This window comes from Amycolatopsis albispora (assembly GCF_003312875.1).
In the GTDB taxonomy this organism is placed as follows: Bacteria; Actinomycetota; Actinomycetes; order Mycobacteriales; family Pseudonocardiaceae; genus Amycolatopsis; species Amycolatopsis albispora.
In genome coordinates this window covers 4685750-4740368 of the sequence record NZ_CP015163.1, presented here as the reverse complement: position 1 = coordinate 4740368, position 54619 = coordinate 4685750, and the positions used below count along the sequence as shown (strand labels likewise).

The window sequence follows — 54619 nt, the reverse complement described above, 5'->3', positions numbered from 1 at the left end:
CGGCCGCCGCCTGCTCGGCCTGCTGATCGATCTCGCGCTCGCGTCGCTGCTCACCTCGTTGTTCATCCAGCCGCGGTTCGACCAGCCCGACGTGATGGAGTCGTACAACCTGTGGAGCGTGGTGGTCTGGGCGGTGATCACCATGGTCCCGGTCTCGTTCTTCGGGTTCACCCCGGGCATGGGCGTGGTCGGGATCCGGGTGGCGCGGCTGGACGGCGCGCCGATGGTCGGGCTGTGGCGCGCGGTGGTCCGCGGGGCGCTGACCTTCGTCATCGTGCCCGCCGCGGTGCGCAACGTGGACGGCCGCAGCCTGCTGGACCGCGCGACCGGCACCGCGGTGCTCCGCCTCCGCTGAAGTCTTCCGCACGCAAAAGGGGAGCCCCCGCCGTGGAGGCTCCCCTTTTGCCTGCGTGAAGGCCGGGGTCAGCGCCGCCGGATGGTGCGCTGGACGTTGCGCATCTTGGCGCCCTGCGGCATCGGGCCCTTGGGCAGGGCGGCACCGCGGTTGCCGAGCGCGGCCAGCTTGGCCTCGAGCGCGTCGACCTGGGCGGGCTTGAGGTTCCGCGGCAGCTTCATCAGGTAGTTCTGCAGCTTGCGCAGCGGGATCTGGTTCTCTTCGTGGCCAATGGTGATGTCGTAGATCGGCGTCTCGCCGACCAGCCGCGAGATGCGCTTCTTCTCCTGGGCGAGCAGGCCCTTCACCCGGTGCGGCGCACCTTCGGCGACGAGCACCACGCCGGGGCCGCCGAGCACCCGGTGCACGGCGTCGAGCTGGGTGGTCGCGGCCACCGTCTGGGTGACCCGCCACCGGCCGCGGAGGTTGTCCAGCGCCCAGGCGGCCGCACCCGGCTGGCCGTCGGCCTTCGAGTAGACGGTCTTCTGCACGCGCCTGCCGAAGATGATGACCGCGGCGAGCACGCCCAGCATGATGCCGATGGGCAGCAGGACCCACTGCAGGTCGAGCAGGAAGCCGATGCCGAAGACCACGCCGGTGACGACCAGGATCGCGCCGACCATCCACGGGATGAGCGCCTTGTCCTCGCGGCGCTGCATCTTGAACGCCTCGAAGATCTGCCCGCGCCGAGCCTTGCTCGCCGCGCGCTTTTCCTTCTTCGCCTGCTTGGCGGCTTCCTTGTCCAGCTTTCCGGCCATAACCACCAGGATACGGGCGGGCCGTCGGGGAGCGTCTGCGAGGATGCGGGAGTGGGTAGCGCATCCGTCTCCGAAGCAAAGCCCGGCCTGCTCGACGGGCTCGACCCCGAACAGCGTGCCGCCGCCGGAGCCCCACGCGGCCCCGTTTGCGTGCTCGCGGGTGCCGGTACGGGCAAGACCCGCACGATCACGCACCGTATCGCTCACCTGGTGCGATCCGGTCACGTAGCGGCCGGGCAGGTACTCGCTGTCACCTTCACCAACCGCGCCGCCGGTGAGCTGCGGGCGCGGCTTCGCGGGCTCGGGGTCGAGGGCGCGCAGGCCCGCACCTTCCACGCCGCCGCGCTGCGTCAGCTCCGGTACTTCTGGCCGAGGGTGGTCGGCGGGCCGCAGTGGGATCTGATCGAGAACAACAAGCTCCGGCTGATCGGCCAGGCCGCCAACCGGGCGGGATTGGGCACCGAGGTCGAGGTGCTGCGTGACCTGGCCAGCGAGATCGAGTGGGCGAAGGCCTCGCTCGTGATCGCCGACGACTACCCGGCCGTGGTCGCCCGCCTGCGCCGCGACACGCCCGAGCCCGCCGAGCGGATCGCGCAGGTCTACCGCGGTTACGAGGAGCTCAAGAACAACGCGCGCCTGCTCGACTTCGACGACCTGCTGCTGCACACCGTCGCCGCGCTCGAAGAGCACAGTGCGGTGTCGGAGGAGTTCCGCGACCGCTACCGCTGCTTCGTGGTCGACGAGTACCAGGACGTGACGCCGTTGCAGCAGCGCCTGCTCGACGCCTGGCTCGGCGGTCGTGACGATCTGACGGTCGTCGGTGACGCGAACCAGACCATCTACTCCTTCGGCGGCGCGTCCCCGCGGCCGCTGCTGGAGTTCACCCGGCGCTTCCCGGACGCCACCGTGGTGCGGCTCGAACGCGACTACCGGTCCACCCCGCAGGTGGTGGCGCTGGCGAACAAGGTGATCGGTGCCGCCCGCAACCGACCGGCCGGCTCGCGGCTGCGCCTGATCGGCCAGCGGCCGGACGGGCCCGAGCCGCGGTTCGCCGAGTACGAGGACGAGACAACCGAGGCTGCCTCCGTTGCCGCCCGCATCCACGACCTGCTCGAACTCGGCGTGCCCGCCAGCGAGATTGCCATCCTCTACCGGGTGAACGCCCAGTCGGAGGCCTACGAGCAGGCGTTGTCCGAGCTGGACATCCCGTACCTGGTCCGCGGTGGTGAACGGTTCTTCCAGCGTCAGGAGATCCGCCAGGCGGTGATCGCGCTGCGGAGCGCGGCCGCGGCCGGGCAGCGCGGCGAGTTCGTCGACGCGGTGCGCGCGGTGCTGGCCCCGATCGGCCTGACCGAACAGCCGCCCGCGGGTGGTGGCGCCGCCAAGGAACGCTGGGACGCGCTGCTCGCCCTGGTCGAGCTGGCCGAGGAACTGGCGGCGACGGTGGAGGACGCCGACCTCGCCCGGTTTGTCGCGGAGTTGGAGCAGCGCGCGGCTGCCCAGCACCCGCCGACCGTCGAAGGCGTCACCCTGGCGTCACTGCACGCGGCGAAGGGCCTCGAATGGGACGCGGTGTTCCTGGTCGGCCTCGCCGAGGGCACGCTGCCGATCCAGCACGCCGACGGTGACGAGAACGCGATCGAGGAAGAACGCCGCCTCTTCTACGTCGGGGTCACCCGCGCGCGTGAGCACCTCTCGCTGACCTGGTCGCTGTACCGCAGCGGAGGTGGCAGGCGGACCCGGCGCCGCAGCCGCTTTCTCTACGGCCTGCTGCCCGAGAACCACCCGGCCGCCCGCGTTGCGCGCGGCGCGCAGGTCCGCTCGAACGGCCAGCGGCAGGCCTGCCGGGTTTGCGAGGGCCCGCTGACCGGCACCATGGCGATCAAGCTGGGCCGATGCGACCGCTGTCCGTCCACGGTGGACGAACAGGTGCTGGAGCGGCTGAAGTACTGGCGCGGAAATCGGTCGCGCGAACTGAAGGTTCCTGCTTTTGTGGTGTTCACCGATGCCACGCTGATCGCGATCGCCGAGCAGTGCCCGGTCGACGAGAGTTCGCTCGTGTCGATCTCCGGCATCGGCCAGACCAAGCTCGAACGGTTCGGCGCGGAGATTCTCGCGGTGGTGCGCGAGGCTGTCGGCTCGTAGCCGCACCGGCGCGCTCGGTCACCCCTGACTTTCCGGACATATGCCCTGTTCAGCGGCCTTTTTCGCTGGTTCGGGGAAATTTCCGGAAAATAAGTTGCCCCGGCCACCCCGTGGCCCATAACCTGCAAGTACCCGGGTGAAGCGCCCGGAAGAAACCGGCTTGCCGAGCTCGGCTCGAGCGCCGCGATGGGGATGGGAGGTGTCTGGCGTGAAGATTTTCTTTCTGAACGGTAACCCGGGCACCACTGTGTCCTGCGCCGCCGCCGGCCGGGATGCGCGTGCGCGCCGGGGCACCGGTGTGTCCTTGGTCGCTCAGCACCGCTCGATCGCCGCCACCACGGAACGCGTTTTCCGTGGGCGCCGCAGCGCCGAGTTCACCACCGCTGAGACCGGTGTCGGGAACGTTCTCCCGATGCTGCTGCCGACCTATGTCCGGCCGGCCGTTGATGCCCAGGTTGCCAAGCCGATCCAGCTGCACGTTCCGCCTCCCCTCATAGAGCGAGGTCCCTGACAGTCCCGTCAGGAGCAGGCTCACGAAGGCCGCGGAACCGTACATCGGATCCGCGGCCTTCGTGTTTTTTACGTCAAAAACAACAAGAAACCCTTACTACACAAGGAGAACGGGAATGTCTTCGGCGATCGCCTTCCGGCCTGAGGAGGCGCTGACCGACGAGTACGGAGTCGGTGACCTGCTGGATGCCGTTGCCTCGCCCGAGCGGGACCTGCCATGCCGCTCCGGCGACGCGGACCTCTGGTTCGCGGAGGCCCCGGCCGAGCTCGAGCGCGCCAAGGTGCTCTGCGTGGACTGCCCGGTCCGCGCGGCCTGCCTGGCCGGTGCGCTGGCCCGGCGGGAGCCGTGGGGCGTCTGGGGTGGCGAAATCTTCGAGCGCGGCGCCGTCGTCGCGCGCAAGCGGCCCCGTGGCCGCCCGCGGAAGAACCCCGTCGAGGCTCCGGCCCCGGCTGCCAAGAAGCCGCTGCGCCAGGGGATCGAGGCGGCATGACCGACACCGGCCCGCTGACCGACCACACCGGTCGGCACGACCACAACCACAACGACACGGAGTTCGGCCGACCGAACCCCGCGCCGACCATGATCAAGGAGATCACTGAAATGTTGCTTTACGAAGAGCTGGCCAGAGCCCGAATACGGGACCTGCACGTCACCGCTCGCGGTGACCGGACGTGGCGCCACGCCCGTCCATCGCGCCGGAACGGGCGCATCGGCCGCTGGGCGGCCAAGCAGGCACGCCGGTCCACCCGGTGACCCGGCGGGTGTAACGCGTGACCACCGGTGGGTGGGGAAGCGGCTCGGGGGCCGTTTCCCCACCCGCCTTTGCGTGTTAGATGAGGAACATGGCTTCCGGACACCAGCACGGCCACGGGCACGGCCACACGCACGACGAGATGGACTGGGCGGCGCGGGCCGATCGGCTGAAGGTGGCCGACCACCTCGCCGCCGAGGCCTATGCCGAGGTCGCGAAGCGGCTCACCGCGAACCTGCCCGCCGAGCCGACCGTGATCGACATCGGTCCCGGCGCCGGTGGCATGAGCGCGGCCTTCGCCGCCGAGCTGCGTTCCCGCGGTGGCGGCACCGTGGTGCTGGTCGATGCCGTCCCGGAACTGCTGGCTTTGGCCGAAGCCGCAGCCAAGGAGCACGGTGGTGACGCCGTCACCGTCCAGACCATGCTCGGTGACGCCGCCGAGGTCGACTTCGCCGAGTTCCGCGCGGATCTCGTCTGGGCTTCATTCGTGGTGCACCACCTCCCGGACCAGCAGGCAGCATTGGCGCGGATCGCTTCGGCCGTCCGCCCCGGCGGGCTGCTCGCGGTCAGCGAAGGCGGGCTCGAACCGCAGAACCTGCCGTGGGACCTGGGAGTCGGTGAGCCAGGGCTCGAGCATCGGCTGCACGCCGTCCGCGCCAAGTGGTTCGCTGCGTTGCGTGCCGGAATGGACGGCGTCGTCCGCATGCCCTACGGCTGGGGAACCGCGCTGGCCAAGGCCGGGCTCACCGACGTTGGCAGGTTCAGCTACCTGGTGGACCAGCCGGTCGCCCCGAATTCCGACGTCGCCGCGTATGTGGTCGAGCGCATCAGGTTCATGGCCGAGATCGCCGGGGACGACCTCGACGAGTCGGACCGGGACGCCATCGCCCGTCTGCTCGACCTCAACGGCCCCGACTACGTGGGCGCGCGAGACGACCTCTTTGTGCTCGACACCCGAACCGTGCACCACGGGCGCGCGGGATGAGTGCCGAGGAGCCGGTGGTCTGCTCCCGCTGCGGGACGCGGCAGGGTGACGACCCGGCGCAGGCGCTGACCTGGTCCACGCAGGTTGAGCGGGGTGTCCGGCGGTGGCTGTGCCCCGAGTGCGCCCGGACCCATGTCCGCGACATCGAGGGCAAGCTGCCCGACGAGTACTGGTGATCACGAGGCCACCCGAGGGCGCAGCCTGGTCACCGCGCGGACCGGTGGCCGTCGGCGCGCTGCCGCCGCGGCGAACGCGCTGACCAGCTGACGGGCGACCGACGGTATGTCCGACAGTTTCTCGTGCGCGGTGCGAACGAGCACCACGCCCGCGGCGGTCATCGCGAGGTAGCCCAGGTGTCCGCGGCGCTCGTTCGGCGGCACGCCCACCTGCCAGCCCAGCGCGATGTCGTCCCACCAGGCGTCGACCTGGCCGATGCCGTGCCCAGCCGTGTCGCAGACCGTGACGTTCCACTGCGGAGGTGGCAGCGGAACGTAGCGGAGCAGTAGCTTGGCCTGGCCGTTGCCCTGCGTGCAGGCCGTGCCGTTGAGGTGGCGCAGCATCGTGCGCACCCCCGCCACCCCGCGCTGGCCGCCGCTGAACGTCTCGGCGGTCAGCTCGTCGAGCCCGCACAGTCCGAAGTAGACGGTCCTGGACAGCACGTCGCGATGCCGGTCTTCGTCCGGTTCGCGGCGGGCGGCGTCCACCGCCGCCCTGGCGGGCGGGGCGTAGGGCAGGCCGTTGAACCAGACCGGTTCGGGCAGTTTCGAGCTTCGTTCGATGATCAGGCCGGCGTGCACCGCTCTTCGATGAGCGGGGACGAGCAGGTGGATGGGCGACGGCGGTGGCAGCCCGACGCCGTGTGCGTTCAACGAGTCGATACCGGTGATGATCGTGCCGGGACCCAGGTGCGCGACCGCGGCGCGAAGCAGCTGTGAGCGCGTGGGCTCGGTGTTGCTGAGCAGGACGGTGCTGGTGAACAGCCGCCGCCAGGGACCGCCGGGACGGCAGCGATTGCTGATGGCGGACGACGACAGCCCGGCCGTGCGCAGCTCGTCGACGGTCAGGATGTTGTCCCTGGCGATGGTGCGGAGCTCGGCCAGTGCGAGGTTGTTGAGGCGGGTCATGGCTTTGAGCGTGGCCCGGGGTGGAGGGCGGGGCCATGGCCGCGGGGAAATGTGGACAACTTGGCGCGCGAGTGGTGACTTCTGCCAGTTCGGCCGGAAACTGTGGATAACTGAGCAGCCGCCGCGGCGACGGCTGGCGTGCGTTGGTCGCGGTGAGGTAGACCTTGAATTGCCGGCGCGCTCGAGCGCCGGAGGATGATCGGTCGCAGGGAAGACGCCGGTGGGCGCGGCTGACCTCGAACGAGTTGAACGCGCGCGGCGGGCTCGGGCCGCGAACGCACTCAGACGATGTGGTGAGAGCGCAGGCAGACGCAAAGGACCTGGACGAGGCCATGCCGAGTTGCGAATGGGCCCAGGCAATTGAAATGGGCGGCCGCGCCCGGGCCGCGGAATGAGCGGCGGATGGACCCGGTAGTTGGTTGTGGGAGCGGGTGCCGCCCTGCTTTGGGGTGCAGGGCGCTGGTTGTGGCTGGACGCGGGATGGGGTCAGTCGGCGAAGCCGGGCTGCCAGTGTTCGACGATGGAACGGAGGGCGATTTCGGCGTCCAGCTGGCAGAGGATGCCGACGGCGCCGGCGGTGACGCGGTGGATCAGCAGCCAGTTCGGCGGCAGGTTCAGCGAGCGGCCGGTGCGGAAGTCCTGGCCGCGCGTGTCGCCGAGGCGGCCGGCCTGCTTCTGGGCCCAGCGCCGGGTGAAGTGGAAGCGTTCGGTGGTCAGCGGTGCCACGAACGGGGCGAGGTAGGCGTGCACGTCGTCCGGGTCCAGTGTGGTGCCGGCTCGGACGAAGCCCTCTTGGCGCAGGGCTTCGAGCAGTTTGACCGATTCGCCGTCCAGGGCCAGGCGCATGATCACGCCCAGCATGGGCGGCGCCCCGTGCGGCAGGCGGGCGACGGCGCCGAAGTCGATCACGCCGAGCCTGCCGTCGGCCATCAGCATGAAGTTGCCCGGATGCGGATCGGAGTGCAGGAGATGGGCCCGGACCGGTGAGGAGTAGTGGAATTCGGCGAGCAGCCTGCCCGCTTCGTTGCGCTGCTCGGTGGTGCCTTCGGCGATGATCCGGGACAGCGGCGTGCCGGTGATCCACTCGGTGACCACCACCTTGGGAGCACTGGCCACCACCTTCGGCACGAGGACCTGGTCGTCGCCGTCGAAGGCCTTGGCGAAGCCGCGCTGGTTCTCGGCTTCGGAGCGGTAGTCGAGTTCCTCGTCCATCCGCTCGGCCAGCTCGGCGAGCAGCGGCTTCACGTCGGTGCCGGGAACGAACGCCTGGAACAACCGGCTCAGGCGCTGCAACTGACGCAGGTCGCTGCGCAGTGCCTCGTCGGCGCCCGGGTACTGGACCTTCACGGCGACCTCGCGGCCGTCGTGCCAGACCGCGCGGTGCACCTGGCCGATGCTCGCCGAGGCGGCGGGCTCGTCGCTGAACTCGGCGAACCGCTCGCGCCACGACCGCCCCAGCTGTTCGGCGAGCACCCGGTGGGTCTGCCGGGCCGGCATCGGGGGTGCAGCCGACTGCAGCTTGGTCAGCGCCTCGCGGTACGGCGCGGCCATCTCGTCGGGCACGGCCGCCTCGAACACGCTCAGCGCCTGGCCGAACTTCATCGCGCCGCCCTTGAGCGTGCCGAGCACTTCGAAGAGCTGCTCGGCGGCCTTCGCCGAGAGCGTCGCGTTGACCTCGTCCGCGCTCTGGCCGGTCAGCCGACGGCCCCAGCCGCCGACCGCGCGCCCGGCGATGCCGAGCGGCAGGGAGGCGAGCTTGGCCGTGCGAGCGGCAGCTCGCCTTGGCATTGCGGCGTCTTCGGCATGGTCGCGGGAGTCGGTCACCTAGCCGATTGTGCCTTGTCGATCTCGAGGCGCGCAGCCGTTGAGCGGAGTCAGTGTGTGCTACGCCGCACGTCGTACGCGACAGCGCTCAGCATCCGGGTTCGACCGCACCACAACCGCAGTCCGGGTGCGGCGACCAGTGGCGTCGGCGCAGCTTGCCGGTGTAGGTGTCCAGTTCGAGCACTCCGTTCCAGGTCGGCGGGGGTTCCTGGTTCGGGTGCAGCACGCGCAGCGCCTGCCGGGTGGCAAGCCCGGCGACGGCGTAGACGTTGGCCGCGTCGGCCTCCTGCTCGCGGCCCGCCAGCTGCCCGGCGACCGTCGGCCAGCTCGAATCGGCGCCGGATCGGTACAGGTCGGCGCAACGCAAGCAGCTGCTCCGGCCCGGATACACCAGCGGGCCGACCAGGCCGAGGCCCTCACGCACGCGCACGACCAGGTGGGGAAGGCCGTCCGCGTGCAGCTCGCTGACCATGTCCGGCGCGGGTACTACGGCATCGGTGATCAGCACCAGCTCCGGCAGGCGGCGGTCGGTCAGCCTGGTCGTCTTGACCGCGTGGCTCACCCGGCGGATCGCCGCGACGACCGCGTGGCGGCGCTCCGCACCGAGATCGGCCTCGGTGTAGCCCGTACCGAGGTCGCGGTCGGTGACATGACCGCGGGTGCGCACCTCGATGTGGCCGACACCCGCCTGGGCAAGCAGGGTCGCCGTCGCCACCGCGAGCCGTCCACCGCCGCGGATGGACACCGCGCACTGCGCTCGCTCCCGAGCCAGCTCGCTGGTGCTTCGCTTCGTGCGAAGGGACCAGAGCGCTGTCTCCGCCGAGGCGTTCAGCGGGCCCGCCGGGCCGGCGTCCTCGATCAGGCCGAGGCGGGTGAGCTTGGTCAGCAGCAGGCGTAGCTGCTCGACCTCGTCGCTGCCCGCGAGGTTGAACAGTTCGGTGGTGGTGTGGGTGCCGTCCATCGAGCGCAGCACCTCGATCAGCGCCGGGCTGAGATCGGTGGCGACGACCCCGTGCCTGGGGTCCAGGCCGATCTGAACCTCGCCTCGACCGCGGTCGAGCACGGACAGGCCGGGCAGCACGCGGGGCCGCGGGGGCAGGGTCAGCTCGTGGGTGGGTGGATTGATCATGTGACTGAGCGTGCGCCGGGTGCGCTAAGAGTCCACTAAGAACGAGCCGAGTTGTCCACAGGCTCAACTACTTGTGGACAACTCGGGCGATGTGACCCGCAAGCCATCGGAGTTGTCGGTCTCTGGCCGTACCTTTGTCATGTGGCCGACGCACGGGTGCCCTCGCCGAGGAGCCGGGAACACAGCAAACTCGCACAACCGAAGATCGAAGTACGCAGGAGCAAGCGGCGACGGCGGACCGTCACCGCCTACCGCGAGGGTGAGACGCTCGTCGTCCTGATCCCCGCGCTGATGACCAGGGCCGAAGAGGCGCACTGGGTGGCGGAGATGCAGCGCAAACTGCAGCGGACCGAGCTGCGGAGAGCATCGCCTGCCAGGGAGTCCGACGCCGCACTGCTGGCCAGATGCGCCGAACTGTCCGCCCGCTACCTGGACGGGGAGGCGAATCCGGCGGTGGTGCGCTGGGTGCCGCCGATGCGGACCAGGTGGGCGTCCTGCACGCCGGCGGACGCCAGCATCCGGGTCAGTGAACGCCTGCGGGACGTGCCGCCGTGGGTGCTCGACTACGTGCTGGTGCACGAGCTTGCACACCTCAAGGTCGCCGCGCACAACGCCGAGTTCTGGGCGCTGGTGCGGCGGTACCCCAAGACCGAGCGGGCGATCGGCTACCTGGAAGGCCTGTCCGCCGCCGCGGGGCTGGGCATCGCGGCGGAGGACTGAGCGGGCGCGCGGCCAGGCCCTTAGGCGGGCAAGTGAGCCGTGGTCGGGCAGACGGCAGGCGGGCGAGCCGTCGGCAGGCGAGCCGTGGACGGCAGGCCGCGGGCAGGCGAGCCGTGGACGGGCTCGGTCAGGCAGGCCGCGGTGGGCGCCGTCGGCGGGCGTGATCGGCGGGCAGGCCGCGGGCAGGCGGGCCGCAGACAAGCCGTGCGTGGCCGGGCCAGCCGTGGCTAGGCCAGTCTCGGGGCGGGCCTAGCCACGGGCGAGTTGTGCGCTGGCGGCTGGCCGTGCGCGGGCAGCCGTGGATGGGCGAGCCGTGGGCGAGCCGTGGGCAAGCCGTGCGCGGGCGGGCTGGCCGTGGCGGGCAGGCCGGTGGCTTGACCAGCCTCGGGGCGGGTGAGCTGCGGGCAAGCAGTGCGCTGTGGGCTGGCCGTGGGCGGGCAAGCCGTGCGCGCGGGTAGGCGAGCCGAAGGGCGGGCGAGTCGCGGGCAGGCCGTGCGTGGGCAGGCCGCGCCGCCCGGCTAGCCGTGGACGGGCGGGCCGTGGGTGGGCGAGACCCCGGGGTGGGCTAGCCGTGCGCGGGCACGTCGTGGGCGGGTGAGGGCTGGGCGGGAAGGCTCAGCTCTCGTCGCCGGGGGTGTCTGGCTTGTCCTGCTCGCGCTTTTCGTCCGCGGCGCGCTGGGCTCGTTCGACCTCGGCGATCGGGTCGGACTCGGTTTCGCCTAGGCGTTCGGAGAAAGCCATCGGGTCGTCCAGGTCGTCCGTGGTGGGCATCAGGTCCGGGTGCGACCAGAGGTTGTCCCGCTGTTCGATGCCGTGGGTGTCCCCGACCAGCTTCCACAACGCGGAGGCGGCCCGCATGCGGCGCGGGCGCAGCTCGAGCCCGACCAGCGTGGCGAAAGTCTGCTCGGCGGGACCACCGGTCGCGCGGCGGCGGCGCAGCGTCTCGCGCAGCGCGTCCGCGCCCGGCAGACGGTCGCCGACGGCCTCGGCGACCACCACGTCGACCCAGCCTTCGACCAGGGCGAGCAGGGTTTCGAGGCGGTTGAGCGCCGCCTTCTGCTCCGGCGTGGTCTGGGGCTCGAGCAGCCCGGAGGACATGGCCTCCTCGATGCTCGACGGGTTCGACGGGTCGATCCGGCCGGCCAGCTGCTCCAGTGCCGAGGTGTCCACGGTGATACCGCTGGCGAACTCCTCGACGGTGGCGAGCAGGCGCTGCCGCAGCCACGGCACGTGGGCGAAGAGCCGCTGGTGCGCGGCCTCACGGGCGGCGAGGAAAACCAGCACCTCGCTGCCGGGCCGCTCCAGGCCCTCGGTGAACTTCTCGATGTTCGCCGGGAGCAGGGCGGAGGTGTTGTCCGGGCCGAGGGGCAGCCCGACCTCCGTCGAGGTGAGCACCTCGGAGGCGAGCTGGCCGAGCGCGCTGCCGATCTGCGAGCCGAAGGCCATGCCGCCCATCTGGCCCATCATCGACAGGAGCGGGCCCGCCGCTTGCTTGGCCTCTTCCGGCATGGCCTCGACCCAGGCACCGGAGACGCGCTTGGCCACCGGGTCGCACAGGCGCTGCCAGGTGGGCAGGGTCTTCTCCACCCAGTCACGGCCGGTCCAGGCCACCGTGGTGGTGGCGCCGGCGGGCAGGATGGTCGCCGCGTCCAGCCAGAGCTCGGCCAGGTGGGCGGCGTCGCGAACGGCTGTCCCGGAGTCGCCCTGCGCGGCGAAGCCGATCGTCACCTCACCGCTGGAACCCAGCTGCTGGAGCGCGATCTGCTTGGCGAGGTCGTAGTTCACCGGGCCCGTCGAACTGCCGGCCTGGCTGAGCATCTGCCCCAGCTGGGAGAGCATCTGCCCCAGCTGGTTGAACGCGTCGGCGCCCTGGCCGAACTGACCGCCTGGATCGGACGGGTCGTTGTCTCGACGCTTTTCGGGATCGGGAGGTCCGAAGCCGAACGGGGGTTTGCTCATACGTCCACCGTACGCGGGTCACCCGCGCAGCACCTCGTCACCGTGCGTCGTTCTCGCACGGCTGAGGCGGTTCCGTGACCCGAAACGCGCGCCTGGGCCGGGTGACCGCCGATGGTCACCGTACGCTGTCTCCTCGTGAGTGAGTCGCGCGACGAAACCACGGCCCAGAAGACCCGTCCGGGTGTCCCCGACCCGTACGTGTGGCCCGCGGCGGAAGCAGACGAGGCCGGGCACGGCCTGACCCGGCGCGGCTGGACGCTGGTGCTGAGCAGTGTGCTGGTGCTGGTGTTCGTCGTGTGCGGGCTGTTCGTGCGGGTGCCGTACGTGGCGCTGGGCCCGGGGCCGACCTACGACACCCTCGGCCAGGTCGACGGCGTGCCGGTGATCGAGATCAAGGGCCGCCAGACCTTTCCCACCAGCGGCGAACTGCGGATGACCACGGTTTCGCTGACCGACGAGGTCTCGCTGTTCGAGTCGCTCGGCTACTGGGTGAGCGGCCGGTACGCGCTCGCGCCGCGTGAGGAGTACTTCAAGCCGGGGGAGTCGGACGAAGAGGTCAAGCAGCAGAACGTCCGCCAGTTCCAGGACTCGCAGAGCAACGCCGAGGTGGCCGCGCTGCGCAAGCTCGGCGAGCCGGTGAAGGTGCTGGCGAAGGAAGTGGTGGCGGGCAGCCCGGCCGACCACGTGCTCGCCGCGGGTGATCGGCTGCTGAAGGTCAACAACACCGACATCACCAGCGAGGAGAAGGTCCGGGAGGCGCTCGCGGGCACCCGGCCCGGCGAGACCATCCAGATCACCTTCCAGCACGAGGGCCAGCCCGCCCGCACCGAATCGCTGACGCTGGCGCAGAACCCGGACCCCGCGCGCACCGAGGGCTTCATCGGCCTGGCGCCGATCGAGCGCGCCGACGTGCCCTACGACGTGTCGATCACGCTGCAGGAGGTCGGCGGGCCGTCGGCCGGGCTGATGTTCGCGCTGGCCATTGTCGACCAGCTCACCGACGGTGAACTGGTGGCCGGCGAGCACGTGGCTGGCACCGGTGAGATCACCGAGCGTGGCGAGGTCAACCCGATCGGCGGGATCAGCTTCAAGGTGGTCGCGGCCCGTGAGGCCGGGGCGACCACCTTCCTGGTGCCCGCGCAGAACTGCGCCGAGGCGGCCGCGGCCGCGCCGGAGGGGCTGAAGCTGGTGAAGGTGTCCAACCTGGACGGCGCGCTGGCCGCGCTGGAGGACCTCAAGGCGAACCGCCCGGCACCGTCCTGCTGAGCGACCGCACCCGTGCCGTCCCGCTGCGAGGCCTCGTCCGGCGGCGGCTCGGCGGAGAGGCCCCGCCGGTGGCGCTCCGGCTGAGCGACTCCGCTCGGCGGCTCGGCGTTGTCCTGCTTAGGCCTACCCCGCTTCGGGGGCGAACGTGGCCTGGAGGGCGGCGACGAGGTTCGGCGCCAGCTCGGCGTTCTCGATGATCTCGTCGACCGGCTCGCCGTCGGCGCCCTTGAGCCCGCGCAGCCGCATCACGCAGGACGCCTCGCCACCCCGGAGCACGGCGGCGACCAGCCGGGCTTCCGTGCGGCGCGGGTGGTCCGCGGCGGCCTGGCGCAGCCGGTCGGCGTCGGATTCGCCGGCCAGTTCCTCCTCGGCGTCCGGCGGCAGCACGATGATCTCCTGGGCCAGCGCGCAGCCTGCCACCAGCTCCGGCCAGGCGATCTGGCCCAGCGCGTCGGCGAGGTCGCCCTCGGGCAGTGCTTCCTGCGCCACCGGGGTCAGCTCGGCGTCGGCGTCGAGCTGACCGGCCAGGTCGGGCTGCTGCGCGAGCAGTGCCTGGGTGGGCACCAGAGCGAACAGCTGCGGCGGCTGCTCCCAGCCGCCCGCCGCCACGAACTCCTCCACCTCGCGGGCCAGCGCGCCGACCCCGGTCGCGGGCTTCTCGCTCTCCGTCATGCGCACATCGTGGCAGGCTCGGTGACCGCGTTCTTATGCGCCCGGTTTGGGCGGTTCAGGGAACTCAGGAGGCCATCCGTAGAGTTAGGTATCCAGGGGCGGTCGGCGAGGATGCCGGTGCCGGTGCCCCGGAGTACCAGATCACGACAACAGGAGCGTGTGCAGTGGCCACTCGGCCCCCCGTGAGCCTGCCGAAACTGTCCAAGCGCAGCCGGATACTGCTGATCATCGCGGCCGTTGTCGTGCTGGCGCTGTTGCTGGGCGCGAGACTGCTCGACACCTACGTCGACTGGTTGTGGTTCGGCGAGGTCGGCGCCAGGAACGTGTTCACCACCGAGCTCTACACCCGGATCGGCCTGTTCTTCGCGGTGGGCCTGCTGGTCGGCGGCGCGCTCGCGCTGAGCCTGGCCATCGCCTACCGCACCCGGCCGGTGTTCGTCCCGGTGTCGGGCGCCGACGATCCGCTGGCCAGGTACCGCTCCACCGTGGTCGCGCGCATCCGGCTGTTCGGCATCGGCATCCCGGTGGCCGCCGGGGTGATCGCCGGCTTCTCCGGCCAGGACGCCTGGCAGCGCGTCCAGCTGTACTTCAACGGCACGAACTTCGGCCAGACCGATCCCGAGTTCGGCAACGACGTCGGCTTCTACGCCTTCGACCTGCCGTTCTACAACTGGCTGCTGGGCTGGCTGTTCGTCGCGATCGCGGTGGCCTTCATCGGCGCGCTGCTGGCGCACTACCTGTTCGGCGGCATCCGGCTGGCCGGCAAGGGCGGGCAGATGGCGGGCCCGGCGCGGGTGCAGCTGGCCATCACCATCGGCCTTTTTGTCTTGTTCAAGGCGGTCGAGTACTTCCTCGACCGGTACAACCTGCTGTTCTCCGACCGCAACGCGCCGCTGTTCTACGGTGCCACCTACACCGACCTGAACGCGGTGCTGCCCGCGAAGCTGATCCTGCTGTGCATCTCGGTGTTCTGCGCGATCGCCTTCTTCGTCGGCGCCTTCCTGCGCAACATCCAGCTCCCGGCGATCGCGCTGGTGCTGCTGATCCTGTCCGGCATCCTGGTCGGCGCCGCCTGGCCCGCCGTGCTGGAGCAGTTCTCGGTGCGCCCGAACGCGAACGAGAAGGAAGCGCAGTCGATCCAGCGGAACATGGACGCCACGAAGTTCGCCTTCGACCTCGGGGACGTCCAGTACGACAACTACACGGGCAAAACCACGGCCACCCCGGCCGAGGTGCGGGCGGACAAGGGCACCATCCCGAACATTCGCCTGCTCGACCCGGACGTGCTGACCCCGACCTTCACCCAGCGCGTCGGCCGCGAGAACTTCTACGGCTTCCCGGAGAAGCTCGACGTCGACCGCTACGAGGTCAACGGCAAGCGGCAGGACTACATCGTCGCCGCGAAGGAGATCAAGACCGAGGGCCTCGCCGAGAACCAGCGGACCTGGATCAACCGGCACCTGGTCTACACGCACGGCAACGGCTTCGTCGCGGCCCCGGCGAACACCATCGACCGCGCGGTCGGTGACGCCACCGGCGCCGGGCAGGGCAACTCCGACGGTGGTTACCCGGTCGCCACCACCAGCGACACGGTGAACCCGACCGGCTCGGGCATCCGGGTGGACGAGGCCCGCGTCTACTACGGCGAGCTGGCCACGGACTACGCGATCGTCGGCGGGCAGCCGGGCAAGGCGCCGGGTGAGTTCGACACCGCCTCCGACCGCAGCTACCTCTACAAGGGCACCGGCGGTGTGCCGATCGACGGCTGGTTCAACCGGCTGGTCTTCGCGGCGAACGAGGGGGAGCGCAACATCCTCTTCTCCGACGCCATCAGCGAAGGCTCGAAGATCATGTACAACCGCGACCCGCGGGACCGGGTCAGCAAGGTGGCGCCGTGGCTGACCGTGGACGGTGACCCGTACCCGGCGGTGATCGACGGCAAGATCCAGTGGATCGTCGACGGCTACACCACGATGAACAACTTCCCGTACGCCCAGCAGACCCAGCTGGGCGCGGCCACGCAGGACTCGCTGTCCGGCGTGGCGAGACAGCAGAACAGCTCGCTGAACTACATCCGGAACTCGGTCAAGGCCACCGTCGACGCGTTCAACGGCACGGTGAACCTGTACGCGATGGACGACAACGAGCCGGTGCTGAACGCGTGGAAGAACGTCTTCCCCGGGATCGTGAAGCCGAGCTCGGAGATCACGCCGAGCCTGCGCGAGCACTTCCGGTACCCGGAGGACATGTTCAAGGTGCAGCGCGAGCTGCTGACCAAGTACCACGTGGGCAGCCCGCAGGAGTTCTTCTCGACCCAGACGTTCTGGAGCGTGCCGCCGGACCCGACCAAGGACGGCGGGCTGGACCCGAGCGCGAACGGGCCGAAGCAACCGGCGTACTACGTGATGGCGCAGGCGCCGGGGGACACGAAACCGAAGTTCCAGCTGACCAGCTCGCTGACCGCGTTGCAACGGCAGTACCTCGCGGCGTGGGTGTCGGTGTCGTCGGAACCGGAGGACTACGGCCAGATCAGAGTCCTGAGGCTGCCCAGTGACGGCAGCAACCAGAACGACGGTCCGGTCCAGGTGCAGAACCGGTTCCAAAGCGACCCGGACTTCGCCGAGCAGAGAACGCTACTGGGGAACCAGAGCGTCAACGTGATCCCCGGCAACCTGCTGACGCTGCCGGTGGCCGACGGGTTCATCTACGTGGAACCGATCTACATCCAGCAGCGGAACGCGAACAGCTTCCCGCAGCTGGCCCGGGTGCTCGTCTCGTACGGGTCGAAGGTCGGGTTCGCGCCGACGCTGAACCAGGCGCTCGACGAGGTGTTCGGGCCGGGTACCGGTGAAGCGGCGACCGGGCCGGACCAGGAGGCACCGCCGACCACACCGGCACCGCCGCCGTCGACGGATCCGAACGCACCGCCCTCGACCCCGCCGTCGACGCCTGGGCAGGGCGTGCCGTTGCCGCCGAACACCGGCAACCCGCAGATCGACCAGGCGATCGCCGACATCGACGCGGCGCTGACCAGGCTCAAGGCGGCACAGCAGTCCGGTGACTTCGTCGCGCAGGGCCAGGCGCTGTCCGACCTGGAGGCGGCGGCCAACCGCTACGAGCAGGCCAAGGCGGGCGCGCAGCCGCCCGCCGGGGGGTGATGTCGGCAACCTTTGGGGCACCCGCTTTGCACCGCCGGGAAACCGCGGCGTAAGGTTGGTGTCACAACGCGGGGTGGAGCAGCTCGGTAGCTCGCTGGGCTCATAACCCAGAGGTCGCAGGTTCAAATCCTGTCCCCGCTACAGAGGGAAGAGGGTCGTGTCCGCGGACACGGCCCTCTTTCGTGTTCGCGGGGAGGTCGGGTGCGGGCCAGTCGCCTGGTGTCGATGTTGCTGCTGTTGCAGGCGCGCGGGCGCATGACCGCGCGCGAGCTGGCCGCGGAGCTCGAGGTGTCGGTGCGCACCATCTACCGGGACGCCGAGTCGCTGCACGCCGCCGGGATCCCGCTGTACGGCGACGCGGGCCCCGCGGGTGGGTACCAGCTGCTCGACGGGTACCGCACGCGGCTGACCGGGCTCACCGCCGCGGAGGCCGAGACGCTGTTCCTCACCGGGCTGCCGGGGCCGGCGGCGGAGCTGGGGCTGGCGGAGCTGGCGGGCACGGCTCAGCTCAAGGTGCTCGCCGCGATGCCGGAGGAGCTGCGGGAGCGCGCCGGCCGCATCGCGTCGCGGTTCCACTTCGACGCGCCGAGCTGGTATTCCGAGGCCGAGGAGACCCCGCACCTGGCGGCCGTCGCCGAGGCGGTGTGGACGCAGCGCGCGCTGCACGTCCGGTACCGCCGGTGGCGCGAGCCGCGGGACGTCGAGCGCACGCTCCACCCGTACGGTCTCGTGCTCAAGGGCGGTCGCTGGTACCTGGTGGCGGGCAGTGGTGAGCGGGCCGCCACGTACCGCGTGAACCAGATCCTCGAACTCACCGAAGGCGACCACTTCGAGCGGCCGCCGGAATTCGATCTCGCCGGGTACTGGGCGGCCTATCGCGCGGACTTCCAGACCCGGCGGCAGCGGGGTGCCGCGGTGATCCGGCTTTCGCCGTCGGGTGCCGAAAGGTTCCCGGACAACTACGCGGCCGATGTGGTCAGGGCGTTCGCCGAATCGGCCGGCGAGCCGGGGGAGGACGGCTGGGTGACCGGCACCATCCCGATCGAATCGACCGAACACGCGGCGGCCGAGCTGCTCCGGCTGGGGCCGGAGGTCGAGGTGCTCGAACCGCCGTCGCTGCGGGACCGGATCACCCAGCTCGTCGACGGCCTGTCACGGCTCTACGCCGACTAGGCCGTCACTGGTCCGTTGTGGACGTTCGGCGCAGCGGGCGCAGACCGGCCGGGTGCGCGCGTGGTAGGCCACCGCGGCGACGCCGATCCCGGCGCCCCAGCCGAGATAACCGAGCACCGCGAGCCAGAGGAACAGCGTGTGCTCGTCCGATTCGCCGGACACCGCGCGCACGACCAGTTCGACGAGGCCGAACGCGCCGAAGTAGGAGACCAGGCCGAGGGCGAACAACGCGGCGGGGATCAGCAGCACCAGGCGCGGCACCCGCCTGCCCGCCAGCGGGAGCACCCACCGCGGCCAGATCTCGCCCCAGCGGTGCACCAGCGCCAGCGGCAGCAGCGTGCCGCCCGCGAGCATGCCCACCACGAACAGCCACCACGAGGCGCTGAGGCCGATCGGGAGTTCGTCCTCCCAAAGGGATTGCGCGCCGAAGCGGAGGGCGCACCCGGCGACGGCGACGTATCCGGCCACCAGCGCCCAGCGCGGGCGGGTGGCGAGCCGGGTCACGCCGCCGATGCGGCCGCAGTCCGGGCAGGCGCCGCGAAACCGCCGTTGCCGGGTGAGCGTGAGCCTGGCGAACGCGAGGCCGGTCAGCGCGCAGCCGAGCCGGAGGAGGAACGGCTGGAGGGCGAACGGCAGCTCGAGCCCGGGCAGCGCGAGGGCGACCAGGTCGAGCACGAGCACGAAGCCCAGTGCCGTCAGTGCCGCCGCCACCGCCCAGCCCGCGGCGAGCACGGCCCGGTTCACCCTGGGTGTGAACGCCACCACCGCGCCGAGCACGCAGACGGCGGCGACGGCCCAGGCGGGGATCGCGGACAGGTCGGCGTTGCGGTTGCCGCCGGGCAGCGGCACGGAGAACCGGACGGCTCCATAGGCCAGTGCCCAGCAACCGAGCCCGACCGGCCAGCGTCGTGTGCTTGTCATGGGCTCAGCATCGGCCGCGTGCCGTTCCCGGCACTTCCACCGCGGGGGCGAGCGGCCTCCCTCTCAGGTCGGAGATCGGGCTTCTACCTGCGTAAACTGCGTTAAGTGCACCCGGTGTCGGCCAGTCGGGGCGCCCGGGGTAATCTTTTCTTACACAACAACGCGGGGTGGAGCAGCTCGGTAGCTCGCTGGGCTCATAACCCAGAGGTCGCAGGTTCAAATCCTGTCCCCGCTACCACGGGAAGAGGCCCGGTTCGTTTCGGCGAACCGGGCCTCTTCCTTTTTGCGACGCTCCGTGTCCGGCCGTGTGCCCGCGGTGGCGCTCGAGTCCATATTGGGCTGTAGGGGTGGCGTGTGGACAGTGCTTCTCGCACGTGGTGCGGCTCTTCGCACCTGGTGCAATTTTTGTGGACGTACGAACTCGGCTCACTCGACCGGTGCGCCGGTCGAACCACTGGCCGACCGTGCGGTGTGCGACTGTTTTGCCTGGTCAGCGTACTGCGTACAGCTGTCACCCCGGGTTGACGTTGGGTGTTCGTCCATTATGGACTCGGAGCTGCGCTAGGCCGAAAGGGGGTTTTCCGGCGGAAATGAACTAGCCATTGTGGACTCAACGGCTGGCCACTGTGGACAGAACTGCGGAGAAGTGGGAACGTAGAAGGCGTGTCCGATTTGAATGCAACAGCCGCAGCCCTGCTCGGTCTGCTCCACGACGGCCCGGCCACCGGCGGGCAGCTCGTCGCGGGAGCGGAGGAACGATTCGGCGCCTTCTTCAGCGTCACGCGCAGCCAGGTGTACCGGGAGCTCCCGGCGCTGGCGAAGGAAGGCCTGGTCCGTCTCGGCAAGCAGGGACCGCGCTCCAGCCAGCAGTACGTGATCACCGCCGCGGGCAAGAAGGCCTTCAAGGCCTGGCTGTCCTCCGACGCCGGACCCGACCACCTTCGCAGCCCGCTGATCCTCCGCCTGGTGCACGCCGGCAACCTGACGGCGAAGCAGCGCTCGAACCTGGTCGAGCAGGCCCGCGGCACCTACGCCGAGGAACTCGACGCGGCCAAGGCGGCGATCAAGGCGGCCGAGGACCCCTACGCGAAGGCGGTGGCCGAGTTCGGCCAGGCGCACGCGAAGGCGGCCCTCAAGCTGGTCGACGCGATCCCGCAGGCCTGAACCGCGGATTCGCGGCCGGTTGTCTGCGACCGGCCGCGACTCCCGGCGCACTCTGCCGTAACGTGGAGCGGCGTGAGCGCCGAGTTTGAAGCAGAGCTGAAGGACGTCGCCGGCACGCTGGCCCAGATCGAGACCGTGCTGGATCTGGACGCGTTGCGCGCCGATGTCGCCTCGCTGGAGCAGGAGGCGTCGAAACCCGATCTCTGGGACAACCCGGAGGCCGCGCAGAAGATCACCAGCCAGCTCTCGCACAAGCAGAACGAGCTGCGCCGGGTGTCCGAGCTGCGTCAGCGGGTCGACGACCTCGGAGTGCTCTACGAACTCGCCGAGGCCGAGGACGACACCGCCAGCAAGGCCGAGGCCGAGGCCGACCTGGCCAAGCTCCGGCAGGAGATCGCCGCACTCGAGGTGCGCACCCTGCTCTCCGGCGAGTACGACGAGCGCAACGCCGTGGTGACCATCCGGTCCGAGGCGGGCGGCGTCGACGCGGCCGACTGGGCCGAGATGCTGCTGCGCATGTACCTGCGCTGGTCGGAGCGGCACGACTACCCGACCGACGTCTACGACATCTCCTACGCCGAAGAGGCCGGGATCAAGTCCGCCACCTTCAAGGTGAGCGCGCCCTACGTCTACGGCACGCTCTCGGTCGAGCAGGGCACGCACCGGCTGGTGCGCATCTCGCCGTTCGACAACCAGGGCCGCCGCCAGACCTCCTTCGCCCACGTCGAGGTGCTGCCCGAGGTCGAGGAGGTCGACCACGTCGACATCCCGGAGAAGGACATCCGGGTCGACGTGTTCCGGTCGTCCGGCCCCGGCGGGCAGAGCGTGAACACCACCGACTCGGCCGTGCGCATCACGCACGTGCCGACCGGCATCGTGGTCTCCTGCCAGAACGAGAAGTCGCAGCTGCAGAACAAGGCGGCCGCGATGAAGGTGCTCCAGGCCAAGCTGCTGCAGCGCAAGAAGGAGGAGGAGCGCGCCGAGCTGAACGCGCTCAAGGACGGCGGCTCCAGCTGGGGCAACCAGATGCGCTCCTACGTGCTGCACCCGTACCAGATGGTCAAGGACCTGCGCACCGAGTTCGAGGTGGGCAACCCCAGCTCGGTGCTCGACGGCGACATCGACGGCTTCCTCGAGGCCGGGATCCGCTGGCGGAAGCAGACCGAGAACGCCTGAGCGGCCGCCGCACCCCGTTCGGGTGGTGGGCAACTTAGGCTTAACGGGTGACCTGAGTAGGATGGCGCACCGTGATCCGGCTCGAAGAGGTATCCAAGGTCTACAAGACCTCGACCCGACCTGCGCTCGAACGGGTGTCCGTCGAGGTGGACAAGGGCGAGTTCGTCTTCCTGATCGGCCCGTCGGGGTCCGGTAAGTCGACGTTCCTCCGGCTGCTCCTCCGCGAGGAGGTGCCGTCGCAAGGCCGGGTGATGGTGTCCAACTTCGACGTCGCCAAGATGGCCCGCCGCAGGGTCCCCCGCCTGCGCCAGACCATCGGCTGCGTCTTCCAGGACTTCCGCCTGCTGACCAACAAGACCGTCGCGGAGAACGTGGCGTTCGCGCTCGAGGTGATCGGCAAGCCGAAGCAGACCATCCGCAAGGTGGTGCCCGAGGTGCTCGAGCTGGTCGGCCTCGAGGGCAAGGCGGACCGCCTGCCCAACGAGCTCTCCGGCGGTGAGCAGCAGCGCGTGGCGATCGCGCGTGCCTTCGTCAACCGGCCGCTGGTGCTGCTGGCCGACGAGCCGACCGGGAACCTGGACCCGGACACCAGCCAGGACATCATGCTGCTGCTGGAGCGGATCAACCGCACCGGCACCACCGTGCTGATGGCCACCCACGACCACTCGATCGTCGACTCGATGCGCCGCCGCGTGGTCGAGCTGCAGCTCGGCCGGGTCATCCGCGACGACGCCCGCGGGGTGTACGGCGTCGGCCGCTGACCGCCGTACCGCCGCACCCTTCCCACCCCCGACCCCCAAGGGACAGCCACCCCGATGCGTGCCAGTTTTGTGTTCAGCGAGGTCGTCACCGGCTTGCGCCGGAACATCACGATGACCATCGCGATGGTCATCACCACGGCGGTTTCGCTCGCCATGCTGGGCGGCGGTCTGCTGATCGTCGGAACCATCGACAAGATGAAGACGAACTACCAGGACGACGTCGAGGTCACCGTCTACTTCACCGACGACGTCAGCGCCAGCGACGTGAACTGCTCGCAGCAGCTGTGCTCCGGGCTGCGCACCGAGCTGGACAGCAGGCCCGGCGTGGACTCCGTGGTGTTCGAGAACCGGCAGGACGCCTTCGAGCGGTTCAAGCGGATCTTCGAGGGCCAGCCGGAACTGGTCGAGCTGGCGCGTCCCGAATCGCTGCCCGCCTCGCTGCACATCAAGCTCGAGGACCCGAGCCGCAGTGACGTGATCGTCAAGGAGTACACCGGTCGTCCCGGGGTGGACAAGGTCGACGACCAGAACGTGTTCCTGGAGCGGTTCTTCAACGGGCTCAACGTGTTCCGGAACATCACCTTCGTGGTCGCGCTGCTGCAGGCCTTCGCCGCGCTCCTGCTGATCTCGAACACCATCCAGGTCTCGGCGTTCACCAGGCGCACGGAAGTCGGCATCATGCGGCTGGTCGGCGCCACCCGCTGGTACACCCAGCTGCCGTTCCTGCTGGAGGCGGTGGTCGCCGGCGTGGTCGGGGCGATCCTCGCGATCGTTTTCCTGCTGGTGGGCAAGATGTTGTTCTTCGACACGCTGCTGACGTCGGCGGGCGGGATCATTCCACCGGTGACCACACTGGACGTGTTGTTCCCGGTGGCGCCGATCCTGGTCGGGGTGTCGATCCTGATCTCGGCCATCACCGGTTACGTCACGCTGCGTCTGTACGTGCGCCATTAATGCCGGTGTCGTGCGCCTGAGAATCACGTAGAGTTGTCATCATGCCCAAAGAACGTGGTCACAAGGTGATCGTGTCGAACCGCAAGGCGCGGCACGACTACTCCATCCTGGACACCTACGAAGCCGGTCTGGTGCTCGTCGGTACCGAGGTGAAGAGCCTGCGTGACGGCAAGGCCTCACTGGCCGACGCGTTCGCCACGGTGGATGACGGCGAGGTGTGGCTGCGCAACGTGCACATCCCCGAGTACGTGCAGGGCACGTGGACCAACCACATGCCCCGCCGGACCCGGAAGCTGTTGCTGCACAAGGGCGAGATCGAGAAGCTGATCGGCAAGACCAAGGAGAGCGGGCTCAGCCTGGTCCCGCTGTCGATGTACTTCAAGGACGGCAAGGTCAAGGTCGAGCTGGCGCTGGCCAAGGGCAAGAAGTCCTGGGACAAGCGCCAGGACCTGGCCAAGCGCGACGCCGACCGCGAGGTGCGCAAGGCGATGGGCCGCGCGCTGAAGGGCCGGTACTGAGCGGCGTCGGCCCGGCCTCGGACGAGGAGGTACCGGGCTGGGTGCGTTCCCTGGGCCTGCCCGGGCTGGTCGACCTGCACGTGCACTTCCTGCCGGAGCGGGTGATGGCGAAGGTCTGGTCGTACTTCGACCAGGCCGAGCGCCACTACGGCACACCGTGGCCGATCCACTACCGGCTGCCGGAGGACGACCGGCTGGCGGTGCTGCGCCGGCTCGGCGTGCTGCGGTTCGCGCCGCTGGTCTACCCGCACAAGCCGGGCATGGCCGAGTGGCTCTCGGAGTGGGCGCTGGAGTTCGGCACCAGGGTGCCGGAGGCGGTGCCCACCGCGACGCTGTACCCGGAACCCACCGCCGCGTCCTATGTGGACTCCGCGGTGCGGGCCGGTGCGCGGTGCTTCAAGGCCCACGTCCAGGTCGGCGCCTACGACCCGCGCGACGACCTGCTGGACAAGGCCTGGGGCACGCTCGCCGACGCGGCCGTGCCGGTTGTCGTCCACTGTGGACACGGTCCGCTGCGCGGGGCGCACACCGGGCTGGACGTGTTCGGCGCGGTGCTGCGGCGGCACCCGCGGCTGACCGCGGTGCTGGCGCACGCCGGCATGCCGGAGTACGAGGAAGCGCTGGAGCTGGTGCGCCGGTATCCGAACGTGTACCTCGACACCACCATGGTCGGCGTGCCGTTCACCGAAGCGATGATGCCGAAACCGGCGGGCTGGGTGGCCAGCCTCGCCGGTCTCGGCGATCGAGTGGTGCTGGGCGCCGACTTCCCGAACATCCCGTACTCCTACGCGACCCAGTTGCGGGCCGTCGCCTCATGGGCGGCTGCCGACGACCGGCTGGGGGAGCAGTTCCTGCGCCGGGTGCTGCACGACACCCCGGCGCGCCTGCTGGGACTTGAGCCGTAGCGGCTTGCCAGCCAGCAGGAAGGCCGTGGTGACCAGGAAAACCCACGGCAGCGGGCCGTCGAGCTGACTGCCTCCGGCCGGGGTGGTGAACCCGATGGCGGCCAGGCCGAGCAGGCCGCCCGAGGCGAGCAGGCCGGCGACGGCCAGCTGCGCGGTCGGCGCGATCGGCCCGCGGTCGAGCTTGCGGATCTCGAACCGGGCGAACACGCGGAGCAGGCCGAGCAGCACCAGCCCGGTGGCGGCCAGCCAGAGCGGTGCCGCGGCGAACCAGGCCAGGCTGCCGGGTTCCGGGGTGTGGTAACCAAAACCGAGCACGGCGATCCCGGAGACGACCACCAGCGCGGGCATGTGCCACAGGTACACGCTCATGAAGCGCGGGCCGAGCCAGCGCAGGGCGGCCGCCACCGGCGGGCGCACGGCCCAGGTGTCGATCGCCGGGCGCAGCGCCAGCAGCAAGCCGATCTGCCCGACGGCCAGCGCGGCGAGCAGCACGCTCGGCGGGCTCATGTTCGACACCGGCGCGCCGGGCATGCCGATCATGCTCGCCGGGTACGGGCCGAAGGCGACCATCAGCGCGGTGATCCCGAAACCGGCCGCGGACATGGTCAGCGCCCCGCGCCTGCCGAGGTCGCGGAGGCGGCCGTCGGCGTAGTGGAAGCCGATCTGGTGCACGGCGAGCCAGACGAACACCGCGTTGGCGTAGCCGATCAGGCCGAAGTCGTTGAACCGCGCGACGTCCACCAGCACGCCCGCCACGGCCATCACCACCGGCACGCGCAGGCCCCAGCGCCGGTGCGCGGCCGCCATCAGCGGGGTGGCGAGCACGGTGACCAGGTAGACGGCGAGGAACCAGAGCAGCTGGGCGGCGATCGCGCCGGCCACCTCCAGCGGCTGTTCGGGAATGCCGAAGGCACGCAGCAGTTCCGGTACCACGAGCCAGACCATGAACAACGGCAGCGCGGGCAGCAGCAGCCGCTGCACGCGGGCGGCGAGCCACTCACGGCTGCTGGTGGCGGCGTTCAGCGAGAGCAGGTTCGCCGCACCACCGGCGAAGAAGACCAGCGGCATCACCTGGGACAGCCAGGTGATGATCCACCAGCCGGGCGTGGCCAGCGCGTTGCCGGTGGCCAGCTGCCCGTCCGCGTACCCGAGCACCGGCATCAGCCAGTGCTGGCCGACCACACCGGCGATCGCGGCGGCACGCACGACATCGAGGAAGAGGTCCCGTTTCGGCCGGGCTGTACTCGTCTGCATACCTGAAGAGCCTGGTCAAAACGGCCTTCCGGCACAGCGGGGCGAGCAGGCGTCTTCGGGTTCGGTTTTTCCTAGTTCTGCGGTGGGGTTGGCCCTACCCCGCCGGCCGGGCGCAGGCGGTACTCCCAGCCGTGCTCGGCGTTCCAGTCGAGTTCGTAGTGGGTTTCGATCTTCGGGCCGTCGTGCAGGTGCACGTGGCGCATCACGGTGCCGCGCACCGGCTCGGTGTCGCCGAATTCCTGGATCCGGCCGTCGAGCGGGCCGCCGAAGAAGCGGACGCACTCCTGGGGTCCTGCGGACAAGCCGATCTCCTCTCCGGCGACAGCGTCCGCTAATGGTAGGGGAGCTGATCCCCCGGTGCCGCCCTCAGACGGGTGAGCTTCGGTTACCAGACCGGACGCAAGGTCACCGGCCGCCGGGACGCGGCGTCACGCACGAAGGTGTGCAGATCCGCGCTGAGCTGGGCAAGCCGGTCCTCGCCGACGAGTTCCGCCCAGTGCGCCTCGGCGGCGCGGGAAAGGGTCACCACCCGTTCGATGCACGCCCATCCGCGTGGTGCCAGTGAGATCAGGCGACTGCGGCGGTCCACCGGGTGCGGGCGCCGCTGGACGTACCCGCGCTTCTCGAGTTCGTCGGTGAGCTGGACGGCCGCCTGCTTGGTGACGCCGAGGTGTTCCCCGAGTTCCACCGCGGTGACGCCGTCGGGGCGGTGGGAGAGGAACTGGAAGGTGAAGCCGTGTGCGGGCCGGACGTCGGCGAAGCCCTCGGCGGCGAGCTGCTCGTGGATGCCGTCCATGACCGCGCGGAAGGTGAGCGCGAGCAGGGCCGGGAGTTCTCCGTCGGCCATCGGGCACCTCCGCGATGTAGACAAGCTGCTTGACTAGTTGGTCAACCGGCTTTACCTTAAAACCCGTCAAGCAGGTTGACTACATGGAGGTGGGTTCATGACCGTGGCGACACTGGCCGGGGCGCCGTCGTTCGAGCGTGGCGGGGTGCGGTTCCGGCCGCTGGCCGTGCCGAGCCGGGGTTCCGCCGAACTGGCCGTCTGGGCGCTGGAGGTCGCACCCGGTGAGGCCGGCGAAGCGCACCGGGTCAGCCGGGAGGAGGTTTTTGTGCTGCACCAGGGACAGGTGACGGCCACGCTCGACGGTCAGCCGTACCACCTCGCGCCCGGCGACGCGTTCATCCTGCCGCCGGACCGCGAGTTCAGCCTGAGCAACCCGGGCGGCGAACCCGCGCACCTGACCGTGTGCACGTCGAAGGGCTTGGAAGGCGTGCTGGCCAACGGCGAGCGGATCGCGCCGCCCTGGGCGCAGTAGGGCTCAGCCGCGTTCGAGGTAGGTGAGCACCGCACGGACGCGGCGGTGCTCCTCGGCGGAGACCTCCAGGCCGAGCTTGGCGAAGATGTTGCCGATGTGCTTTTCCACCGCGCCGTGCGAGACCACCAGCGTGTTCGCGATGGCGGTGTTCGACAGGCCCTGCGCCATCAGCCCGAGCACCTCGGACTCGCGCGCGGTGAGCGCGTCCAGCGGGTTCTTCCGGCCGCGGGCCATCAGCTGGGAGATCACGTCGGGATCGATCGCCGTGCCGCCACCGGCGACGCGCCGCACCGCGTCGAGGAAGTCGGCCACGTCGGCGACGCGTTCCTTGAGCAGGTAACCGACCCCACCGGCGCCGCCGGACAGCAGTTCGACCGCATAGCTCTCCTCCACGTACTGCGACAGCACCAGCACCGGCAGCCCGGGAACGACCTCACGGGCGCCGAGCGCGGCACGCAGGCCTTCGTCGGTGAAGGTCGGCGGCATGCGCACGTCGACGATCGCCAGCTCGGGCCGGTGCTCCTTGACCGCGACGAGCAGGTCCTCGCCGTTGTCCACGGCGGCCACCGTCTCGATGCCCTCGTCCGCCAGCAAGCGCTGGATCCCGGCTCGCAACAGCACCGCGTCCTCTGCGATGACCACGCGCATAGTTCTTCAGGCTCCCCAGGTTCGGCCTGCTCACCAGGTGCACGGCAGGTCCGAGCGGACCACCGTTGGCCCACCCGGCGGGCTGACGACGGTGATGACACCGTCAATCGTGGCAGCCCGGTCGGCCAGGCCGGCGAGCCCACCCCCGCTGCGCACCTCGGCACCGCCGTGCCCGTTGTCGGTGATCTCCACGATCACCTTGTCCTCGGTGCGCCACACCTTCACCGCCGCCCGCGTGGCACCGGAGTGCTTGGCGATGTTGGTCAGCGTCTCGCCGACGATGAAGTACGCCGTGGTCTCCACCGCGGCGGGCGGCCGCGGCTCGACGTCGACCGAAACGTCCACCGGCACCGGGGATTTCGCCGCCTGCGCGGACAGCGCCGCGTCGAGCCCGCGGTCGCCGAGCACGGCGGGGTAGATGCCGCGGGCCAGGTCGCGGAGTTCGGAGACGGCCAGCTTGGCGTCCGAATGCGCTTCGTCGATCAGTTCGCGGACCGCTTCCGGATCGTTCGCCAGCTTCGACTTCGCGCGGCCGAGGCTCATCGCCACGGCCACCAGCCGCTGCTGCGCGCCGTCGTGCAGGTCGCGCTCGATCCGGCGCCGCTCGGCTTCGGCGGCGTCGACCCCGCGGGCCCGCGACGCCTGCAGGTGCTGGGCCTTGGCGGCCAGCTGCTGGTTGCGCGGCGGGCCGAGCAGGGCGAGCGCGAGGGTGCCGTGCAGCCAGCCGACCCACGGCAGCACCCAGATCGCGATCGGGAAGAGCACGATGCCGGCGAGTCCGAGCGCGAACTCGACCACGCCCAGGGGCAGCACCGCCATCAGGTAGGCGAAGTCGCGCCAGGTGGTCTGGTCGGTCAGGCGGGTGCGCCAGCGCTGGAGCCAGCTGCCCTCCTGCGGCAGGCGCTGGGCGTCGGGGAGCGGGGTGCCCAGCGACACCCGCACCCAGCGCCGCTCCACGTCGCCGAACCAGCGGGTCAGGCCGGTGGCCAGCACCAGCAGCGGGATGCCGACCCAGATGGCCACCGTGCCGATGCCGACCACGGTCAGCACCACCAGCAGGACGAACTGGACGATGCGCAAGGGAAAGCTCGCGACCATGAAGCCGAGCGCCTTGGGCCAGAACGGCTTCGGCTGCTCGAACGCGGGCCCCTCCTGGGACATCCCGGTTCCTCCCTGTGCGGTGGTGACGATCGTCATCCTGCCACCGTCGACATCGCCGGGGCCTCCGGGAAAGGGGAACCGTCCTCCTCCATCCGCCGCGTGGGGCCGAGCAGCACCGCGGCGAAGCGGGCGTGGCCCGCGGCCATCGCCCTGGTCAGCGCCACCGAGATGGCGATGAACAGCACACCGAGCGCGGCCCAGGGCAGCGCCTCGACGGTGGAGTCCACGGTGATCCACCGCAGGTCGGCGTCGTAGGCGGGGAAGTGGAAGGCGCCGGTGGGCAGGTAGCGGAAGTAGATGGGCAGCGCGGCGAAGGCCAGGCTGACCGCCCAGAACGTGGTGACCAGGACGAACTGGATGATGCCGAGCGGGAAGAGCAGGAAGAAGTAGGCCGCGTCGCGCCAGGTGGCGCCGTCCTTGAGTCGGACCTTCCAGCGGTCCTTCTGGCTGCCTTCCGGCAGGGCCCGGTAGGGCACCGGGATGTAGGTGTCGAGCATGGCGTAGACCCGTGCGCGCTCCACCCTGGCGCCGCCGCGGGCCAGCAGCACGGCCAGCGCGGCGATCGGCAGGCCGACCCAGACGATGGCGGTGGAGATGCCGGTGGTGGCCAGGGTGAACAGCAGGGTGAAGCCGAAGATGCCGATCGGCAGGTTCATCAGCAGGAAGCCGAGCGACCCCGCGAACGGCGGACGCGACCGGCTGCCGTCCTGCTCGATCTGTGCCGTGTGCATGGCGGGTGTCCCTTCTGGGTGTCCGTGGCGTTTTCGCTGGACCAAGCTTCGCCGGAAGGGGGTGCGCCGGGCCATGGTGCCCGCGGGCATGCCGGGGGTGGGGTCAGCCCCACCATGCCGGGCAGCGCGGAATACCCGCTTGCGGGGGCGCGTTATGATGGACAGGTTGCCAGAACGACCCACCAGGGGGTGAACGGTTTCGACTTTGGACGTCGATTCAAGGGAAGCGTGCCGGTGCAGGCGAGAGACCACCGTAAGCGTCATCGCAAACCAATAAGCGCCAAGGCCAATAGCCAGCGCGACTACGCCCTCGCCGCCTGAGCGAGCGCGTGGTCTGTCGGCCCGGGAGTGCCTCCGTCCCGGTCGCCGGCATCAGCTAGGAGGCTTACCGCCGGACTCGGCCACGGAGTCCGGTAGGGAAACCAACAGTGGCTGGGCCCGTCACATCGGCTTGTTCGCGTGACCGATGGGGCCGAGTAGAGACAGAGCGGACTGCGCACGGAGAAGCCTTGATGAGGCGCCAGAGGACCCGGGTTCAATTCCCGGCACCTCCACCCGATGACCGGCGAGTGCTCGCGTAGAGCACTCGCCGGTTTCTTTGTGCCGGTCCCTGCCGGTGAACGAGGGCCAGCGCAATGCTCGGCGAGCGAGGAAAATCTTGCGCCGGAGACTTGGAATGGATCGTTCCGTTCTGTTAGGATGGAGTGGAACAGAGCGTTCCGGTCTCGAAGGAAGCGGGTGCAGTGAGATGGACTTCAAGTTGGAGCTGGTGCAGGTTCCGGTGTCGGACGTGGACCGCGCGAAGGCGTTCTACGTGGACCAGGTGGGCTTCGTCGCGGATCATGATCATCGGGTGAGTGCGGAGCTGCGGTTCGTGCAGCTGACCCCGCCGGGGTCGGCGTGCTCGATCGCCATCGGCACCGGGCTCACCCAGGCGCCCGCCGGTTCGCAGCCCGGGTTGCAGCTGGTGGTCTCCGACATCGAGGCCGCCCGCGCCGAGCTGGCCGGGCGCGGGGTCGAGGTGAGCGACGTCCAGGAGTTGCCCGGTGGCCGGTTCGTCTTCTTCAGCGACCCCGACGGCAACAAGTGGTCCGTGCAGGAAGTTTCACGGCCGAGCTAGGCCGTCCGGCCAGACGACGGTGACTGGGCGGTTCAGGCGGTGCGCGTGCGCCACGGCGTCCGCCGTGCCGCCGGTGCCGCGCGCCGGGCTGCCGTCCCACACCGCGACGAGCAGGTCGCTGTGCTCCACCACGAACCGCCCGGCTTCCTCGAAGGCGGCATCGCAGGCGTGGTGGTGCTCCAGCGTCACCGCGCTCTTCGCCGCGGCACGCAGCCGGAGATAGGTGTCCCTGGCGGCACCGCTGAACGTGGTGGCGTAGTCGTGCGACGGGATGACCGCAAAAAGCGTGCCGCCCGAGCGCAGCAGCAGTTCCGCGAACAGCTGGTCGGCGCCCTTGGCGAGGCTGCTCAGCCCGATCACCGGCGCGGCGGCTTCGGCCAGCACTGTGGTGATCTTTTCGAGCGCGTGCACGCGAGCCGCCGCGGGCAGCTCCTGGTGGCCGGTGATTCCGATGACCGTCATAACGCGCTGAAAGCCGCTCGCGGCGGCCGGATCGTTACGGGCGGGCCGCGACCGTTATCGGCCGGAAACCCCGCAGGCGCAGGCTGTTCGTCACGACAAAAACCGAGCTGAGCGCCATCGCGGCCCCGGCGATCATCGGGTTCAGCAGGCCGGCCGCGGCCAGCGGCAACGCGGCCACGTTGTAGGCGAACGCCCAGAACAGGTTGCCCTTGATCGTGCCGAGCGTGCGCCGCGACAGGCGGATCGCGTCCACGGCGGCCAGCAGGTCACCGCGCACCAGGGTCAGGTCGCTGGCTTCGATCGCCACGTCGGTGCCGGTGCCCATGGCCAGCCCCAGGTCCGCCTTCGCCAGCGCGGCCGCGTCGTTGACCCCGTCGCCGACCATGGCGACCACCTTGCCCTCACCCTGCAGCCGCGCGATCACGTCGGCCTTGTCGCGGGGGAGGACCTCGGCGATCACCTCGGTGATGCCGACTTCGGCGGCGACGGCACGCGCCACGGCTTCGTTGTCGCCGGTCAGCAGCACCGGCGTCAGGCCGAGCCGCTTCAGGCCCGCGACCGCTTCGGCCGACGTCGGCTTCACGGTGTCGGCGACCACCAGCACCGCGCGTGCCTGCCCGTCCCAGCCGACCGCCACCGCGGTCTGCCCCAGCTTTTCCGCTTCCGCCTTGGCGGCGGCGAGCGAAGGGGGCAGGTGCTCCAGCAGCGCGACCCGGCCCGCCACCACCGCGTGCCCGTCGACCGTGCCCCGTACGCCGAGCCCTTCCACCGCGGAGAAGTCCTCGACCTTCGGCAGCTTGCCGACGCGGTCCTTCGCACCACGCACAATGGCCTTGGCGATCGGGTGTTCGGAAGCGTCTTCGAGTGCGCCCGCGAGGCGCAGCGCGTCCTCGGCCGTGGTGCCCTCGGCGAGGTGAACGTCCACAAGGGACATCTGCCCGGTGGTCACCGTGCCGGTCTTGTCCAGCACGACGGTGTCCACCTCGCGCGTCGACTCCAGCACCTCCGGGCCCTTGATCAGGATGCCCAGCTGCGCGCCGCGGCCGGTGCCGACCAGCAGCGCGGTCGGCGTGGCCAGGCCCAGCGCGCACGGGCAGGCGATGATCAGCACGGCCACCGCCGAGGTGAACGCGCCCGACGCCGACGCGCCCGCGCCGAGCCAGAAGAACAGCGTGCCCACCGCGAGCGCGATGACCACCGGCACAAAAACCGCGGAGATCCGGTCGGCCAGCCGTTGCGCGGCGGCCTTGCCGTTCTGCGCGTCCTCGACCAGCTTCGCCATCTGCGCGAGCTGCGTGCCCGAGCCGACCCGCGTGGCGCGGACCACCAGCCTGCCGCCCGCGTTCACGCACCCGCCGGTCACGGTGTCGCCGGGGCCGACCTCGACCGGCACCGACTCGCCGGTGAGCATGCTCGCGTCGATCGCCGAGCCGCCTTCGGTGACCATTCCGTCGGTGGCGATCTTCTCGCCGGGCCGCACCACGAACCGGTCGCCGACGGCGAGTTCGCCGATCGGGATGCGCTGCTCACCGTCCCCGCGCAGCACGGCGACGTCCTTCGCGCCGAGTTCGAGCAACGACCGCAGCGCCGCGCCCGCCCGTCGCTTCGACCGCGCCTCGAAGTAGCGCCCGGCCAGGATGAACGTGGTGACCCCGGCGGCGACTTCGAGATAGATGTTGCCGTCGCCGCTGGTGCGTTCGACGGTGAATTCGAACGGGTGCGTCATGCCGGGTGTGCCCGCGGTGCCGAACAGCAGCGCGTACAGCGACCAGCCGAACGCGGCGAGCGTGCCGATCGAGATCAGCGTGTCCATGGTGGCCGCGCCGTGCCGCAGGTTCACCCAGGTGGCCCGGTGGAACGGCCACGCCGCCCAGACCAGCACCGGCGCGGCCAGCGCGAGTGAGATCCACTGCCAGTAGGTGAACTGCAGCGCCGGGACCATCGCCAGCGCGATCACCGGCACCGACAGCGCCGCGGCGCCGATCAGCCGGTCGCGCAGCGGCCGGACCGGATCGTCCACTTCGGACTCCGCAGGCGCTTTTCCGGTACGTGGCACGGTGGCCGCGTATCCGGCCGCCACCACCTGCTCGATCAGCGCGGTCGGCTCGAGATCGGCGGGGTAGCTGACCTTCGCCTTCTCGGTCGCGTAGTTGACCGTCGCGGTGACACCGTCCATCTTGTTCAGCTTGCGCTCGATGCGGGCGGCGCAGGAGGCGCAGGTCATGCCGGTGATCGCCAGCTCGACCTCGCTGGTGAGGCGTTCGGTCGTTTCGGAACTCATGTCGCTTCCTCAGCCGTGGGAGTGACCGTGGCCGTCGTCGCCGGGCGGGGCCGGTGCGGCTGGGGCGGTACCGCGTGCCTCGACGGTGAACTCGGCCGTGCGGACCTGGCCGCCGTGCTGGAAGTCCAGGAACAGGCGGTAGGTGCCCGGCGAGGGCACTTCGGTGTGGAAGTCGATGGACGGCCCCGGTACCGCGCTTTCGTCCGGGTGGACGTGCAGGTAGGCGAGATCGCCACCACGCAACGCGACCAGGTGGCCGTAGGCGCCGAGATAGGGCTCCAGATCGGTGACTTCGCGGCCGTCCTTGGACACGGTCAGCCGTACCGGCGACGACCGCCCGGCCACCAGTTCCCCGTCCAGCCGCACCCGATAACCGTCTACTTCGGACTCGCGGGCGGGCGGGTACCAGGCGGGCTGGTAATCACCCGGCGCGGAAAGGTCGGCGCCGAGGGTGGTGGCGCGGCCGCCGGTCGGCTTGAAGTCGGCGTACATCCGGTAGCTGCCCGCACTCGGCAGGCCGAGCTGGATCCACCAGGTGCCGTCCGCGGCGAGCTGCGGGTGGAGGTGCTGGAACCCCGCGGTGTCCCGGCGCACCAGGATCAGGTGCATGCGCTTCTCGTGCTCCACGTCGAAGGCGGTGACCGGGGCGCCGTCCGGGCCGAGCACGCGGAAGGTGAACGGCTGCGTGGTGCCGGTGGGCAGGGTGGTGGTGGACGGCACCAGCGTGTAGCCGTTGAGCGAGGAGGCCAGCCCGCCGGGCAGCTCGGCGGGCTGTGCCTCATGCGTGTCCTCGTGCGCCGCCGGTGCTCCCGAGGCGTCGAGCGGCCCGGCCGCGCCCCCGATGGCCCAGCCGCCACCGGCGACCAGGACCAGCGCCGCGCCGTACGCGGAGAGCTTCGCGGCGGTGTTCATCAGCTCGCGACCGCGTAACCGGCTTCGTCGACCGCGGCGCGCACCTCGGCGTCGTCGACGCCGTTCTCGCTGGTGACGGTGACCGCGCCGCCGGCGAGGTCCACGTCGACCTTGGTCACGCCGCTGATCTTGGTGACCTCCTCGGTCACCGACCGGGCGCAGTGCTCACAGGTCATCCCGGTCACCGCGTAAGTGGTCTCGGTCATCTTCGTGCGTCCTTTCCGGTGGGTGTGCGCTTGATCGCGAATCTATACCCAAGGGGGGTACAGTGTCCAACGGGGGCGCACTCCCGGTGGTCAGGAGCGGACGAGGCGCGCGATGGCCTCGGACGCCTCCCTGACCTTCGCCTCGGCCTCCTTGCCGCCCGCCGCGGCCGCGTCCACCACGCAGGTGGACAGGTGCTCGTCGAGCAGTTCGAGGGAAAACGCCTGCAACGCCTTGGTCGCGGCCGAAACCTGGGTGAGGATGTCGATGCAGTACTTGTCCTGCTCGACCATGCGCTGCAACCCGCGGATCTGGCCCTCCACCCGGCGCAGCCGCTTGAGGTACGCCTCCTTGTCGCCGCTGTAGCTGGCCATGCCGCACCCCTTACCTCGATCGCGTGTTCTCCGGCCATGCTACCCAACCCGGGTATGGCGTCGCCGGACCCGCGGTGGGGACAGCCCCACCCCCGGCACGCCCGCGCACCCCATGGTTCCGCGTGCGCCCGCCCGCGATGCTCCTTGCAGCAAGGAAGCGGAGGGGAACATGAACCAGGAAGTGGTCCGGCTGACCTCGGTGGTCAAGACGTACGGGGGCGAGCGCAACCGCGTCGTCGCGCTGGACGGGGTGACAATGGGGTTTTCGCGCGGCAGCTTCACCGCGGTGATGGGGCCGTCGGGCTCGGGGAAGAGCACCTTCCTGCACTGCGCGGCCGGGCTCGACCGGCCGACCTCCGGCTCGGTGGTGCTCGACGGGCACGAGCTCGGCGGCATGTCCGAAGTGGCGCTGACGCGCCTGCGCCGGGACAGCGTCGGCTTTGTGTTCCAGGCGTTCAACCTGCTGCCCGCGTTGAACGTGCTGGAGAACGTGACGCTGCCGCTGCGGCTGGCGGGCAAGCGGCCGAACCGCGCGGCGGTCGACGCGATCATCGAGCGGGTCGGGCTCGCCGACCGGCGCAAGCACCTGCCCGGTGAGCTGTCCGGCGGGCAGCAGCAGCGGGTCGCCATCGCCCGTGCGCTGGTCAGCCGTCCCGCGGTGCTGTTCGGCGACGAGCCGACCGGCGCGCTGGACACGCAGACCTCACTGGAGGTGCTCGGCCTGCTGCGCGAGTCCGTACGGTTCGCCGGGCAGACGGTGATCATGGTCACCCACGACCCGGTGGCCGCCTCGCACGCCGACCGCGTGGTGTTCCTCGCCGACGGCCGGGTCGCCGACGAGCTGAGCCAGCCGACCGCCGAACTGGTCGCCGAGCGCATGACACACCTCGGTGCCTTCGCCGCCGCCGGGGTGGCGTGATGTTCCGCCTCGCCACGCGCATGCTGCGCTACCGCAAGGGCGGGTTCGCCGCCTCGTTCGTCGCGTTGTTCTTCGGTGCCGCCATCGTGCTCGCGTGCGGTGGCCTGATGGAGACCGGCATCCGCACCGCGGTCCCGCCGGAACGGTTCGCCGCCGCGCAGATCGTGGTCAGCGGCAACCAGGAGTTCGAACTGCCGAGGGAAGCCGTTCCCGACGAGGACGGCGATCGGGACTCGGACACCGGTGTGCTGTCCGAACGCGTTCGCGTCGATGCCGGGCTGGTCGCCGAGATCGGGCGCCTCCCCGGCGTCGAACGCGCCCTGCCGGACGTCACCTTCGAGGTCCACGACCAGGGCCGCCAGTTCGACGGCCACGGCTGGAGTTCCGCCGAACTCGCCGGGAACGCGCTGGTCGCGGGCAGCGCGCCGGCGAAGGCCGGGCAGGTCGTGCTGCCCGCCGGCGCCGGCCGCCAGCCCGGTGATGTCGCCGAGCTGGCCGTGCGCGGTGAGGTGCAGCGGTTCACCGTCACCGGGCTCACGGCCGCGCCGTCCGCCTTCTTCACCGACACCGAAGCCGCTCGCCTGCTGGGCAAGGCGGGCGCGATCGACGCCGTCGCCGTGTCGGTCACCCCGGGCACCGACGTGGAAGCGTTGCGCCTGCGCATCGACGACGTGATCGGCGACCGGTCCGCGGTGACGCTGACCGGCGACGAACGCGGGCGCGCGGAATTCCCCGGCGCGGAGGCGGGCGGCGTCGGGCTGATCACGCTCGCCGGGGTGTTCGGCGGCATGGCCACCACGGTGGCGATCTTCGTGGTCGCCTCCACGCTCGGCCTGTCCGTGCAGCAGCGGGCGCGGGAACTCGCGCTGCTGCGGGCGATCGGCACCACGCCGGGGCAGCTGCGGCGGATGGTGCTCGGCGAGACGCTGGTGGTCGCCGTGGTCGCCACCGCGCTGGCCTGGTTCCCCGGGCAGTGGCTCGGGCGGTTCCTGTTCGGCCAGCTCGCCGAACGCGGGGTGGTCACCGGGCAGATGGTCTTCCACCAGGGCTGGATCCCGATGGTCAGCGCGGCCGGGGCGGCCCTGCTGACCGCGCTCGGGGCGGCGTTCGTCGCCGGTCGCCGGGCCGCGCGGGCGCGGCCGACCGAGGCACTGGCCGAGTCGGCCGTGCCACGCCGCTGGCTGAGCGCGCCCCGGCTGATCATCGCGCTGCTCTGCCTCGGCGGCGGGATCGCGCTGGTGATCGTCACCACCACGGTGATGACCGGACCGGTCGCGGCGGGCACCGCCGGGCCGACGGTGATGCTGTGGGCGATCGCGCTGGCCCTGCTCGGCCCGGGCATCGCCCGGCTGGCGATCGCGCTGCTCGGCTGGCCGCTGCGGGCGCTGACCGGGCTCAGCGGGCGGCTCGCGCTGCTCAACGCGCGGAACCGACGGCTCCGGATGGCCGCCGCGATCACCCCGATCATGCTGGCCAGCGGCATGGCGCTGGCGATGATCTACCTCCAGACCACGCAGCAGGCCGCCGGGGAACGCGCGTTCAGCGAGAACCTGCGAGCCGACGCCGTGCTGGTGTCGTCGGCGGGTGGGTTCGACCCGGCGCTGGCGGACGAGGTCGCCGCGCTGCCGGGGGTGGCCGGGGCGTCCGCGCTGGTCACCAGTTCCGGTCACGTGGTCGACTACGACAACGGCTGGCAGGACGAGGAAGGCCTGCCGTTGCAGGGGATCAGCGCCGAGGGCGCGGCGCACACGCTGGCCACGCCGTTCACCGCGGGCGACGCCGGAGAGCTGCGCGGCAACAACGTCGCGCTGCCCGCGACCTTCGCCGAAGCGCTCGGCAAGTCCGTCGGGGACACGGTCACGCTCCGCTTCGGCGACGGCGCCACCACCGAGGTGCGGATCGCCGGGCTGCTCGGCGGACGGCCGGGCTACGAGGTCGGCCTGGTGCCGGCGAGCCTGCTCGCGCCGCACACCGACGCGGGCACCGTGCCGCAGGTGCTGGTGAAGGCCGAGCCGGGCGCGGACCTCGCGCCGGTGCTGGCCGGGCTGGCCGAGCGCGTGCCGGGGCTGGTGGTCACCGACCGGGCCGCGGTGACCGCGGCGAACAGCGCGCAGCAGGACCTCGGGGCCTGGGTGAACTACCTGCTGGTGGCGATGATCGTCGGGTACACGGTGATCTCGGTGGTCAACACGCTGGTGCTGGCCACGGCCGAGCGGCGGCGCGAGTTCGCGCTGCAGCGGCTGGTCGGCTCGACGCGCGGGCAGGTGCTCCGGATGGCCGCGGTGGAGGCGAGCCTGGTGGCCATCGCCGGGATCGTGCTGGGCGGGCTGGTGTCGCTGACCTCGCTGGTGCCGTTCAGCCTCGTCATCAGCGACACGCCGGTGCCGGACGGGCCGATCGGGGTGCTGTTCGCGGTGGTCGGCGGGGCCGCGGCGCTGGCGTTGCTCGCCACGCTGGTGCCCGCGTGGTTCGCGCTGCGGGCGCGGCCGGTGGAAGCCGCTGTCGCTCCGTGATGTGGCGCGTGTCATGCTGATGGGGGACACGCGATCGAGCGTGGCCGGAAGAAGGTGCCAGATGACCTGGGCAAGGCATGGGAGCACTACCGACCCGGCGGCCGACACGAGCTACCTGGCCGGAGTCAAGGCGGAGGAGAAGATCCACCGCGACGTGCAGGAAGGCAGAGCCGCGCGCACGGTCGCGCAGCACTCCTCCGACGCGCGGGAATGCGCGGAACTGCTGGAGATGCTCGGCATCTCCGTCGAGGCAGGAAGACGGCAGTAACAACTGAGGGTCACGCACCGCCGACGCGGGACGTCAGTTCCGCGGCGGTGCGCCCGACGGCTTCGGCGAGCCCCGGCCAGTCCTGACCGCAGGCACCGGCCGGGGCGTCGCAGACGTGCCGGAAGGTCACGCTGATCGCGGCGAGCGGGCGGTGGCCGTGGTCGAACACGGGGTGCGCCACCGAGGCGAAGCCCGGGGTGACGTGCCCGTCCTCGATCGCCCAGCCGCGGCGGCGCTCGGCGTTGAGCGTGGCGCGCAGCTCGGCGAGCGTGCGCGGGCCGCGATCGGTGCGCCGCACGAAGGCCGCGGCGGACGGGAACAACGCGCGGACGTGCGCGGCGGGCAGGTGCGCGAGCATCGCGCGCCCGCTGGCGGTGAGCTGCGCGGGCAAGCGCACACCCACGTCGGTGACCAGGGTTTCCGGTCGCGCCGGGCGTTCCTTGATCAGGTACAGCGCCTCACCACCGTGCAGGATGCCGAGGTGCGCGTTGTGCTCGACGCGGTCGACGAGCTTGCGCAGCAGCGGCGCGGCGAGCCGTTCGAGCGGGTCGTGACGCAGGTAGGCCGAGCCGAGTTCGAAGGCCGCGATGCCCAGCCCGTAGCGCCGGTCGTCCGGCAGGTGGGTGACAAAACCGGCGGCCACCAGCTCGGCGAGCAGGTGGTAGGTGGTGGAGCGCGGCAGGCCGAGCTCGCGCGCGATGGCGCCGGCCGAGACCGGGCCGGGGCGTTCGGCCAGCGCGCGCAGGATGCCGAGGCCGCGCCGCAGCGCGGGAACGTCGGAACTGGTGCCCATGGCTGCCTCCGCCCGGTGTCTGGGATCCCAGACAGAACCACTCGATCCCCGATTTTGCCAGCGCCCGGACCGGAGTCCAATGGCAGGCATGCCGGAAACTGTTGTGCACCTGGGTGCGGACCCGCTGCGGGCGGAGCAGGTCGTCGCGGTCGCGCGCGGCCGGGCGGCGGTCGAGCTGACCGAGTCCGCGCGGAAGAGCCTCACCACCGCCCGCCAGCACATCGACGCGCTGGCCGAAGCCACCCAGCCGACCTACGGGGTGTCCACCGGGTTCGGCGCGCTCGCCGTGCGGCACATCCCGGTGGACAGCCGGGTCGCGCTGCAGCGCTCGCTGATCCGCTCCCACGCCGCCGGTGCCGGGCAGCCCGTCGAGACCGAGGTCGTGCGCGCGCTGATGCTGTTGCGCCTGCGCACGCTGGCCAGCGGGTACACCGGTGTCCGCCCGGTCACCGCGGACACCCTCGCGCGGCTGCTCAACGCGGACATCACGCCGGTGGTGCCGGAGTACGGCTCGCTCGGCTGCTCCGGTGACCTCGCGCCGCTGGCCGCGGTCGCGCTGGCGTTGATGGGCGAGGGCGAGGTGGTCCACGAAGGCCGGGTGGTACCGGCGGCGCAAGCGCTTGCGTCGGCCGGGATCGAGCCGGTGGTGCTGGCCGAGAAGGAAGGCCTCGCGCTGACCAACGGCACCGACGGCATGCTCGGCATGCTGCTGCTGGCCTGCGCCGACCTGCGACGCCTGTTCGACCTCGCCGACATCACCGCGGCGATGAGCGTGGAGGCCCTGCTCGGCACCGACCGCCCGTTCGCCGCCGACCTGCAGGCCCTGCGCCCGCACCCCGGTCAGGCCGTTTCGGCGAGCCGGATCTTCGCCGCGCTCGCCGGGTCGGGCATCGTGGCGAGCCACCGCGGCCCGGAATGCACCCGCGTGCAGGACGCCTACTCGCTGCGCTGCGCGCCCCAGGTGCACGGCGCCGCCCGCGACACGCTGACCCACGTCGAACTGGTCGCCGACCGCGAGCTGGCGTCGGCGGTGGACAACCCGGTGGTGCTGCCGGACGGCCGGGTCGAGTCGAACGGCAACTTCCACGGCGCGCCGGTCGCCTACGTGCTCGACTTCCTGGCCATCCCGGTCGCGGACCTGGCCAGCATCGCCGAGCGCCGCACCGACCGGATGCTGGACGTGGCCCGTTCGCACGGGCTGCCCGCCTTCCTCGCCCACGATCCCGGCGTGGACTCCGGGCACATGATCGCCCAGTACACCCAGGCCGCCGTGGTCAGCGAGCTGAAGCGGCTGGCCGTGCCGTCCTCGGTGGACTCCATTCCGAGCAGCGCCATGCAGGAGGACCACGTTTCGATGGGCTGGAGCGCGGCGCGCAAGCTGCGCAAGGCGGTCGAGGGGCTGACCACCGTGCTGGCCATCGAACTGCTCACCGCCGCCAGGGCACTGGACTTCCGGGCGCCGCTCGAACCGGCCCCGGTCACCGCCGCGGTCCGCGACCTGCTGCGGACGCGGGTGCCCGGCCCCGGCCCGGACCGCCACCTGGCGCCGGAGATCGCCGCCACCGAAGAACTCATCGCCTCGGGTGCTGTGACCGAGGTCGTCAACGCCAAGCTGGAGGAGAGCCGATGAGCCAGACCGTGCGCGCCGCCCGCGGCACCACGCTGACCGCGAAGAACTGGCAGAGCGAAGCCGCGCTGCGGATGTTCCACAACAACCTCGATCCCGAGGTGGCCGAGCGGCCGGAGGACCTGGTGGTCTACGGCGGCACCGGCAAGGCCGCCCGCGACTGGGCCAGCTTCGCCGCGATCACCCGCGGACTGACCACTTTGGACGAAGACGAGACGCTGCTGGTGCAGTCGGGCAAGCCGGTCGGCGTGTTCCGCACGCACGAGTGGGCGCCGCGGGTGCTGATCGCCAACTCCAACCTGGTCGGCGACTGGGCCACCTGGCCGGAGTTCCGGCGGCTGGAGCAGCTCGGGCTGACCATGTACGGCCAGATGACCGCGGGTTCGTGGATCTACATCGGCACGCAGGGCATTCTCCAGGGCACCTACGAAACCTTCGCCGCGGTGGCGAAGAAGAAGTTCGGCGGCTCGCTCAAGGGCACGCTGACCGTCACCGCCGGGCTCGGCGGCATGGGCGGCGCGCAGCCGCTCGCGGTGACCATGAACGACGGGGTCGCGCTGGTCATCGAATGTGATCCCGAGCGGGCGCGGCGCCGGGTGGAGACCCGCTACCTGGACGAAATCGCCGACGACCTCGACGACGCGATCCGGCGGGTCAGCACGGCGAAGAAGGAGCAGCGGGCGCTGTCCGTCGGGGTGATCGGGAACGCCGCCGAGGTGCTGCCGGAGTTGCTGCGCCGGGGTGTCGAGGTGGACATCGTCACCGACCAGACCTCCGCGCACGACCCGCTGGCGTACCTGCCCAAGGGCATTTCGGTCGACGACTGGGCCGACTACGCGGCCAAGAAGCCCGACGAGTTCACCGACCGCTCGCGGGAATCGATGGCCGACCACGTGGACGCCATGCTCGGCTTTCTCGACGCGGGCGCGGAGGTCTTCGACTACGGCAACTCGCTGCGCGGTGAGGCGAAGCTCGGCGGCTGCGAGCGCGCCTTCGACTTCCCCGGTTTTGTGCCCGCGTACATCCGGCCGCTGTTCTGCGAGGGCCAGGGCCCGTTCCGCTGGGCCGCGCTCTCCGGTGATCCCGAGGACATCGCCGCCACCGACCGCGCGATGCTGGAGTTGTTCCCGGAGAACGAATCCCTCGCGCGCTGGATCCGGCTCGCCGGGGAACGCGTCGCCTTCCAGGGGCTGCCCGCGCGGATCTGCTGGCTGGGTTACGGCGAGCGGCACCTGGCCGGGCTGCGGTTCAACGAGATGGTCGCCAGCGGGGAGCTGAAGGCGCCGGTGGTGATCGGCCGCGACCACCTCGACTCCGGCAGCGTGGCCTCGCCGTACCGCGAGACCGAGGGCATGGCGGACGGTTCGGACGCGATCGCCGACTGGCCGCTGCTCAACGCCATGGTCAACACCGCGTCCGGGGCCAGCTGGGTGTCCATCCACCACGGCGGCGGGGTCGGCATGGGCCGGTCCATCCACGCCGGGCAGGTCTGCGTGGCCGACGGCACCGCGCTGGCCGGGCAGAAGATCGAGCGCGTGCTGACCAACGACCCGGGCATGGGCGTGATCCGGCACGTCGACGCCGGTTACGAGCGGGCCGCCGAGGTCGCGGCCGAGCGCGGGGTGCGGGTGCCGATGAAGGAGGCCGAATGACCGCGTCCGGGCTGCTCGACCGCATCGCCGACGTCGGCCGCGACCGGGCGCGCGGCGGTTACTCGCGGCACGCGTTCGATTCGGCCGAAGCCGAGCTGCGCGAGTGGTTCACGGCCGAGGCCGGATGGCTCGGGCTCGATGTGGAGACCGATCGCAACGGCAACATCTGGGCGTGGTGGGGCACGCCGGGGCCGGACGCGACGGTCACCGGCAGCCATCTCGACTCGGTGCCGGGCGGTGGTGCCTTCGACGGCCCGCTCGGCGTGGTCAGCGCGCTGGACGCGGTGGGCATCCTGCAGCGCAAGGGGTTCACGCCGGGCAAGCCGTTCGCGGTGGTGGTGTTCGCGGAGGAGGAGGGCGGCCGGTTCGGTGTGCCGTGCCTGGGTTCGCGGCTGCTCACCGGCTCCATCGACCCGGACCAGGCCCGTGCGCTGCGGGACCCGGACGGCACCACGCTCGCCGACGCGGCTTCGCGGGCCGGGTACGACCCCTCGCGGTTCGGGCCCGATCGGGAGGCGTTGTCGCGGATCGGGCGGTTCCTCGAACTGCACGTCGAGCAGGGGCGCGGCCTGATCGACCTGGACTCGCCGGTGGCCGTGGGCAGTACCGTGATCGCCCACGGCCGGTGGCGGTTTTCCTTCCAGGGGCAGGGAAACCACGCGGGCGCGACGTTGCTGTCCGACCGCCGCGACCCGATGCTCCCGGCGGCGGCCACCGTCGGTGCCGTGCGACGAATCGCGGCCGGGGTGCCGGACGCGCGGGCCACGGTCGGCCGCCTGGTGCCCACGCCGGGCGGTACCAACGTCATCGCGTCCACAGTGGACCTGTGGCTGGACGCGCGGGTGCCCGGGAGCGGGCTGACCGAGGCGCTGGTCGAGGACATCGCCGGGGCGGCGCGGGAAGCCGCGGCCGCGGAGGGCTGCACGGTGACGGTGACCAAGGAGTCCTATTCGGACACCGTCGCGTTCGATGGTGGCCTGCGTGACCGGTTGTCCGGGGTGCTCGGCGGGGTGCCGGAGCTGCCGACCGGCGCCGGGCACGACGCGGCGATCCTCGCCCCGCACGTGCCGTCGGGCATGCTCTACGTGCGGAACCCGACGGGGATCAGCCATTCGCCGGAGGAGTTCGCCGAGGCGGCGGACGTCGACCACGGGGCGCGTGCGCTGGCGGACGTGCTGGAGGACCTTTCGCGATGACCGCATTCTGGTGCGAGCGAGCGTGGCTGCCGGACGGGGTGGCCGACGGTGTGCTGCTGGAGGTGTCCGGTGGTCGGATCGAGTCGGTCATTCCGGGGGCGCCGAAGGCCGGTTCGGTCCTTCATGGACTGACCGTGCCGGGCATGGCCAACGGGCATTCGCACGCGTTCCACCGCGCGCTGCGCGGCCGGACGCACCACGATCGCGGGACCTTCTGGACCTGGCGTGAGCGGATGTACGCGCTCGCCGAGCGGCTGGACCCGGACAGCTACTACCGGCTCGCACGCGGGGTCTACGCGGAGATGGTGCTCGCCGGGTTCACCAGCGTCGGCGAGTTCCACTACCTGCACCACGCGCCGGGCGGAAAGCCCTACGACGACCCGAACGCGATGAGCCACGCGCTCGCGCGGGCCGCCGTGGACGCCGGAATCCGGCTGACCCTGCTCGACACCTGTTATCTGGCAGGCGGTTTCGGGGTCGAACCGGACGTGCACCAGCAGCGGTTCAGCGACGGTGACGCGGACGGTTGGGCGGTGCGAGCCGGTGCGTTCCGGCCGGAGAGCGAGCTGGTCCGGGTGGGCGCGGCCGTGCATTCGGTGCGCGCGGTGCCCGCCGAGCAACTGCCGGTGGTCGCCGAATGGGCGGGGGAGCGGCCGCTGCACGTCCATCTGTCCGAGCAGCGTGCGGAGAACCAGGACTGCTTGGCGTACCACGGGAAAACCCCGACCGCGCTGCTCGGTGACGCCGGTGTGCTGGGTGCGTCGACGGTGGCCGTGCACGCCACGCACCTGACCGAATCCGACATCGGGCTGCTCGGCCGCATGCGTTCACGCGCCTGCTTCTGCCCGACCACGGAACGGGATCTCGGCGACGGGATCGGGCCCGCGCGGGAACTCGCCGACGCGGGTGTCCACTTGGGACTGGGCACCGACAGCCACGCCGTGGTGGACGCCTTCGAGGAAACCAGGGCGCTGGAGTTGAACGACCGGCTGCGCGCGGAGGCACGTGGCCGGTTCACCGTGGACGAACTGCTGGCCGCGGCGACCGATCACGAGGCGATCGGATGGGCGGAATGCGGCCGGCTGGCGCCGGGCGCGGCGGCGGATTTTGTCACCGTCGATCTGGGGTCCGTGCGGACGGCGGGCGGGGAGCCGGAGGGCGTGTGGTTCACCGCGTCCGCGCCGGACGTCACGGACGTGGTGGTGGACGGGCGGTTCGTGGTGCGGTCGCGGGCGCACCAGCTGATCGAGCGCCCGGAAGCGGAACTGGCCGAGGAGATGGGAAACCTGTGGCGAGCACACTGATCACCGGCATTGGCGAGCTGACCACCAACACCGGGGAGAAGCAGCGGGACGTCTCGGTGGTGATCGAGAACGACCGGATCGCGTGGATCGGGCGGGGTGCGCCCGAGGCCGATTCCCGGGTGGACATCGGCGGGCGCGCGATGCTGCCCGGGTGGGTGGACAGCCACACGCACCTGGTCTTCGCCGGTGACCGCACCGCCGAGTTCGAGGCTCGGATGGCGGGAAAGCCTTATACGGCAGGCGGAATCTCGGTGACCGTGGAGGCGACGCGCGCGGCCTCGGATGAAGCCTTGGCGGACAACCTCGCCTTGCACGCGGACGAGGCGGCTCGGCAGGGGACGACCTGCCTGGAGACGAAGACGGGGTACGGCCTGAGCGTCGAGGACGAGGAACGCTCGGCCCGGATCGCCGCCGCGGTCGCCGACGAGGTGACCTTCCTGGGCGCGCACCTGGTCCCACCCGGTGCGGACGCGGAGTCCTATGTGGACCTGGTGTGCGGGCCGATGCTGGAGGCGGTGGCGCCGCACGTGCGCTGGGCGGACGTGTTCTGCGAGACCGGTGCCTTCGACGAGGCGCAGACGGACCGGGTGTTGGCGGCGGCTTCGGCGGCCGGGCTCGGGTTGCGGGTGCACGGGAACCAGCTGGGGGAGGGGCCGGGGGTGCGGCTGGCCGTCCAGCACGGGGCGGCGAGCGTGGACCACTGCACGTACCTGTCTTCGTCCGATGTGGACGCTTTGGCTGGTTCCTCGACGGTGGCTACGTTGTTGCCCGCCTGCGATCTGTCGACTCGGCAGCCGCTGGCCCCGGCGCGGCGGTTGCTTGATGCCGGGGCGACGGTCGCGTTGGCGAGCAACGCGAACCCGGGTAGCTCGTATACGACCTCGATGGCGTTCTGCGTGGCTACGGCGGTGTTGCAGATGGGCTTGTCGATCGATGAGGCCGTTTGGGCTGCTACGGCGGGTGGGGCGCGGGCTTTGCGACGGGAGGACGTGGGGTACGTGCGGGCGGGGGCACGGGCGGACCTGCATGTGCTGGACGCGCCTTCGGTGACGCATTTGGCTTATCGGCCCGGGGTGCCACTGACCTGGGCGGTGTGGCGTCGGGGCGTGCTGGTGGGGAGCGGTCCGGGTCACGAGTCCAGGTAGTGGAGGACGCCCATTTCGGCGGCTTTCTCGCGTGCCCGCGCGACGGAGGCCTTGTCCAGGCGGCGCAGGGCGCCTGCCAGCAGCTCCCGGTCGCCGTTGCCGACGTGCGCGAGCAGGTCGAAGGTCGGCACCCAGAGATCATGAGAAGCCGCCGCCGCGGCGAGGCCGTCGAAGCGGGTTTCCGGCAGCAGTTCGACGACCTGCCCGACGCGAGCCTTGTCGTCCAGGACGAAGGCGGTGTGCAGCAGGGCCTCGTCGTGCAGGACATCGAGGGCGGCTTCGACCGTCTCGTCCGGCAGGTGGCCGACGAACCGGCCGATGGTGATCCAGTCCTCCCGCCGCACCAGTTCCGCGGCGACCTCCAGCACGCGTGCCCGTGGCATCCGCGCGATGATCTCGCTGCACCGCCGCGGGTCCAGCTCGACCGCCACATCAGCCAGGAAACCCAAGCTCAGCCGGTTCGCCACGTCCACCGCGCGGTCCGCGTCCATCACGCCGGCGATCCGCGCGCACAGCATCGGGCCGTAAGTCCGTTCGGCGATCTTCGCGGTCACCGCGCCCGGCAGCAGCTTGCTCGCCGACGCCATCCGCCGCAGCATCGGCAGGTTCGCGTCGAACAGCACGTCGGTCATCCGCTCACGCAACCGCCGCAGCTCGCGGGCGTCCACCTTGGCCAGAAAGGACAGGCGTTCGTGGTCGGCGCCGAGCAGACGGGCCAGTTTCAGCACTTCGGCGCGGCTGTCCAGGGTGGTCACAGGCCCACCACCCGCCGGACCGTGCCGCGCAGCATCGACGGCACGTACTTCAGCCCCTCCTCGGCCGCTCTGGCCAGCGCCGCCGACTGCCGTCGCCGGGCTTCACCGAAAGCCTCGGCCAGTTCGGCCTGCTCGGCCTCGGTCAGTGCGTCGATGCCGGCGGGCAGTGGGCCGCCGAGGTGCTCGGCGAGGCTGCGCTTCGTTGCCATCCCCGCATCATGCCGCAAACCCACCGGGTTTACCGTCAACCCATGGCACCGGAGATCGAGACTTCGACCGTGTCCGTCGGCCCGCTGTCGGCCTACCTGGCCCGTCCGGAGGGCGGGAGCGCGAGCGGCATGCTGCTGCTCCCGATGATCACCGGCATCGGTGCGCAGGTCCGGGAGTACGCCCACCAACTCGCCGAACGCGGGATCACCGCGCTGACCTGGGACGTCTGGCACGGCCCCAGCAGCGACGACACCCCGATCGAACGCCTCCAGGAACTGCTGGCCGCACTGGACGACGAGAACTCGCTCGCCGAGCAGACCCGCCTGCTCGACCACCTGCTCGGCGAGCTGGGCTGCACCAAGGCGGGCGTGATCGGCTGGTGCCTCGGCGGCCGGTACGCGCTGATCCTCGCCGGTCAGGACGACCGCCTGGCCAACGCGGTCGCCTACCACCCGACGGTGCCCGGCGAGACCCCGCCAAACCACACCGTGGACGCCGTCGCGCACACCGCGCGGATCAAGGCGCCGGTGATGATGCTGTACCCGGGCGCTGATTCGCTGGTGCCGCACGAGCGCTTCGCCGAACTGCAAGCCGCGCTCCAGGGCCGCGAGACCGGGGCGAGCATCATCCACCACTACCCGGGCGCCGAGCACGGCTTCAGCAACCGGACCCGGCACGGCAACGAGGTCAATCTCCACGCCTACCGGCTGTCCTGGCCGCAGGTGCTCGACTTCGTCAGCGTCACCACCGCCTGATGGACGCGCTGCTGCTGACCTACGGGTCACAGGGGGACGTGCAGCCGTTCGTCGCGCTGGCCGAGGCGTTGCGCGCGGCCGGGCACGGTGTCCGGCTCGCCGGACCGGCCCGGTCCGCGAAACTGGCCGGTGACCTCGAATACCGGCCGATCACCGACGCGCTGATCGAGGCCGTCGACACCGACGAGGTGCGGCGGGCCAGGGACAGCGGCAAGGGCGCCGGCGCGGTCGCGCGCTCGTTGCGGGCGGTCAAGGCGGCGGCCCGCGAGGCGCTGGACGACAGCTGGTCGGCGGCCGCCGACGGCGCGGACGTGATCGTGCACCACCCGATCACCGCCGGGCACCACCTCGCCGAGAAGCTGGGCGTGCCGTCGGTGTTGGCGTCGTTGTTCCCGACCAACGTGCCGACCGGCGAGTTCCCGTGCGCGACCGCGCCCGTCCGCCTGCCGAAGGCGCTCAACCGGCTCACCTACCGCCTCGACGGGCTCGCCGGGCTCGCGCTGCGCGGCACCATCGACGACTGGCGCGGCTCGCTCGGCCTGCCCAAGCGCCGTGGCCGTCACGACTTCCTCCGCGACCCGCGTGGTGAGCACGTCACCGTGCTGAACGCGTTCAGCAGGCACGTGGTGCCACCGCCCGCCGACTGGCCGGATTCGGTGCACACCACGGGGTACTGGTTCCTTCCGGCGAGTGCCGAGTGGACGCCGCCCGCCGAGCTGACCGCCTTCCTCGACGCGGGCGAGCCGCCGGTGTGCGTCACCTTCGGCAGCCTGGTCGGCGCGGATCCGGCCAGAACGGCACGCACGGTGCTCGCGGCCGTTCGCCAGGCCGGGGTGCGGGCGATCCTGGTCGCTGGCTGGGGCGGGCTGGCGGTGGACGAGGTCCCCGACGACGTGCTTGTGGTCGACCAGGTGCCCTACGACTGGCTGTTCCCGAGGGTGGCCGCGGTGGTCAGCCACAGCGGCGCGGGCACCAGCTCGGCGGCGGCCGCCGCCGGTCGTCCGCAGGTCGGCATCCCGATGGACGTCGAGCAGCCGATGTGGGCCGCCCGGCTGCACGGTCTGGGCGTGAGCCCGGCGCCGATCCCGTACGGCGAGTTGGCCGAGGACCAGCTCGCTGCCGCACTGCGCGCGGTGACCACCGAACCGGCGTACGCGGCACGCGCCGCCGAACTGGGTGAACTGATCAACGCCGAGGGTGGTGCGGCCGAAGCCGTCGAGGTGCTCGAACGCCGGATGAGTTGACTTTCGGCAGTGTTGCGGCCGGCTCGGCGGCCAGTAGCGTTCGCGGCGTGCGGGACGAGAAACGCGGCAGGTGGGGGCGGCTGCTCGACGTGCTCGTCTGGGCGCTGCTGTGCGCGCTGTTGACCTACGAGAGCCGGACCGCGGAGTTCCCGGCCGAGCTGATCGCGGGGCTGGTCGCGATCACCGTGGCGATGGCGACGGCCTGGCGGCTGCCGCTGGTCGCGCTGGCCGTGGCCTGCGTTTCGAGCACCGGTGTGCTGTTCAACTTCGGCGGGCGCGTGCCGTTGTGGCCGATCCTGCTGATGATCGTGGTCGGCTTCTTCGCCGGGCGCCGGGCCGGGGAACTGCGGCCCGCGCTGGTGGTCTTCGCCGGGGCCGCGCTGGTGGGCCTGCCGGTCGCGCTGGTGGTCAGCGCGGACGGCGTGGCCGGCTGGGGCACGATGGTGGCCACCATGGTCTGCGCGGCGGGGTTCACCTGGCAGCTGGGCCGGTACTTCCGGTTGCGCGAGGACCTGGTGCGCAACGGCTGGGAACGCGCCGAGCAGTTGGAGACCCAGCAGCGGATCGTCGCCGAGGAGGCGCGCCTGCGTGAGCGCGCGCGGATCGCGGCCGACATGCACGACTCGCTCGGGCACGAGCTGAGCCTGCTGGCGTTGCGGGCCGGTGCGCTGGAAATGGCGCCGGAGCTGTCCGAACGGCGGCGGGCGGAGGCGGGGGCGCTGCGGCAGAGCGCGGGCGTGGCCACCGAGCGGCTGCACGAGATCATCGGCATGCTGCGCGAGGACGAGACCGCGCCGATGGAACCCGTCGGCGAGGACATCGCCGCGTTGGTCGAGCGGGCGCGCGCGTCCGGCCTGCGGATCAGCGCCGACCTGGCGCTCGCCGAGGACGTGCCGCCGATGGTCGACCGCGCGGCCTACCGCGTGGTGCAGGAAGCGCTGACCAACGTGGCCAAGCACGCGCCGGGAGCCGCCGCGGCGGTGCGCGTCCACCACGCCGACGGCGAAACCGTGGTGTCCGTGCGCAACGACCCGCCACCCGCCGGGCCGCTGCCCGGTCGTCCGGGCGGCCGTCGCGGGCTGACCGGCCTGCGTGAGCGCGTGCGGCTGGTCGGCGGCACGCTCGAAGCCGGGCCGGGACCGCACGGGTTCGAGGTGCGCGCACGGCTGCCGCACGACGCCGCGCCGATGGCCGACAGCACGGCGACCGAAGCCGAACGGTCCGAGGCGGCCCGCGCGCTCGACCTCGGGCGCCGCCAGGCGAACCGCACGCTCCTGGTCGGGCTCGGCGTGCCGATTTCATTGCTGGCGGTGTTCGCCGGGGTCAGCGCGGTGTTCTACACGCACGACTGGTTCACCTCGAAGCTCGACGCGACCGCCTACCACCGCATGGAACCCGGGCAGCAGCGCGCCGACCTGGCCGCGGTGCTGCCGTCACGCCAGAAGCAGTACCGCGCGAAACTGCCGGAGCCGCCGGTGCCCGATGGCGCGGTCTGCGAGTACTACGGCACCGACGAGGGCCTGCTGGAGTTCAGCGACCACGCGTACCGGCTGTGCTTCCGCGACGGCAGACTGGCCGGCAAGGACCTGATCGCCGACGAGGAGGAGCAGCGTTGATCCGCGTGCTGGTGGCCGACGACGAGCCGATGATCAGGGCCGGTGTGGCCGCGATCCTGGCGTCGGACGAGCAGATCGAGGTGGTGGCCGAGGCCGCCGACGGCCGGGAGGCGGTGGAGCGGGTGCGCTCGGTGCGGCCCGACGTCGCGCTGCTGGACATCCGCATGCCGAACCTCGACGGGCTGTCCGCCGCCGAGCAGATCCGGCGGCTGGTCCCGGAAACCGCGGTGATCATGCTGACCACCTTCTCCGAGGACGAGTACATCGGCCGCGCGCTGGCCGCCGGGGCGGGCGGGTTCCTGCTCAAGTCCGGTGATCCGCGGGAACTGGTGGCCGGGGTGCGCGCGGTGGCGGACGGGGCCGCGTTCCTGTCGCCGAAGGTGGCCCACCGGGTGATCGCGCAGCTGTCCGGTGAGCGCCTCACCAGGGCGGCCGCGGCCCGCGAGCAGATCGCCGGGCTGACCGGCCGCGAGCGCGAGGTGCTGGCGCTGGTCGGGGCCGGAATGTCCAATGCGGACATCGCGGGCAAGTTGTTCGTGGTGGAGGGCACGGTCAAGGCCTACGTCAGCACGATCCTGAGCAGGCTGGGCGCGAAGAACCGGGTGCAGGCGGCGATCGTGGCCTACGAGGCCGGGCTCGTCGGGGACTGAGCGCCGATCCGCGGTGGCGTCCAGTCGGACATCCTGATCGAGCCGCGCACGCTCAGGCTCACCGGCAGCAGGCGGACCAGCGTGTTGCGTGCCCGCACGGCGAGTGGATGCTCGAGCTGCTGCCCGAACCGGCCCATCCTGGCCGAGTTGCGGGCGATGCGCTGGCTGCGTGGCCGTCGTTCGCGGTCGTAGTGCGCCAGCACGGCGGCCACGCTGTCGTGGCGTGCGGCGGCCGCGGCCAGCACCACGGCGTCCTCAATGGACTGACAGCCGCCCTGACCGAGGAACGGCGGCATGGCGTGGGCGGCGTCGCCGAGCAGTGCCACGTTGCCGCCGACGTAGCACGGCAACGGCTCGGCCAGCCAGTGGATGTCGTGGTGCAGCACGGTTTCCGTGCGGGCGACCAGGTCGGGCACCTTCGACCGCCAGCCGGTGAACCGGTCGAGCAGGTACGCCTTCGGATCGTCCACAGTGGAGCCTTCCGGGGCGCTCACCGCGGCGTACCAGTACACGTCGCCGCCGGCGAGCGGGACCACGCCGAGTTCGACACCCGGCCCCATGGTGACACCGAGCTTGACGTCGTCGGTGCGCGCGGTGACCCCCCGGAAGGCGGTGGTCCCGGTGTAGACCGGCTGCGGGTGGCCGGGGTGCAGTTCGGCGCGCAGGCGGCTGTGAATGCCGTCCGCGCCGACCACCAGGTCCGCGTCCAGCTCGGCGGCGGAGCCGACCGTGGTGCCCGGCTCGAGGCAGTCGTCCGGCAGCGCGTCGAGCAGCAGTTCGAGCAGGTGGGCGCGGTGGATGCCGACCAGCGGGCGGCCCAGCGCGCGTTCGAACACCGCCGCGTCCCACCGGGTCAGCCAGCGCCCGTCCTGGTCGAGCAGACCGCCCGAGGTCTGCGGGGTGAGCAGCGGGTCGAGCCGCGGGCCGAGGCCGAGTTCGGTGAGCGCGCGCAGCGCGTTCGGCCACAGGCTGATCCCGGCGCCGACCGCGGTGAACTCGGGCGCGCGTTCGAGCACCCGCACCTCCCAGCCCGCTTTGCGCAGGCCGATCGCCGCGGACAAGCCGCCGATCCCGCCACCGGCCACCAGCGCCGTGCCGCGCATGATCTACTCCTCTACGTCTGTAGTGACTCTGACTCTACACCTATAGAGGGAGCGGTGATGGTGGCGGAACGCGTCGCGGTGCTCGGGGACGCGGCGATCGAGGTGCTGGCCGAGCAGGGCATGCGCGGGCTGACCCACCGCGCGGTCGACACCGCGGCCGCGCTGCCCGCCGGGTCCACCTCCTACTACGCGCGGACCAGGGAGGCGCTGCTGGAGCTGGCGCTGACCCGGATGGCCGAGCTGGACGAGGTCGAGCTGCCGGAGGTCCAGGAACCCGTGTCGGTGGCCAAGCTCACCGCTGGCTTCCTGCACGCGTCGATCACCACGGGCCGCACGCGCACGCTCGCGCGGTACGAGTTCGCGCTGGAGGCCACCCGGCGGCCGGTGCTGCGGGAGATCTACGACCGGATCGGCGCGAAGTACCGGGCGCAGCTCAAGGCGAGCATGGTGGCGCTCGGGTCGCCGGAACCCGAGCGCCACGCGCGCCTGATGATGGCCTGGTGCGAGGGCGTCCTGTTCGACTCGCTGGCCGGTACCGGCGCCGCCGAGCCGCCCACGCTGGCCGAGTTGGAGCGGTCGAGCGAGGAGGTCCTACGCGGCATCGCGCTTGCGCAGGAGGACGTGCCCGAGCGCCAGCGCCCCCGCTGACCAGACCGCGCAGATCGGCAGCCCCAGCCAGGACGGGTAGGGCATGGGCAGCCCGAGCACCGGGCTCACCCCCGAGACCATCGCGTTGGTGCCGGCGAGACCGGGGAAGAACTGCGTCACCGCGTCCAGGCCGAGCCCGCCGAGCAGGATCGGCACCATCAGCAGGATCAGCGTGACCACCGTGATGGTGCCCGCCGTGCTGCGCAGTGCCGTGCCGACGCCGAGGCAGAACAGGCTGAGCAGGGCGAAGTAACCACCCGTCGCCAGCGTGGTCTGCACCGCGCCGCCCGCCGACGTCGGCGGGCCGTAACCGTCGATCAGCGGAATGGCGATCGCCACTCCGACGCCCGCGCAGAGCACGCCGAGCACGAACGCCACCGGCGCCAGCACGGCCGCCTTGGCCAGCAGCACCCCACCGCGCCGGGGCATCCACTGCAGCGTCGCCCGGATCGAGCCGGTGGCGTACTCGCTGGTGATCACCAGCGTGGCGAGCGTGACCACGGCGAACTGCCCGAGGTAGAAGGTGCCGCCGACCACGGCGCCCTGCGCGGTCAGCCCCTCGTCACCGCCGAGCCGGACCGAAAGCGCGGCCAGCCCGGCGTAACCGATCATCAGCACCACCGTGGTGGCCACGCTCCACCAGGTCGAGCGGACGGAGTGGAACTTGGTCCATTCGGCGTGGACGGTGTGGTTCGCGGGGTTCATGTACGGCTCCTCGAAAAGCTGGGAACGCGCTCGGCGGCGAGCGCGCGGAACGGCAGCACCACGGCCAGCGCGACCACCGCGC

The 54619-nt window shown here is 71.2% G+C and carries 56 protein-coding genes, 2 tRNA genes and 1 other RNA gene (2 of these 59 cut by a window edge); 35 read left to right on the top strand and 24 right to left on the bottom strand.

Annotated features, from left to right (window positions below; translation table 11 throughout):
• Window positions 1–355: the 3' portion of an RDD family protein gene (locus A4R43_RS22310; protein WP_113694119.1), read on the top strand. Its footprint begins 128 nt before the window's first position; 355 of the gene's 483 nt are visible here — the last part of the coding sequence; its start codon lies off the left edge, out of view; its stop codon occupies window positions 353–355.
• A 68-nt stretch (window positions 356–423) separates the two neighbouring features.
• Here the strand turns inward: A4R43_RS22310 and A4R43_RS22305 are convergent, their stop codons facing one another.
• On the bottom strand, window positions 424–1152 hold the full coding sequence (locus A4R43_RS22305) for a DUF4191 domain-containing protein (protein ID WP_113694118.1): 729 nt from the start codon (window positions 1150–1152) through the stop codon (window positions 424–426).
• Window positions 1153–1203: 51 nt separating this feature from the next.
• On the opposite strand from A4R43_RS22305, the gene A4R43_RS22300 reads away from it, so the two are divergent.
• The 6 genes from A4R43_RS22300 (at window position 1204) to A4R43_RS22275 (ending at window position 5720) form a co-directional block, all read left to right on the top strand.
• Complete coding sequence (locus A4R43_RS22300; protein WP_113694117.1) at window positions 1204–3297, top strand: ATP-dependent DNA helicase UvrD2; 2094 nt, start codon at window positions 1204–1206, stop codon at window positions 3295–3297.
• A gap of 208 nt (window positions 3298–3505) precedes the next feature.
• Window positions 3506–3808, top strand: a complete 303-nt coding sequence (locus A4R43_RS22295; protein WP_113694116.1) for a hypothetical protein — start codon at window positions 3506–3508, stop codon at window positions 3806–3808.
• Window positions 3809–3923: 115 nt separating this feature from the next.
• Window positions 3924–4298, top strand: coding sequence for a WhiB family transcriptional regulator (locus A4R43_RS22290; protein WP_113694115.1), 375 nt, complete (start codon window positions 3924–3926; stop codon window positions 4296–4298).
• Window positions 4295–4561 carry a hypothetical protein gene (locus A4R43_RS22285; protein WP_113694114.1) on the top strand — a complete coding sequence of 89 codons (267 nt, stop codon included), beginning with the start codon at window positions 4295–4297 and terminating at the stop codon, window positions 4559–4561. The genes A4R43_RS22290 and A4R43_RS22285 overlap by 4 nt, the downstream gene beginning before the upstream one ends.
• A gap of 89 nt (window positions 4562–4650) precedes the next feature.
• Window positions 4651–5544: a class I SAM-dependent methyltransferase gene (locus A4R43_RS22280; protein WP_113694113.1), complete on the top strand. Its 894-nt coding sequence runs from the start codon at window positions 4651–4653 to the stop codon at window positions 5542–5544.
• On the top strand, window positions 5541–5720 hold the full coding sequence (locus A4R43_RS22275; RefSeq protein WP_113694112.1) for a hypothetical protein: 180 nt from the start codon (window positions 5541–5543) through the stop codon (window positions 5718–5720). The genes A4R43_RS22280 and A4R43_RS22275 overlap by 4 nt, the downstream gene beginning before the upstream one ends.
• Here the strand turns inward: A4R43_RS22275 and A4R43_RS22270 are convergent, their stop codons facing one another.
• From A4R43_RS22270 to A4R43_RS22260, 3 genes are all read right to left on the bottom strand, one after another.
• On the bottom strand, window positions 5721–6668 hold the full coding sequence (locus tag A4R43_RS22270) for a hypothetical protein (protein WP_113694111.1): 948 nt from the start codon (window positions 6666–6668) through the stop codon (window positions 5721–5723). It abuts the gene before it with no gap.
• Between the two features lie 486 nt (window positions 6669–7154).
• Window positions 7155–8492, bottom strand: a complete 1338-nt coding sequence (locus tag A4R43_RS22265; RefSeq protein ID WP_113694110.1) for an ABC1 kinase family protein — start codon at window positions 8490–8492, stop codon at window positions 7155–7157.
• An 88-nt stretch (window positions 8493–8580) separates the two neighbouring features.
• A complete protein-coding gene (locus A4R43_RS22260) occupies window positions 8581–9621 on the bottom strand; it encodes a TOMM precursor leader peptide-binding protein (protein ID WP_113694109.1) in 1041 nt (346 codons plus the stop codon).
• A 204-nt stretch (window positions 9622–9825) separates the two neighbouring features.
• Here A4R43_RS22260 and A4R43_RS22255 point away from each other — a divergent pair, with 204 nt between their 5' ends.
• Window positions 9826–10341 (top strand): M48 metallopeptidase family protein, encoded by a 516-nt coding sequence (locus A4R43_RS22255; RefSeq protein ID WP_113697795.1) that lies wholly within the window; start codon window positions 9826–9828, stop codon window positions 10339–10341.
• A gap of 615 nt (window positions 10342–10956) precedes the next feature.
• Here the strand turns inward: A4R43_RS22255 and A4R43_RS22250 are convergent.
• A complete protein-coding gene (locus A4R43_RS22250; RefSeq protein ID WP_113694108.1) occupies window positions 10957–12300 on the bottom strand; it encodes a zinc-dependent metalloprotease in 1344 nt (447 codons plus the stop codon).
• A 135-nt stretch (window positions 12301–12435) separates the two neighbouring features.
• Between A4R43_RS22250 and A4R43_RS22245 the strand changes: the two genes are divergently transcribed.
• Window positions 12436–13566, top strand: a complete 1131-nt coding sequence (locus A4R43_RS22245) for a YlbL family protein (protein WP_236808187.1) — start codon at window positions 12436–12438, stop codon at window positions 13564–13566.
• A gap of 123 nt (window positions 13567–13689) precedes the next feature.
• Here A4R43_RS22245 and A4R43_RS22240 read toward each other — a convergent pair whose 3' ends face one another.
• Window positions 13690–14238: a PPA1309 family protein gene (locus A4R43_RS22240; protein WP_113694106.1), complete on the bottom strand. Its 549-nt coding sequence runs from the start codon at window positions 14236–14238 to the stop codon at window positions 13690–13692.
• Between the two features lie 182 nt (window positions 14239–14420).
• Here A4R43_RS22240 and A4R43_RS22235 point away from each other — a divergent pair, with 182 nt between their 5' ends.
• From A4R43_RS22235 to A4R43_RS22225, 3 genes are all read left to right on the top strand, one after another.
• On the top strand, window positions 14421–17396 hold the full coding sequence (locus A4R43_RS22235; RefSeq protein ID WP_236808186.1) for a UPF0182 family protein: 2976 nt from the start codon (window positions 14421–14423) through the stop codon (window positions 17394–17396).
• A gap of 67 nt (window positions 17397–17463) precedes the next feature.
• Window positions 17464–17537 (top strand) — tRNA-Met (locus A4R43_RS22230).
• Between the two features lie 60 nt (window positions 17538–17597).
• The gene (locus A4R43_RS22225; RefSeq protein WP_113694104.1) at window positions 17598–18569 is read left to right on the top strand and encodes a helix-turn-helix transcriptional regulator; all 972 of its coding nucleotides are present in this window, start codon (window positions 17598–17600) and stop codon (window positions 18567–18569) included.
• Here A4R43_RS22225 and A4R43_RS22220 read toward each other — a convergent pair.
• Window positions 18549–19490, bottom strand: coding sequence for a hypothetical protein (locus A4R43_RS22220; protein ID WP_162788552.1), 942 nt, complete (start codon window positions 19488–19490; stop codon window positions 18549–18551). The genes A4R43_RS22225 and A4R43_RS22220 overlap by 21 nt on opposite strands.
• A gap of 161 nt (window positions 19491–19651) precedes the next feature.
• On the opposite strand from A4R43_RS22220, the gene A4R43_RS22215 reads away from it, so the two are divergent.
• The 7 genes from A4R43_RS22215 (at window position 19652) to A4R43_RS22185 (ending at window position 24968) form a co-directional block, all read left to right on the top strand.
• Window positions 19652–19728: transfer RNA gene (locus A4R43_RS22215), tRNA-Met, on the top strand.
• A gap of 425 nt (window positions 19729–20153) precedes the next feature.
• Window positions 20154–20654, top strand: coding sequence for a PadR family transcriptional regulator (locus A4R43_RS22210; protein WP_113694102.1), 501 nt, complete (start codon window positions 20154–20156; stop codon window positions 20652–20654).
• A gap of 72 nt (window positions 20655–20726) precedes the next feature.
• Window positions 20727–21830, top strand: coding sequence for a peptide chain release factor 2 (gene prfB, locus A4R43_RS22205; RefSeq protein ID WP_113694101.1), 1104 nt, complete (start codon window positions 20727–20729; stop codon window positions 21828–21830).
• Window positions 21831–21901: 71 nt separating this feature from the next.
• Window positions 21902–22591, top strand: a complete 690-nt coding sequence (gene ftsE / locus A4R43_RS22200; protein WP_113694100.1) for a cell division ATP-binding protein FtsE — start codon at window positions 21902–21904, stop codon at window positions 22589–22591.
• Between the two features lie 54 nt (window positions 22592–22645).
• Window positions 22646–23545 (top strand): permease-like cell division protein FtsX, encoded by a 900-nt coding sequence (gene ftsX, locus A4R43_RS22195; RefSeq protein WP_113694099.1) that lies wholly within the window; start codon window positions 22646–22648, stop codon window positions 23543–23545.
• Between the two features lie 41 nt (window positions 23546–23586).
• Window positions 23587–24063 (top strand): SsrA-binding protein SmpB, encoded by a 477-nt coding sequence (gene smpB, locus A4R43_RS22190; RefSeq protein WP_113694098.1) that lies wholly within the window; start codon window positions 23587–23589, stop codon window positions 24061–24063.
• Between the two features lie 41 nt (window positions 24064–24104).
• Window positions 24105–24968 carry an amidohydrolase family protein gene (locus A4R43_RS22185; RefSeq protein ID WP_335645096.1) on the top strand — a complete coding sequence of 288 codons (864 nt, stop codon included), beginning with the start codon at window positions 24105–24107 and terminating at the stop codon, window positions 24966–24968.
• On the opposite strand, the gene A4R43_RS22180 is transcribed toward A4R43_RS22185, so the two are convergent.
• The 3 genes from A4R43_RS22180 to A4R43_RS22170 form a co-directional block, all read right to left on the bottom strand.
• Complete coding sequence (locus A4R43_RS22180) at window positions 24876–26222, bottom strand: acyltransferase family protein (protein WP_113694097.1); 1347 nt, start codon at window positions 26220–26222, stop codon at window positions 24876–24878. The genes A4R43_RS22185 and A4R43_RS22180 overlap by 93 nt on opposite strands.
• 71 nt (window positions 26223–26293) lie before the next feature.
• Window positions 26294–26524, bottom strand: a complete 231-nt coding sequence (locus A4R43_RS22175; RefSeq protein ID WP_113694096.1) for a hypothetical protein — start codon at window positions 26522–26524, stop codon at window positions 26294–26296.
• A gap of 83 nt (window positions 26525–26607) precedes the next feature.
• On the bottom strand, window positions 26608–27069 hold the full coding sequence (locus A4R43_RS22170) for a MarR family winged helix-turn-helix transcriptional regulator (protein WP_113694095.1): 462 nt from the start codon (window positions 27067–27069) through the stop codon (window positions 26608–26610).
• A 97-nt stretch (window positions 27070–27166) separates the two neighbouring features.
• Between A4R43_RS22170 and A4R43_RS22165 the strand changes: the two genes are divergently transcribed.
• Window positions 27167–27541 (top strand): cupin domain-containing protein, encoded by a 375-nt coding sequence (locus A4R43_RS22165; RefSeq protein ID WP_113694094.1) that lies wholly within the window; start codon window positions 27167–27169, stop codon window positions 27539–27541.
• Between the two features lie 3 nt (window positions 27542–27544).
• Here the strand turns inward: A4R43_RS22165 and A4R43_RS22160 are convergent, their stop codons facing one another.
• The 3 genes from A4R43_RS22160 to A4R43_RS22150 are packed head-to-tail and all read right to left on the bottom strand — an operon-like array spanning window position 27545 to window position 30081.
• Entirely contained in the window at window positions 27545–28189 is a 645-nt protein-coding gene (locus A4R43_RS22160) for a response regulator transcription factor (protein WP_113694093.1), read from the bottom strand.
• 30 nt (window positions 28190–28219) lie between these two features.
• Complete coding sequence (locus A4R43_RS22155) at window positions 28220–29350, bottom strand: sensor histidine kinase (RefSeq protein WP_113694092.1); 1131 nt, start codon at window positions 29348–29350, stop codon at window positions 28220–28222.
• A gap of 32 nt (window positions 29351–29382) precedes the next feature.
• On the bottom strand, window positions 29383–30081 hold the full coding sequence (locus A4R43_RS22150) for a sensor domain-containing protein (protein ID WP_113694091.1): 699 nt from the start codon (window positions 30079–30081) through the stop codon (window positions 29383–29385).
• 185 nt (window positions 30082–30266) lie between these two features.
• On the opposite strand from A4R43_RS22150, the gene ssrA reads away from it, so the two are divergent.
• Together ssrA and A4R43_RS22140 are read left to right on the top strand one after the other, a co-directional pair.
• Window positions 30267–30638, top strand: a transfer-messenger RNA (tmRNA) gene (gene ssrA, locus A4R43_RS22145).
• Between the two features lie 191 nt (window positions 30639–30829).
• Window positions 30830–31201 (top strand): glyoxalase superfamily protein, encoded by a 372-nt coding sequence (locus tag A4R43_RS22140; RefSeq protein WP_113694090.1) that lies wholly within the window; start codon window positions 30830–30832, stop codon window positions 31199–31201.
• On the opposite strand, the gene A4R43_RS22135 is transcribed toward A4R43_RS22140, so the two are convergent.
• The 5 genes from A4R43_RS22135 to A4R43_RS22115 all read right to left on the bottom strand — a co-directional run bounded on the left by A4R43_RS22135 (window position 31187) and on the right by A4R43_RS22115 (window position 35434).
• Window positions 31187–31663 carry a hypothetical protein gene (locus A4R43_RS22135; protein ID WP_113694089.1) on the bottom strand — a complete coding sequence of 159 codons (477 nt, stop codon included), beginning with the start codon at window positions 31661–31663 and terminating at the stop codon, window positions 31187–31189. The genes A4R43_RS22140 and A4R43_RS22135 overlap by 15 nt on opposite strands.
• Before the next feature lie 34 nt (window positions 31664–31697).
• Window positions 31698–33944 (bottom strand): heavy metal translocating P-type ATPase, encoded by a 2247-nt coding sequence (locus A4R43_RS22130; protein WP_113694088.1) that lies wholly within the window; start codon window positions 33942–33944, stop codon window positions 31698–31700.
• A gap of 9 nt (window positions 33945–33953) precedes the next feature.
• On the bottom strand, window positions 33954–34856 hold the full coding sequence (locus tag A4R43_RS22125) for a hypothetical protein (RefSeq protein WP_113694087.1): 903 nt from the start codon (window positions 34854–34856) through the stop codon (window positions 33954–33956).
• Window positions 34856–35062, bottom strand: a complete 207-nt coding sequence (locus A4R43_RS22120; RefSeq protein WP_113694086.1) for a heavy-metal-associated domain-containing protein — start codon at window positions 35060–35062, stop codon at window positions 34856–34858. Before A4R43_RS22120 ends, A4R43_RS22125 begins: the two co-directional genes overlap by 1 nt.
• 90 nt (window positions 35063–35152) lie before the next feature.
• Window positions 35153–35434 carry a metal-sensitive transcriptional regulator gene (locus tag A4R43_RS22115; RefSeq protein ID WP_113694085.1) on the bottom strand — a complete coding sequence of 94 codons (282 nt, stop codon included), beginning with the start codon at window positions 35432–35434 and terminating at the stop codon, window positions 35153–35155.
• Window positions 35435–35603: 169 nt separating this feature from the next.
• Between A4R43_RS22115 and A4R43_RS22110 the strand changes: the two genes are divergently transcribed.
• From A4R43_RS22110 to A4R43_RS22100, 3 genes are all read left to right on the top strand, one after another.
• Window positions 35604–36353, top strand: coding sequence for an ABC transporter ATP-binding protein (locus A4R43_RS22110; protein WP_113694084.1), 750 nt, complete (start codon window positions 35604–35606; stop codon window positions 36351–36353).
• Complete coding sequence (locus tag A4R43_RS22105; RefSeq protein ID WP_113694083.1) at window positions 36353–38866, top strand: ABC transporter permease; 2514 nt, start codon at window positions 36353–36355, stop codon at window positions 38864–38866. The genes A4R43_RS22110 and A4R43_RS22105 overlap by 1 nt, the downstream gene beginning before the upstream one ends.
• Before the next feature lie 61 nt (window positions 38867–38927).
• Window positions 38928–39134, top strand: a complete 207-nt coding sequence (locus A4R43_RS22100) for a hypothetical protein (protein WP_162788241.1) — start codon at window positions 38928–38930, stop codon at window positions 39132–39134.
• Between the two features lie 10 nt (window positions 39135–39144).
• Here the strand turns inward: A4R43_RS22100 and A4R43_RS22095 are convergent, their stop codons facing one another.
• On the bottom strand, window positions 39145–39927 hold the full coding sequence (locus tag A4R43_RS22095; protein ID WP_113694081.1) for an IclR family transcriptional regulator: 783 nt from the start codon (window positions 39925–39927) through the stop codon (window positions 39145–39147).
• An 88-nt stretch (window positions 39928–40015) separates the two neighbouring features.
• Here A4R43_RS22095 and hutH point away from each other — a divergent pair, with 88 nt between their 5' ends.
• From hutH to hutI, 5 genes are read left to right on the top strand one after another with little or no spacing between them, the layout of a single operon-like run.
• Complete coding sequence (gene hutH / locus A4R43_RS22090; protein WP_113694080.1) at window positions 40016–41557, top strand: histidine ammonia-lyase; 1542 nt, start codon at window positions 40016–40018, stop codon at window positions 41555–41557.
• Window positions 41554–43206, top strand: coding sequence for a urocanate hydratase (gene hutU / locus A4R43_RS22085; protein ID WP_113694079.1), 1653 nt, complete (start codon window positions 41554–41556; stop codon window positions 43204–43206). The genes hutH and hutU overlap by 4 nt, the downstream gene beginning before the upstream one ends.
• Window positions 43203–44402: an allantoate amidohydrolase gene (locus A4R43_RS22080; protein WP_113694078.1), complete on the top strand. Its 1200-nt coding sequence runs from the start codon at window positions 43203–43205 to the stop codon at window positions 44400–44402. The genes hutU and A4R43_RS22080 overlap by 4 nt, the downstream gene beginning before the upstream one ends.
• Entirely contained in the window at window positions 44399–45706 is a 1308-nt protein-coding gene (locus A4R43_RS22075; protein ID WP_113694077.1) for a formimidoylglutamate deiminase, read from the top strand. The genes A4R43_RS22080 and A4R43_RS22075 overlap by 4 nt, the downstream gene beginning before the upstream one ends.
• On the top strand, window positions 45691–46851 hold the full coding sequence (gene hutI, locus A4R43_RS22070; RefSeq protein WP_113694076.1) for an imidazolonepropionase: 1161 nt from the start codon (window positions 45691–45693) through the stop codon (window positions 46849–46851). Before A4R43_RS22075 ends, hutI begins: the two co-directional genes overlap by 16 nt.
• Here the strand turns inward: hutI and A4R43_RS22065 are convergent.
• Both A4R43_RS22065 and A4R43_RS22060 read right to left on the bottom strand, forming a co-directional pair.
• Window positions 46836–47606 carry a hypothetical protein gene (locus A4R43_RS22065; RefSeq protein WP_113694075.1) on the bottom strand — a complete coding sequence of 257 codons (771 nt, stop codon included), beginning with the start codon at window positions 47604–47606 and terminating at the stop codon, window positions 46836–46838. The two genes, hutI and A4R43_RS22065, sit on opposite strands and share 16 nt — an antisense overlap.
• A complete protein-coding gene (locus A4R43_RS22060) occupies window positions 47603–47815 on the bottom strand; it encodes a hypothetical protein (RefSeq protein ID WP_113694074.1) in 213 nt (70 codons plus the stop codon). Before A4R43_RS22060 ends, A4R43_RS22065 begins: the two co-directional genes overlap by 4 nt.
• Window positions 47816–47857: 42 nt before the next feature.
• Here A4R43_RS22060 and A4R43_RS22055 point away from each other — a divergent pair, with 42 nt between their 5' ends.
• Genes A4R43_RS22055 through A4R43_RS22040 form a run of 4 tightly spaced genes read left to right on the top strand, consistent with a single transcriptional unit; the run spans window position 47858 to window position 52081 of the window.
• The gene (locus A4R43_RS22055) at window positions 47858–48571 is read left to right on the top strand and encodes a dienelactone hydrolase family protein (RefSeq protein ID WP_113694073.1); all 714 of its coding nucleotides are present in this window, start codon (window positions 47858–47860) and stop codon (window positions 48569–48571) included.
• Window positions 48571–49815, top strand: coding sequence for a glycosyltransferase (locus tag A4R43_RS22050; protein WP_113694072.1), 1245 nt, complete (start codon window positions 48571–48573; stop codon window positions 49813–49815). The genes A4R43_RS22055 and A4R43_RS22050 overlap by 1 nt, the downstream gene beginning before the upstream one ends.
• A gap of 47 nt (window positions 49816–49862) precedes the next feature.
• The gene (locus tag A4R43_RS22045) at window positions 49863–51431 is read left to right on the top strand and encodes a histidine kinase (RefSeq protein WP_113694071.1); all 1569 of its coding nucleotides are present in this window, start codon (window positions 49863–49865) and stop codon (window positions 51429–51431) included.
• Window positions 51428–52081 carry a response regulator gene (locus A4R43_RS22040; protein WP_113694070.1) on the top strand — a complete coding sequence of 218 codons (654 nt, stop codon included), beginning with the start codon at window positions 51428–51430 and terminating at the stop codon, window positions 52079–52081. The genes A4R43_RS22045 and A4R43_RS22040 overlap by 4 nt, the downstream gene beginning before the upstream one ends.
• On the opposite strand, the gene A4R43_RS44075 is transcribed toward A4R43_RS22040, so the two are convergent.
• Window positions 52054–53184: an FAD-dependent monooxygenase gene (locus tag A4R43_RS44075; protein ID WP_113694069.1), complete on the bottom strand. Its 1131-nt coding sequence runs from the start codon at window positions 53182–53184 to the stop codon at window positions 52054–52056. The genes A4R43_RS22040 and A4R43_RS44075 overlap by 28 nt on opposite strands.
• A 57-nt stretch (window positions 53185–53241) precedes the next feature.
• On the opposite strand from A4R43_RS44075, the gene A4R43_RS44070 reads away from it, so the two are divergent.
• On the top strand, window positions 53242–53832 hold the full coding sequence (locus tag A4R43_RS44070; protein ID WP_113694068.1) for a TetR/AcrR family transcriptional regulator: 591 nt from the start codon (window positions 53242–53244) through the stop codon (window positions 53830–53832).
• On the opposite strand, the gene A4R43_RS22025 is transcribed toward A4R43_RS44070, so the two are convergent.
• Complete coding sequence (locus A4R43_RS22025) at window positions 53776–54537, bottom strand: ABC-2 transporter permease (RefSeq protein WP_113694067.1); 762 nt, start codon at window positions 54535–54537, stop codon at window positions 53776–53778. The genes A4R43_RS44070 and A4R43_RS22025 overlap by 57 nt on opposite strands.
• Window positions 54534–54619, bottom strand: the 3' end of a protein-coding gene (locus tag A4R43_RS22020; protein WP_113694066.1) for a phosphatase PAP2 family protein. The gene runs 475 nt beyond the window's last position; 86 of the gene's 561 nt are visible here — the last part of the coding sequence; its start codon lies beyond the right edge, outside the window — the gene reads right to left on this strand; its stop codon occupies window positions 54534–54536. The genes A4R43_RS22025 and A4R43_RS22020 overlap by 4 nt, the downstream gene beginning before the upstream one ends.

Excerpts from the sequence above, each read along its gene's own strand:
- A4R43_RS22305 (WP_113694118.1), bottom strand. The coding sequence starts at position 1,152 with ATGGCCGGAAAGCTGGACAAGGAAGCCGCCAAGCAGGCGAAGAAGGAA.
- A4R43_RS22290 (WP_113694115.1), top strand. The coding sequence starts at position 3,924 with ATGTCTTCGGCGATCGCCTTCCGGCCTGAGGAGGCGCTGACCGACGAG.
- A4R43_RS22285 (WP_113694114.1), top strand. The coding sequence starts at position 4,295 with ATGACCGACACCGGCCCGCTGACCGACCACACCGGTCGGCACGACCAC.
- A4R43_RS22280 (WP_113694113.1), top strand. The coding sequence starts at position 4,651 with ATGGCTTCCGGACACCAGCACGGCCACGGGCACGGCCACACGCACGAC.
- A4R43_RS22275 (WP_113694112.1), top strand. The coding sequence starts at position 5,541 with ATGAGTGCCGAGGAGCCGGTGGTCTGCTCCCGCTGCGGGACGCGGCAG.
- A4R43_RS22270 (WP_113694111.1), bottom strand. The coding sequence starts at position 6,668 with ATGACCCGCCTCAACAACCTCGCACTGGCCGAGCTCCGCACCATCGCC.
- A4R43_RS22260 (WP_113694109.1), bottom strand. The coding sequence starts at position 9,621 with ATGATCAATCCACCCACCCACGAGCTGACCCTGCCCCCGCGGCCCCGC.
- A4R43_RS22250 (WP_113694108.1), bottom strand. The coding sequence starts at position 12,300 with ATGAGCAAACCCCCGTTCGGCTTCGGACCTCCCGATCCCGAAAAGCGT.
- A4R43_RS22240 (WP_113694106.1), bottom strand. The coding sequence starts at position 14,238 with ATGACGGAGAGCGAGAAGCCCGCGACCGGGGTCGGCGCGCTGGCCCGC.
- A4R43_RS22220 (WP_162788552.1), bottom strand. The coding sequence starts at position 19,490 with ATGACAAGCACACGACGCTGGCCGGTCGGGCTCGGTTGCTGGGCACTG.
- ftsX (WP_113694099.1), top strand. The coding sequence starts at position 22,646 with ATGCGTGCCAGTTTTGTGTTCAGCGAGGTCGTCACCGGCTTGCGCCGG.
- smpB (WP_113694098.1), top strand. The coding sequence starts at position 23,587 with ATGCCCAAAGAACGTGGTCACAAGGTGATCGTGTCGAACCGCAAGGCG.
- A4R43_RS22180 (WP_113694097.1), bottom strand. The coding sequence starts at position 26,222 with ATGCAGACGAGTACAGCCCGGCCGAAACGGGACCTCTTCCTCGATGTC.
- A4R43_RS22170 (WP_113694095.1), bottom strand. The coding sequence starts at position 27,069 with ATGGCCGACGGAGAACTCCCGGCCCTGCTCGCGCTCACCTTCCGCGCG.
- A4R43_RS22165 (WP_113694094.1), top strand. The coding sequence starts at position 27,167 with ATGACCGTGGCGACACTGGCCGGGGCGCCGTCGTTCGAGCGTGGCGGG.
- A4R43_RS22160 (WP_113694093.1), bottom strand. The coding sequence starts at position 28,189 with ATGCGCGTGGTCATCGCAGAGGACGCGGTGCTGTTGCGAGCCGGGATC.
- A4R43_RS22155 (WP_113694092.1), bottom strand. The coding sequence starts at position 29,350 with ATGTCCCAGGAGGGGCCCGCGTTCGAGCAGCCGAAGCCGTTCTGGCCC.
- A4R43_RS22150 (WP_113694091.1), bottom strand. The coding sequence starts at position 30,081 with ATGCACACGGCACAGATCGAGCAGGACGGCAGCCGGTCGCGTCCGCCG.
- A4R43_RS22140 (WP_113694090.1), top strand. The coding sequence starts at position 30,830 with ATGGACTTCAAGTTGGAGCTGGTGCAGGTTCCGGTGTCGGACGTGGAC.
- A4R43_RS22135 (WP_113694089.1), bottom strand. The coding sequence starts at position 31,663 with ATGACGGTCATCGGAATCACCGGCCACCAGGAGCTGCCCGCGGCGGCT.
- A4R43_RS22130 (WP_113694088.1), bottom strand. The coding sequence starts at position 33,944 with ATGAGTTCCGAAACGACCGAACGCCTCACCAGCGAGGTCGAGCTGGCG.
- A4R43_RS22125 (WP_113694087.1), bottom strand. The coding sequence starts at position 34,856 with ATGAACACCGCCGCGAAGCTCTCCGCGTACGGCGCGGCGCTGGTCCTG.
- A4R43_RS22120 (WP_113694086.1), bottom strand. The coding sequence starts at position 35,062 with ATGACCGAGACCACTTACGCGGTGACCGGGATGACCTGTGAGCACTGC.
- A4R43_RS22115 (WP_113694085.1), bottom strand. The coding sequence starts at position 35,434 with ATGGCCAGCTACAGCGGCGACAAGGAGGCGTACCTCAAGCGGCTGCGC.
- A4R43_RS22110 (WP_113694084.1), top strand. The coding sequence starts at position 35,604 with ATGAACCAGGAAGTGGTCCGGCTGACCTCGGTGGTCAAGACGTACGGG.
- A4R43_RS22105 (WP_113694083.1), top strand. The coding sequence starts at position 36,353 with ATGTTCCGCCTCGCCACGCGCATGCTGCGCTACCGCAAGGGCGGGTTC.
- A4R43_RS22100 (WP_162788241.1), top strand. The coding sequence starts at position 38,928 with ATGACCTGGGCAAGGCATGGGAGCACTACCGACCCGGCGGCCGACACG.
- A4R43_RS22095 (WP_113694081.1), bottom strand. The coding sequence starts at position 39,927 with ATGGGCACCAGTTCCGACGTTCCCGCGCTGCGGCGCGGCCTCGGCATC.
- hutH (WP_113694080.1), top strand. The coding sequence starts at position 40,016 with ATGCCGGAAACTGTTGTGCACCTGGGTGCGGACCCGCTGCGGGCGGAG.
- hutU (WP_113694079.1), top strand. The coding sequence starts at position 41,554 with ATGAGCCAGACCGTGCGCGCCGCCCGCGGCACCACGCTGACCGCGAAG.
- A4R43_RS22080 (WP_113694078.1), top strand. The coding sequence starts at position 43,203 with ATGACCGCGTCCGGGCTGCTCGACCGCATCGCCGACGTCGGCCGCGAC.
- A4R43_RS22075 (WP_113694077.1), top strand. The coding sequence starts at position 44,399 with ATGACCGCATTCTGGTGCGAGCGAGCGTGGCTGCCGGACGGGGTGGCC.
- A4R43_RS22060 (WP_113694074.1), bottom strand. The coding sequence starts at position 47,815 with ATGGCAACGAAGCGCAGCCTCGCCGAGCACCTCGGCGGCCCACTGCCC.
- A4R43_RS22055 (WP_113694073.1), top strand. The coding sequence starts at position 47,858 with ATGGCACCGGAGATCGAGACTTCGACCGTGTCCGTCGGCCCGCTGTCG.
- A4R43_RS22050 (WP_113694072.1), top strand. The coding sequence starts at position 48,571 with ATGGACGCGCTGCTGCTGACCTACGGGTCACAGGGGGACGTGCAGCCG.
- A4R43_RS44075 (WP_113694069.1), bottom strand. The coding sequence starts at position 53,184 with ATGCGCGGCACGGCGCTGGTGGCCGGTGGCGGGATCGGCGGCTTGTCC.
- A4R43_RS44070 (WP_113694068.1), top strand. The coding sequence starts at position 53,242 with ATGGTGGCGGAACGCGTCGCGGTGCTCGGGGACGCGGCGATCGAGGTG.
- A4R43_RS22025 (WP_113694067.1), bottom strand. The coding sequence starts at position 54,537 with ATGAACCCCGCGAACCACACCGTCCACGCCGAATGGACCAAGTTCCAC.